At 73.8% G+C, this 54,407-nt stretch carries 58 protein-coding genes and 3 tRNA genes (1 of these 61 running past the window's edge); 26 read left to right on the forward strand and 35 right to left on the reverse strand.

Annotated features, from left to right (window positions below; genetic code table 11):
• The first annotated feature begins 592 nt into the window (after positions 1-592).
• Positions 593-1,813, forward strand: coding sequence for an HNH endonuclease signature motif containing protein (locus JT721_RS16400; RefSeq protein ID WP_205474340.1), 1,221 nt, complete (start codon positions 593-595; stop codon positions 1,811-1,813).
• A gap of 276 nt (positions 1,814-2,089) precedes the next feature.
• Here the strand turns inward: JT721_RS16400 and JT721_RS16405 are convergent, their stop codons facing one another.
• The gene (locus JT721_RS16405) at positions 2,090-2,671 is read right to left on the reverse strand and encodes a dienelactone hydrolase family protein (RefSeq protein ID WP_205474341.1); all 582 of its coding nucleotides are present in this window, start codon (positions 2,669-2,671) and stop codon (positions 2,090-2,092) included.
• Between the two features lie 74 nt (positions 2,672-2,745).
• Here JT721_RS16405 and JT721_RS16410 point away from each other — a divergent pair, with 74 nt between their 5' ends.
• Positions 2,746-3,081 (forward strand): YnfA family protein, encoded by a 336-nt coding sequence (locus JT721_RS16410; protein WP_205474342.1) that lies wholly within the window; start codon positions 2,746-2,748, stop codon positions 3,079-3,081.
• 4 nt (positions 3,082-3,085) lie between these two features.
• On the opposite strand, the gene JT721_RS16415 is transcribed toward JT721_RS16410, so the two are convergent.
• The 5 genes from JT721_RS16415 to JT721_RS16435 form a co-directional block, all read right to left on the reverse strand.
• Complete coding sequence (locus JT721_RS16415; protein ID WP_205474343.1) at positions 3,086-4,264, reverse strand: Ig-like domain-containing protein; 1,179 nt, start codon at positions 4,262-4,264, stop codon at positions 3,086-3,088.
• 99 nt (positions 4,265-4,363) lie between these two features.
• Positions 4,364-5,014 carry a response regulator transcription factor gene (locus tag JT721_RS16420; RefSeq protein WP_205474344.1) on the reverse strand — a complete coding sequence of 217 codons (651 nt, stop codon included), beginning with the start codon at positions 5,012-5,014 and terminating at the stop codon, positions 4,364-4,366.
• Between the two features lie 118 nt (positions 5,015-5,132).
• Complete coding sequence (locus JT721_RS16425; RefSeq protein ID WP_307828101.1) at positions 5,133-6,161, reverse strand: adenosine deaminase; 1,029 nt, start codon at positions 6,159-6,161, stop codon at positions 5,133-5,135.
• A 111-nt stretch (positions 6,162-6,272) separates the two neighbouring features.
• Positions 6,273-7,001, reverse strand: coding sequence for a thioredoxin domain-containing protein (locus tag JT721_RS16430; RefSeq protein ID WP_205474345.1), 729 nt, complete (start codon positions 6,999-7,001; stop codon positions 6,273-6,275).
• A 1-nt stretch (position 7,002) separates the two neighbouring features.
• On the reverse strand, positions 7,003-7,548 hold the full coding sequence (locus tag JT721_RS16435) for a MauE/DoxX family redox-associated membrane protein (protein ID WP_205474346.1): 546 nt from the start codon (positions 7,546-7,548) through the stop codon (positions 7,003-7,005).
• 75 nt (positions 7,549-7,623) lie between these two features.
• Here JT721_RS16435 and orn point away from each other — a divergent pair, with 75 nt between their 5' ends.
• Together orn and JT721_RS16445 are read left to right on the forward strand one after the other, a co-directional pair.
• The gene (gene orn / locus JT721_RS16440) at positions 7,624-8,271 is read left to right on the forward strand and encodes an oligoribonuclease (protein WP_205474347.1); all 648 of its coding nucleotides are present in this window, start codon (positions 7,624-7,626) and stop codon (positions 8,269-8,271) included.
• Between the two features lie 42 nt (positions 8,272-8,313).
• Positions 8,314-8,389 (forward strand) — tRNA-His (locus JT721_RS16445).
• A gap of 72 nt (positions 8,390-8,461) precedes the next feature.
• Here the strand turns inward: JT721_RS16445 and JT721_RS16450 are convergent.
• Entirely contained in the window at positions 8,462-9,658 is a 1,197-nt protein-coding gene (locus JT721_RS16450) for an ABC transporter permease (RefSeq protein WP_205474348.1), read from the reverse strand.
• On the reverse strand, positions 9,655-10,554 hold the full coding sequence (locus JT721_RS16455) for an ABC transporter ATP-binding protein (RefSeq protein ID WP_205474349.1): 900 nt from the start codon (positions 10,552-10,554) through the stop codon (positions 9,655-9,657). The genes JT721_RS16450 and JT721_RS16455 overlap by 4 nt, the downstream gene beginning before the upstream one ends.
• 70 nt (positions 10,555-10,624) lie before the next feature.
• Between JT721_RS16455 and JT721_RS16460 the strand changes: the two genes are divergently transcribed.
• Genes JT721_RS16460 through JT721_RS16470 form a run of 3 tightly spaced genes read left to right on the forward strand, consistent with a single transcriptional unit; the run spans position 10,625 to position 14,944 of the window.
• Complete coding sequence (locus JT721_RS16460; RefSeq protein ID WP_205474350.1) at positions 10,625-12,325, forward strand: ABC transporter ATP-binding protein; 1,701 nt, start codon at positions 10,625-10,627, stop codon at positions 12,323-12,325.
• The gene (locus tag JT721_RS16465; protein ID WP_205474351.1) at positions 12,322-14,082 is read left to right on the forward strand and encodes an ABC transporter ATP-binding protein; all 1,761 of its coding nucleotides are present in this window, start codon (positions 12,322-12,324) and stop codon (positions 14,080-14,082) included. The genes JT721_RS16460 and JT721_RS16465 overlap by 4 nt, the downstream gene beginning before the upstream one ends.
• 10 nt (positions 14,083-14,092) lie before the next feature.
• Positions 14,093-14,944: a bifunctional helix-turn-helix transcriptional regulator/GNAT family N-acetyltransferase gene (locus JT721_RS16470; protein ID WP_205474352.1), complete on the forward strand. Its 852-nt coding sequence runs from the start codon at positions 14,093-14,095 to the stop codon at positions 14,942-14,944.
• Between the two features lie 4 nt (positions 14,945-14,948).
• Here JT721_RS16470 and JT721_RS16475 read toward each other — a convergent pair whose 3' ends face one another.
• Together JT721_RS16475 and JT721_RS16480 are read right to left on the reverse strand one after the other, a co-directional pair.
• Entirely contained in the window at positions 14,949-17,018 is a 2,070-nt protein-coding gene (locus JT721_RS16475; protein WP_205474353.1) for a penicillin acylase family protein, read from the reverse strand.
• A gap of 33 nt (positions 17,019-17,051) precedes the next feature.
• Entirely contained in the window at positions 17,052-17,597 is a 546-nt protein-coding gene (locus tag JT721_RS16480; RefSeq protein WP_205474354.1) for a hypothetical protein, read from the reverse strand.
• Between the two features lie 118 nt (positions 17,598-17,715).
• Here JT721_RS16480 and JT721_RS16485 point away from each other — a divergent pair, with 118 nt between their 5' ends.
• Both JT721_RS16485 and JT721_RS16490 read left to right on the forward strand, forming a co-directional pair.
• Positions 17,716-19,302, forward strand: coding sequence for an NAD(P)/FAD-dependent oxidoreductase (locus JT721_RS16485; RefSeq protein ID WP_205474355.1), 1,587 nt, complete (start codon positions 17,716-17,718; stop codon positions 19,300-19,302).
• Positions 19,303-19,371: 69 nt separating this feature from the next.
• Positions 19,372-19,444, forward strand: a tRNA-Lys gene (locus JT721_RS16490).
• A gap of 76 nt (positions 19,445-19,520) precedes the next feature.
• Here the strand turns inward: JT721_RS16490 and JT721_RS16495 are convergent.
• The 3 genes from JT721_RS16495 to JT721_RS16505 all read right to left on the reverse strand — a co-directional run bounded on the left by JT721_RS16495 (position 19,521) and on the right by JT721_RS16505 (position 21,297).
• A complete protein-coding gene (locus JT721_RS16495) occupies positions 19,521-19,916 on the reverse strand; it encodes a hypothetical protein (RefSeq protein ID WP_205474356.1) in 396 nt (131 codons plus the stop codon).
• 753 nt (positions 19,917-20,669) lie between these two features.
• Complete coding sequence (locus tag JT721_RS16500) at positions 20,670-21,050, reverse strand: hypothetical protein (protein WP_205474357.1); 381 nt, start codon at positions 21,048-21,050, stop codon at positions 20,670-20,672.
• Between the two features lie 85 nt (positions 21,051-21,135).
• The gene (locus JT721_RS16505; RefSeq protein ID WP_205474358.1) at positions 21,136-21,297 is read right to left on the reverse strand and encodes a hypothetical protein; all 162 of its coding nucleotides are present in this window, start codon (positions 21,295-21,297) and stop codon (positions 21,136-21,138) included.
• A gap of 299 nt (positions 21,298-21,596) precedes the next feature.
• Here JT721_RS16505 and JT721_RS16510 point away from each other — a divergent pair, with 299 nt between their 5' ends.
• The 4 genes from JT721_RS16510 to JT721_RS16525 all read left to right on the forward strand — a co-directional run bounded on the left by JT721_RS16510 (position 21,597) and on the right by JT721_RS16525 (position 24,910).
• Positions 21,597-22,457 (forward strand): class I SAM-dependent methyltransferase, encoded by an 861-nt coding sequence (locus JT721_RS16510; RefSeq protein ID WP_205474359.1) that lies wholly within the window; start codon positions 21,597-21,599, stop codon positions 22,455-22,457.
• 35 nt (positions 22,458-22,492) lie between these two features.
• Positions 22,493-23,512, forward strand: a complete 1,020-nt coding sequence (locus JT721_RS16515; RefSeq protein WP_205474360.1) for a hypothetical protein — start codon at positions 22,493-22,495, stop codon at positions 23,510-23,512.
• Between the two features lie 19 nt (positions 23,513-23,531).
• The gene (locus tag JT721_RS16520) at positions 23,532-24,545 is read left to right on the forward strand and encodes a hypothetical protein (RefSeq protein WP_205474361.1); all 1,014 of its coding nucleotides are present in this window, start codon (positions 23,532-23,534) and stop codon (positions 24,543-24,545) included.
• Between the two features lie 74 nt (positions 24,546-24,619).
• On the forward strand, positions 24,620-24,910 hold the full coding sequence (locus JT721_RS16525) for a hypothetical protein (RefSeq protein ID WP_205474362.1): 291 nt from the start codon (positions 24,620-24,622) through the stop codon (positions 24,908-24,910).
• Between the two features lie 66 nt (positions 24,911-24,976).
• Here JT721_RS16525 and JT721_RS16530 read toward each other — a convergent pair whose 3' ends face one another.
• Positions 24,977-25,630 carry a fasciclin domain-containing protein gene (locus JT721_RS16530; RefSeq protein ID WP_205474363.1) on the reverse strand — a complete coding sequence of 218 codons (654 nt, stop codon included), beginning with the start codon at positions 25,628-25,630 and terminating at the stop codon, positions 24,977-24,979.
• A gap of 141 nt (positions 25,631-25,771) precedes the next feature.
• A complete protein-coding gene (locus JT721_RS16535; RefSeq protein WP_205474364.1) occupies positions 25,772-26,647 on the reverse strand; it encodes a DICT sensory domain-containing protein in 876 nt (291 codons plus the stop codon).
• Between the two features lie 83 nt (positions 26,648-26,730).
• On the opposite strand from JT721_RS16535, the gene JT721_RS16540 reads away from it, so the two are divergent.
• Positions 26,731-26,997: a hypothetical protein gene (locus tag JT721_RS16540; RefSeq protein ID WP_205474365.1), complete on the forward strand. Its 267-nt coding sequence runs from the start codon at positions 26,731-26,733 to the stop codon at positions 26,995-26,997.
• Between the two features lie 12 nt (positions 26,998-27,009).
• On the opposite strand, the gene JT721_RS16545 is transcribed toward JT721_RS16540, so the two are convergent.
• From JT721_RS16545 to JT721_RS16555, 3 genes are read right to left on the reverse strand one after another with little or no spacing between them, the layout of a single operon-like run.
• The gene (locus JT721_RS16545) at positions 27,010-27,753 is read right to left on the reverse strand and encodes a PIG-L deacetylase family protein (RefSeq protein ID WP_205474366.1); all 744 of its coding nucleotides are present in this window, start codon (positions 27,751-27,753) and stop codon (positions 27,010-27,012) included.
• Positions 27,754-27,804: 51 nt separating this feature from the next.
• Positions 27,805-28,224, reverse strand: coding sequence for a VOC family protein (locus JT721_RS16550; protein WP_205474367.1), 420 nt, complete (start codon positions 28,222-28,224; stop codon positions 27,805-27,807).
• Positions 28,221-29,009 carry a DinB family protein gene (locus JT721_RS16555; protein ID WP_205474368.1) on the reverse strand — a complete coding sequence of 263 codons (789 nt, stop codon included), beginning with the start codon at positions 29,007-29,009 and terminating at the stop codon, positions 28,221-28,223. The genes JT721_RS16550 and JT721_RS16555 overlap by 4 nt, the downstream gene beginning before the upstream one ends.
• A 58-nt stretch (positions 29,010-29,067) precedes the next feature.
• Between JT721_RS16555 and JT721_RS16560 the strand changes: the two genes are divergently transcribed.
• The 3 genes from JT721_RS16560 to JT721_RS21840 all read left to right on the forward strand — a co-directional run bounded on the left by JT721_RS16560 (position 29,068) and on the right by JT721_RS21840 (position 32,686).
• Positions 29,068-30,585 carry an MFS transporter gene (locus tag JT721_RS16560; RefSeq protein ID WP_205474369.1) on the forward strand — a complete coding sequence of 506 codons (1,518 nt, stop codon included), beginning with the start codon at positions 29,068-29,070 and terminating at the stop codon, positions 30,583-30,585.
• Between the two features lie 113 nt (positions 30,586-30,698).
• Positions 30,699-31,958, forward strand: a complete 1,260-nt coding sequence (locus JT721_RS16565; RefSeq protein ID WP_205474370.1) for a hypothetical protein — start codon at positions 30,699-30,701, stop codon at positions 31,956-31,958.
• Positions 31,955-32,686, forward strand: a complete 732-nt coding sequence (locus JT721_RS21840) for a class F sortase (protein ID WP_205474371.1) — start codon at positions 31,955-31,957, stop codon at positions 32,684-32,686. The genes JT721_RS16565 and JT721_RS21840 overlap by 4 nt, the downstream gene beginning before the upstream one ends.
• A 1,004-nt stretch (positions 32,687-33,690) precedes the next feature.
• On the opposite strand, the gene JT721_RS16575 is transcribed toward JT721_RS21840, so the two are convergent.
• The 7 genes from JT721_RS16575 to JT721_RS16605 are packed head-to-tail and all read right to left on the reverse strand — an operon-like array spanning position 33,691 to position 39,340.
• Positions 33,691-36,138 carry a penicillin acylase family protein gene (locus tag JT721_RS16575; RefSeq protein WP_205474372.1) on the reverse strand — a complete coding sequence of 816 codons (2,448 nt, stop codon included), beginning with the start codon at positions 36,136-36,138 and terminating at the stop codon, positions 33,691-33,693.
• A gap of 47 nt (positions 36,139-36,185) precedes the next feature.
• Positions 36,186-36,509 carry a co-chaperone GroES gene (locus tag JT721_RS16580; protein WP_205474373.1) on the reverse strand — a complete coding sequence of 108 codons (324 nt, stop codon included), beginning with the start codon at positions 36,507-36,509 and terminating at the stop codon, positions 36,186-36,188.
• Between the two features lie 14 nt (positions 36,510-36,523).
• A complete protein-coding gene (locus tag JT721_RS16585; protein WP_205474374.1) occupies positions 36,524-36,778 on the reverse strand; it encodes a DUF3618 domain-containing protein in 255 nt (84 codons plus the stop codon).
• 5 nt (positions 36,779-36,783) lie between these two features.
• Positions 36,784-37,605, reverse strand: coding sequence for an energy-coupling factor ABC transporter ATP-binding protein (locus JT721_RS16590; RefSeq protein ID WP_205474375.1), 822 nt, complete (start codon positions 37,603-37,605; stop codon positions 36,784-36,786).
• A gap of 7 nt (positions 37,606-37,612) precedes the next feature.
• Complete coding sequence (gene cbiQ, locus JT721_RS16595; RefSeq protein WP_205474376.1) at positions 37,613-38,281, reverse strand: cobalt ECF transporter T component CbiQ; 669 nt, start codon at positions 38,279-38,281, stop codon at positions 37,613-37,615.
• A 4-nt stretch (positions 38,282-38,285) separates the two neighbouring features.
• Complete coding sequence (locus JT721_RS16600; RefSeq protein ID WP_205474377.1) at positions 38,286-38,645, reverse strand: PDGLE domain-containing protein; 360 nt, start codon at positions 38,643-38,645, stop codon at positions 38,286-38,288.
• The gene (locus JT721_RS16605; RefSeq protein WP_205474378.1) at positions 38,642-39,340 is read right to left on the reverse strand and encodes an energy-coupling factor ABC transporter permease; all 699 of its coding nucleotides are present in this window, start codon (positions 39,338-39,340) and stop codon (positions 38,642-38,644) included. Before JT721_RS16605 ends, JT721_RS16600 begins: the two co-directional genes overlap by 4 nt.
• A gap of 128 nt (positions 39,341-39,468) precedes the next feature.
• On the opposite strand from JT721_RS16605, the gene bcp reads away from it, so the two are divergent.
• The 3 genes from bcp to JT721_RS16620 all read left to right on the forward strand — a co-directional run bounded on the left by bcp (position 39,469) and on the right by JT721_RS16620 (position 40,652).
• Positions 39,469-39,948, forward strand: a complete 480-nt coding sequence (gene bcp / locus JT721_RS16610) for a thioredoxin-dependent thiol peroxidase (RefSeq protein ID WP_205474379.1) — start codon at positions 39,469-39,471, stop codon at positions 39,946-39,948.
• Positions 39,945-40,535 (forward strand): maleylpyruvate isomerase N-terminal domain-containing protein, encoded by a 591-nt coding sequence (locus JT721_RS16615; RefSeq protein ID WP_205474380.1) that lies wholly within the window; start codon positions 39,945-39,947, stop codon positions 40,533-40,535. Before bcp ends, JT721_RS16615 begins: the two co-directional genes overlap by 4 nt.
• Before the next feature lie 43 nt (positions 40,536-40,578).
• Positions 40,579-40,652, forward strand: a tRNA-Leu gene (locus tag JT721_RS16620).
• 10 nt (positions 40,653-40,662) lie between these two features.
• On the opposite strand, the gene JT721_RS16625 is transcribed toward JT721_RS16620, so the two are convergent.
• On the reverse strand, positions 40,663-41,256 hold the full coding sequence (locus JT721_RS16625) for a lysophospholipid acyltransferase family protein (RefSeq protein ID WP_205474381.1): 594 nt from the start codon (positions 41,254-41,256) through the stop codon (positions 40,663-40,665).
• Between the two features lie 45 nt (positions 41,257-41,301).
• Between JT721_RS16625 and JT721_RS16630 the strand changes: the two genes are divergently transcribed.
• Positions 41,302-42,189, forward strand: a complete 888-nt coding sequence (locus tag JT721_RS16630) for a bile acid:sodium symporter family protein (RefSeq protein ID WP_205474382.1) — start codon at positions 41,302-41,304, stop codon at positions 42,187-42,189.
• On the opposite strand, the gene rdgB is transcribed toward JT721_RS16630, so the two are convergent.
• The 3 genes from rdgB to JT721_RS16645 all read right to left on the reverse strand — a co-directional run bounded on the left by rdgB (position 42,134) and on the right by JT721_RS16645 (position 44,238).
• Entirely contained in the window at positions 42,134-42,751 is a 618-nt protein-coding gene (rdgB, locus tag JT721_RS16635; RefSeq protein WP_205474383.1) for an RdgB/HAM1 family non-canonical purine NTP pyrophosphatase, read from the reverse strand. The genes JT721_RS16630 and rdgB overlap by 56 nt on opposite strands.
• The gene (gene rph / locus JT721_RS16640) at positions 42,748-43,470 is read right to left on the reverse strand and encodes a ribonuclease PH (RefSeq protein WP_205474384.1); all 723 of its coding nucleotides are present in this window, start codon (positions 43,468-43,470) and stop codon (positions 42,748-42,750) included. Before rph ends, rdgB begins: the two co-directional genes overlap by 4 nt.
• Before the next feature lie 63 nt (positions 43,471-43,533).
• The gene (locus JT721_RS16645) at positions 43,534-44,238 is read right to left on the reverse strand and encodes a hypothetical protein (protein WP_205474385.1); all 705 of its coding nucleotides are present in this window, start codon (positions 44,236-44,238) and stop codon (positions 43,534-43,536) included.
• Between the two features lie 133 nt (positions 44,239-44,371).
• Here JT721_RS16645 and JT721_RS21845 point away from each other — a divergent pair, with 133 nt between their 5' ends.
• A complete protein-coding gene (locus JT721_RS21845) occupies positions 44,372-45,532 on the forward strand; it encodes a SigE family RNA polymerase sigma factor (protein ID WP_307828103.1) in 1,161 nt (386 codons plus the stop codon).
• Positions 45,533-45,671: 139 nt separating this feature from the next.
• On the opposite strand, the gene JT721_RS16660 is transcribed toward JT721_RS21845, so the two are convergent.
• Together JT721_RS16660 and JT721_RS16665 are read right to left on the reverse strand one after the other, a co-directional pair.
• A complete protein-coding gene (locus tag JT721_RS16660; RefSeq protein WP_205474387.1) occupies positions 45,672-46,469 on the reverse strand; it encodes an ABC transporter permease in 798 nt (265 codons plus the stop codon).
• Complete coding sequence (locus JT721_RS16665) at positions 46,466-47,380, reverse strand: ABC transporter ATP-binding protein (protein WP_205474388.1); 915 nt, start codon at positions 47,378-47,380, stop codon at positions 46,466-46,468. The genes JT721_RS16660 and JT721_RS16665 overlap by 4 nt, the downstream gene beginning before the upstream one ends.
• A gap of 129 nt (positions 47,381-47,509) precedes the next feature.
• Here JT721_RS16665 and JT721_RS16670 point away from each other — a divergent pair, with 129 nt between their 5' ends.
• Together JT721_RS16670 and JT721_RS16675 are read left to right on the forward strand one after the other, a co-directional pair.
• Complete coding sequence (locus tag JT721_RS16670) at positions 47,510-48,670, forward strand: sensor histidine kinase (RefSeq protein ID WP_205474389.1); 1,161 nt, start codon at positions 47,510-47,512, stop codon at positions 48,668-48,670.
• Complete coding sequence (locus tag JT721_RS16675; RefSeq protein WP_205474390.1) at positions 48,667-49,332, forward strand: response regulator transcription factor; 666 nt, start codon at positions 48,667-48,669, stop codon at positions 49,330-49,332. The genes JT721_RS16670 and JT721_RS16675 overlap by 4 nt, the downstream gene beginning before the upstream one ends.
• A gap of 126 nt (positions 49,333-49,458) precedes the next feature.
• On the opposite strand, the gene JT721_RS16680 is transcribed toward JT721_RS16675, so the two are convergent.
• From JT721_RS16680 to JT721_RS16690, 3 genes are all read right to left on the reverse strand, one after another.
• The gene (locus JT721_RS16680; protein WP_205474391.1) at positions 49,459-50,232 is read right to left on the reverse strand and encodes an MBL fold metallo-hydrolase; all 774 of its coding nucleotides are present in this window, start codon (positions 50,230-50,232) and stop codon (positions 49,459-49,461) included.
• 91 nt (positions 50,233-50,323) lie between these two features.
• The gene (gene murI, locus JT721_RS16685) at positions 50,324-51,157 is read right to left on the reverse strand and encodes a glutamate racemase (protein ID WP_205474392.1); all 834 of its coding nucleotides are present in this window, start codon (positions 51,155-51,157) and stop codon (positions 50,324-50,326) included.
• A gap of 53 nt (positions 51,158-51,210) precedes the next feature.
• Positions 51,211-51,594 carry a helix-turn-helix domain-containing protein gene (locus JT721_RS16690; protein WP_205474393.1) on the reverse strand — a complete coding sequence of 128 codons (384 nt, stop codon included), beginning with the start codon at positions 51,592-51,594 and terminating at the stop codon, positions 51,211-51,213.
• Between the two features lie 103 nt (positions 51,595-51,697).
• On the opposite strand from JT721_RS16690, the gene JT721_RS16695 reads away from it, so the two are divergent.
• Together JT721_RS16695 and JT721_RS16700 are read left to right on the forward strand one after the other, a co-directional pair.
• The gene (locus tag JT721_RS16695; protein ID WP_205474394.1) at positions 51,698-52,555 is read left to right on the forward strand and encodes an SDR family oxidoreductase; all 858 of its coding nucleotides are present in this window, start codon (positions 51,698-51,700) and stop codon (positions 52,553-52,555) included.
• 40 nt (positions 52,556-52,595) lie between these two features.
• On the forward strand, positions 52,596-53,633 hold the full coding sequence (locus JT721_RS16700; protein ID WP_205474395.1) for an alkaline phosphatase family protein: 1,038 nt from the start codon (positions 52,596-52,598) through the stop codon (positions 53,631-53,633).
• Between the two features lie 9 nt (positions 53,634-53,642).
• Here the strand turns inward: JT721_RS16700 and JT721_RS16705 are convergent, their stop codons facing one another.
• Positions 53,643-54,407 carry the 3' portion of a DUF3152 domain-containing protein gene (locus tag JT721_RS16705; RefSeq protein WP_205474396.1) on the reverse strand. 417 nt of this gene lie beyond the right edge of the window, so only the last 765 of its 1,182 coding nucleotides appear in the window; its start codon lies off the right edge, out of view; its stop codon occupies positions 53,643-53,645.

Here is a 54,407-nt window from a genome sequence, read left to right on the forward strand (position 1 = left end):
GTTAATTGACGACGGCTCGGCGATACCCGAGTCCGCATCCGTTGGGGCGGCAGGGTGTTCGGCCGGTGGGGGTTTCGAGACAGTCGCTAGCGCGACTTCCTCAACCACCGGGCGCTGGTTGAGGTGCGAGGAGCGCTAGCGACGAGCCTCGAAACCCGGCGAGATGAACGCCCTCCGATCGCTCGGGCGTCGGGCCACTCCTGTGGTGACTCGGGGCGCCCGCGCGCCTAGCAGGCCGACGCTCGCCGTCAAGGATTCCCTGCGGCGCCTTCGGCGTCCTTGACCGCGAGCCTCGGTCGGCCTGCTGTACGGCGCACTGCCGGCACTCGCAAGCTCGCGCCGCCAGCATGCGCGGGCTTCGCGTATCGCTGGTTGAGGAAGGACGAAGTCCTGTCTCGAAACCCGGTGAGACAATAACCCTTCGGTGAGGACGGCAGGGTGTTCGGCCGGCGGAGGTTTCGAGACAGTCGCTAGCGCGACTTCCTCAACCACCGGCGACCCAGGTAACGATCGGGTCACAACGTCGAATCCCGTTGTGGACAACGCGAAAACCAGGCCGGGGACTGTCGGTGGTCGGTGCTTGGGTGGAGGCATGACAGCGAAGGTCACACCCCACGGACGGCACCGCATCTCGCGTGCCGTCGCGGAGGTGCGGGCCACGCTGGGCGAGGTTGGGGAGCTGCCGCTGTGGAGCGTGCAGGCACCTGAAGCCGCCGAGACCCTCACCGAGCTCGCCAAGCTCGAGTCCCAGGTGGCGGCGCTGAAGCTGAGGGTCGCCAGGCACGCTCAGACCCAGAAGGTCGAGGCCGCCTCCGGCGCCACCAGCACCGCGGCGTGGCTGGCGGTCGCGACCCGCGCGACCCGCCGCGAGACCGCCAGGACGATGCGGCTGGCGGAGCTGCTCGACACCATGCCCGTCGTCGCACAGGCGCTTGGACGCGGTGAGCTGCTGCTGGAGCAGGCCGAGGTCATCGCCAGGGCGATCGACAAGCTCCCCGACGACGTGGACGCCGCGGTCCGCGAGCAGGCGCAGGCCAAACTGGTCGAGCTGGCCCAGCACCACGACGCCAAGGACCTGGTCGTCTTCGGCAATCGCATCCTCGACCTCGTCTGCCCTGAGGTCGGCGAAGCAGCAGAGGCAACAGCCCTCGAGCGCGAGGAGCGCGAGGCCGAGAAGGCCTGCAAACTCACCATGCTCGACGACGGCGAAGGCCGGACCCACGGCCGGTTCGTCATCCCCACCATGCACGCCGAAGCCCTCAAGAAGGCCTTGTTCGCCCACGCCGCGCTCACCCACGAGAAGGTCACCTCGCAGACACTGGGCCAGGCGTTCTGCGACTACATCCTCCGCTACCCCGCCGACCGGCTCCCCCAGCGAGGCGGCGTCAACGCCACCGTCGTCGTCACCATCCCGCTCGCCGTGCTGGAGGGCCGGCTCGCGGCGTGCGAGCTCGACACCGGCACCCGGATCAGCCCCGGCGCCGCCCGACGCCTCGCCTGCGAAGCCGGACTCATCCCCGCTGTCCTCGACGGACAGTCCCAGGTCCTCGACCTCGGCCGCACCCGACGACTGTTCACCACCCCGCAACGGATCGCCCTCGGCCTGCAGCAGAAGACCTGCCGCAGCGAAGGCTGCGACCGACCCGCCTCCACCTGCGAGTCCCACCACAGGACCCGCTGGACCGACGGCGGCAACACCGACCTCCGCGACGGCGTCCTCCTCTGCCCCTCACACCACCAACGAGCACACGACCCGGCCTACAACACGACCTACCTACCCACCGGCAAGGTCCAGTTCCACAGGCGCACGTGAGTCGCCCGTCCCTCCTGAACTGTTTCGGACCGCAACCACGACGGTCGACCCCAGCGAACCCGCCAGCCGCCGACGGCGCGCGCCCACCCACCGCGACCAGCCACGGCGAGCAACCACATTGATCGTCCTGCGACCGCAACCCACCGCGCGCCCGGCAGCCGAACGCGCTGGAGGGCCCTCGTCTCACCGGGTTTCGAGACAGGCGTTGCACGCCTTCCTCAACCAGCGGGAGCGTTGCACGCCTTCCTCAACCAGCGGGAGCGTTGCACGCCTTCCTCAACCAGCGACGCGGTCGAGGAAGGCCAGCACCCGCTCGACGACGAGGGCGGTCGCGTCGGCGTCGTACGACGGGAGCGAGCTGTCGGTGAACAGGTGCTGGTCGCCGGAGTAGGTGAAGACCTCGCCCAGACCGGGGCCGGCGGCGGCCACGACCTCGCGGGCGGCGTCGAGGTCGCCCTCGAGGGCGAAGAACGGGTCCTGGTCCATGCCGTGCACCTGCACGGGGAGACCCGCGGGCCAGGGGCCGACGGCCCACTCCCCCGAGATCGGCAGGCAGGCCTCGAGCAGCACGGCGCCGCGGGAGCCCGGTCGGGTCTGGGCGTGGCGCTGCGCCGTGGCGACCCCCCACGAGATGCCGGCGTGGACGACGTCGGTGGGCAGGTCGGCCAGCCGGGCGTCGACCTCGTCGTCGCTCAGCGTCCGTGCCAGTGACATCCCGTCCTCGAGCGTGTCCGCCACGACGCCCTCGAACAGGTCGGGCGTGTGCACGGTGTGCCCGCCGGCGCGCAGCCGGTCGGCGAGCTCCCGCACCCCGTCGGTGAGTCCCTGCACGTGGTGGAGGAGCAGTACGTCGGCCATGGGGTCCCCTCGTCGTCAACAGCGGTCGACCACGAACGCTACGACGCCGACGGCCCCCTTGCGACAATGCCTGCGTGACCCTCGCCCGCTCGCTCGTCCTGTTCGCCGCGGCCGCGCTCGCCGAGATCGGCGGCGCCTGGCTGGTCTGGCAGGGCGTCCGCGAGCACCGCGGCTGGCTCTGGGTCGGCGCCGGGCTGGTCGCGCTCGGCCTCTACGGCTTCGTGGCGACGCTCCAGCCCGACGCCCACTTCGGCCGCATCCTGGCGGCGTACGGCGGCGTCTTCGTGGCGGGCTCCCTGGCCTGGGGGATGGTCTTCGACGGGTTCCGGCCCGACCGGTGGGACCTCGCTGGCGCGGCGATCTGCCTGGCCGGCGTCGCGGTGATCATGTACGCCCCGCGCGACGCCTGAGGTCTCAGAGCCGGACCTGGCGCACCGGCGAGGCCGACGGCAGGGTGGTGGCCGAGCCGGCGTAGCGCACGGTCAGCCGGTGGGGCCCCGCCGCCAGCCTCGTCGAGCGCACGAGGACGGTGCCGTCACGTCCGAGCCGCGCCGACCCGACCAGCCGCCTGCCGTCGTAGACCCGCACCCGACCGCTGGGCCGGGCGTCCGGTCCGGTCACCTTCACCCGGACCGTCCCCCGCGTGCCCCGGCGCAGCCGGTAGGTCGCGGTGGTCGTGGTCGGCGACTTCACCGTGACCGCCGCGACCCCCGAGCGTGACTCGAGGTGCTCCGGGCTCCGGTGCACGACGACGAGGCGGTGCGCGCCCACCGGCAGCGACACCCACAGCCGCCGGGCCGCGGGCCAGGTGCCGACCGCGCGGCCGCCGTCGAGCACCGTCAACGTGCCGGACGTGACCGGCACGCCGGCGGAGGCGACCGCCACGTCGAGCGGCACCGGGACGCGGCTGGAGGCGACGGCTGGGGCGCCCAGCCGGGTGGTGGCCGGCCGGGCGGGCGGCGCCTCGACGACGTAGTCGAGCTCGGTCATCCGCACGTGCCCGGCCCGGTCGGAGGCGAAGACCAGCACCCGGTGCACGCCCGGGCGGGACGTGTCGAAGGTGCCGTCGGGGCGGAGCCCGTCGGTCCAGCAGTCGGCGAGGCCCGACAGGGCGTCGGCGCAGGAGTACGACGGCGCGGCGACCGCGCCGAGCGCGAGCGGCGGCTGCGGGGCGACGTCGATCGTCGGGCCGCGCAGGTCGACCCGCACGGTGAGGGCCGCCTCGGGGCCGGCGGCGCCCGAGGCGTCCCGGGCCCGCACCCGCAGCGTGCTCTCACCCTCCTGGTCGAGCACGAACGACGCCAGGCGACCCTCGCGCACGCCGCTGTCCTGCGGGTTGCTCAGCTGCCAGTGCAGGCGCTCCACCAGGGCGCCTGCCGCACCCGGGAACGCTGCGACGTCGACCGTGACCGGCACCGGCCACCAGCCGTGCTCCGACGGCTCGCCGCGAGGCACGAGCGACACCGTCGGCAGCGCCGGGTCGTCGGCAGCCCGCGCCGGGGCGGTCGAGCCGGCGCCGACGAGGGCGCCGGCGAGCAGGACGCCGGCCAGGGGTGCGCCGGCGAGGCGGACGAGGCGGGTGGGGCGGGGCATGCGGCGTTCCTTCCGGTCACGGGTGACCGAACGGTGCCGGGCGGCTTGTCCCGGCCGCGAGGGCGCGCCGTCCCGCGTGGCCGCCCCTGTGTCCCGCCGTCAGCGCCGGTTGTCGACGACGCGCAGCCGGTCGGGCTCGAACCCGTGGGCGATGCCCCAGAGCACCGCCTGTGCGCGGCGCTCGACGCCCATCTTGCGGTAGGCGGTGCGGATGTAGGTCTTGACCGAGTTGATACTGAGGTAGGTGCGCTCGGCGATCTCCCGGTTGGAGAGGCCCTGGGTGATCAGCGCCACCACCTCGGCCTCGCGGGCGCTCAGCCCCACGTCGCGGCCGGGCCACTCGCCGCGCTCGGTGCCGAGAGAGGAGTCGCCGACCGGCGCCACGGTGCCGCCGCGGTGCACCTCCTCGATGCCGACCACGATCTCCTCCGCCGACATCGCCTTGGACAGGTAGCCGCGGGCTCCCCGCGCCAGGGTGTTCTCCACCAGCTCGGGGTGGAGGTTCCAGCTGAACACGATCACCTTCGCGTGCCCGTCGCGCACCAGGCCGTCGAGGTCGACGCCGTCGCCCTGCACCTGGCCGAAGGTGTCGTAGAGGATCACGTCGACGTCGCTCACGACCGGCAGCCCGGAGTCGAGCTCGACGACCGCGACCCGGTCGGAGAACGGCTCGAGCAGGGAGGCGACACCGGCGACCACGAGCTCGTAGTCGTTGACGATGGCGACGGTGATGGGCGGGGTGCTGGGCATGAGGAGGCCAGCGTAGGCCCCCGACACGCCCCGCGCCTCCCTCAGGTCGACGTCCGGGCCCGGTAGACAGGGATCGGCCCCGCGGAGTATGAGTCCGCGGGGCCCCGCACGTGGCAGGTCAGCCGGCGGCGTAGGCGTCGATCTCGCCGAGCACCCGGGCCCGCACGTCGTCCGGGGCGAACGACGCCCGCACCGCCGTCCTCGCCAGTTCAGCGGCGCCGGCGGCGTCGAGGCCGAGCAGGTCGGCCGCGATCTCGTACTCCCGGTTGAGGGTCGTCCCGAACATCGGCGGGTCGTCGGAGTTGACGGTCACGACCACCCCGGCATCGCGGAACGCCCGGATCGGGTGGTCCTCCAGGCTGGCGACCGCCCGGGTGGCGAGGTTGGACGACGGGCAGACCTCCAGCGGGATGCCGGTGGCGGCTAGGTGGGCGAGCAGCTCGGGGTCCTGGGCCGCCGAGGTGCCGTGGCCGATCCGCTCGGCGCGCAGCACCCGCAGCGCGTCCCAGACCGTCTCGGGCCCGGTGGTCTCGCCCGCGTGGGGCACGCAGCGCAGGCCGGCCTCGCGCGCGGCGTCGAAGTGGCGCTGGAACTGCGGCCGCGGGACGCCGATCTCCGGCCCGCCCAGGCCGAACCCCACCAGTCCCTCGGGTCGGTGGTTCAGCGCGATGTCGAGGGTGCCGTCGGCGCCGGGGATGCCGAACTCCCCGGGGATGTCGTAGATCCAGCGCAGCACCAGCCCGAAGTCGCGCTCGGCCTCCAGCCGCGCCGCCTCGATCGCCTCGGTGTAGCCCTCCACGGGCATGCCCAGGTCGTCGTCGTGCGGCCGCACCGAGGTGTACGGCGTGCACGTCAGCTCGGCGTAGCGCAGCTGCTGCCCGGTCGCCATCTCCCGGGCGATCTCGTAGGTGAGGTAGTGGATGTCCTCTGGGGTGCGGATCAGCGCCACCACCGCGAGGTAGACCTCGATGAAGTGGGCGAAGTCGCGGAAGGCGAAGAACTCCCGAAGCCGGTCGGGGTCGCTGGGGACGGTGCCGGGGTGACGGCTCGCGAGCTCGCTGACGATCCGCTCGGAGGCGGAACCGACGTGGTGCACGTGCAGCTCGGCCTTGGGCAGGCCGGCGATGAAGGCGGAGAGGTCGGTCACGCTCGCGATGATCTCAGCGACCCGCGGCGCCGGGGCAAATCGCAGCGGCGGTCCGAGGCCCTCCCGCGACCACGGACAGGGTGGTCGCGAGAGGGCGGTCCGGGAGCCGGCTCAGCCGACCAGCTCGACGATCCGGTCGGCGAGGTCCTCCATCGAGCCCTCCTGCACGACCTCGCCGTCCACCAGCACCGTCGGCGTGCCCTGCACGCCGGCCTCGGAGGCCGCGCGCGTCGCCTCGTCGACCCAGTCCTTGCCGGCGAGGTCCTCGATGCCGGCGGCGACGGCGTCGCGGTCGGCCCCGGCCTCGACCGCGAGGTCGACCAGCTCGCCGTCCTCCGGGAACGGGCCCTCCTCCGACGGCTGGTTCTCGAAGAGCAGGTCGTGGAACTCCTTGGCGACCTCCGGACCCGACTCCTCGAGCACGACGGCGAACGCCGCGGTGGCACGGATGGGGTAGTCGCTGATCCGGCTGAGCAGGTCGAACGGCCGGTACTCGACGTAGACCTTGCCCGCCTCGGCCAGCTCGGCGAGGTCGTCGCGCGACGCCGCCTCGAGGTCACCGCAGAACGGGCAGAGGAAGTCCTCGTAGATGACCACCTGGTGCGGCGCGTCGGGGTCGCCGATCGCCACGCCGTGGTCGCCCTCGCCCGCCGGGGCGGCGCTGACGTCCTTGCTGTCGTCCATCGACCGCACCACCAGGAACCCGAGCAGCACGATCAGCGCCAGCACGCCGGCGACGCCGGCCATCATCGTTCGGGCGCGGCGGCGCTGGGCCGCCTCGGCCTCGCGCTTCGCCTCCTCCAGCCGCGCGGCGCGCTTGGCCTGGGCCTGCTTGGACATCTCAGGATCCTTCGTTCAGGGGGACGGTCGAGCGGTCGTCGTGGTCGGGCTCGTGGTCGGGCTCGTGGTCGGGCTCGGGGTCGAGCGCCGGGGCGGGACGGCGGAGGAGCAGCGAGTCGAGCGCGAGCCGGGTGCGCGGCAGCCAGGCGACGTAGACGGAGAGTGCCAGCAGCCCGACGTCGCGCGCGATCTCCCAGGGGTACGACGACGCGGCGCCCGGCTCGTGCCCGCCGCCGCCGAAGCAGCCGCAGTCGATCTCCATGCCGCGCGCCCACACCGAGGCGATGCCGATGATGAAGGCGAGGAACAGCACCGCCGAGAGCACGCCGGAGCCGCGGGTCAGCAGCCCGAGCACCAGCGTGACGCCCACGACGAGCTCGACCACCGGCAGCAGCTGCCCGACCGTCGGCACCACCGCCTCGGGGAGCAGGTCGTAGGCGCGGACGGCCTGGACGCTGGTGGCGGGGTCGGGCAGCTTCACGACCGCGGCCCAGATCCACACGCCGCCGGTCACCAGACGTGCCAGCAGGCCCAGCCACTCCTTCACGTGCCCGGACGGTACCGGCCGATGCTGAACCGGCGCTGAGAGCAGCCACCGGGCGGCACCGTAGGCTGGCCGACTGTGAACGAACGACTGGTCTGGATCGACTGCGAGATGACCGGCCTCGAGCTGGGTGCCGACGCGCTGATCGAGGTGGCTGCCCTGGTCACCGACTTCGACCTCAACGTGCTCGGCGAGGGGATCGACCTGGTCGTGAAGCCGCCCGCCGCCGCACTGGAGCAGATGACCGACTACGTGCGGACCATGCACGAGAAGTCCGGGCTGCTCGCCGAGCTCGACTCCGGCCTCACCCTCGCCGACGCCGAGGCGCAGGTGCTCGCCTACGTGCAGGAGCACTGCCCGCCCAACAGCCGGCCCCCGCTCGCCGGCAACACGGTCGCCACCGACCGCTCGTTCCTCGCCCGCGACATGCCAACGCTCGAGTCGTTCCTGCACTACCGGATCGTCGACGTCTCCTCGATCAAGGAGCTGTCGCGCCGCTGGTTCCCCCGCGCCTACTTCCAGGCCCCCTCCAAGCGCGGCAACCACCGGGCGCTGGCCGACATCCAGGAGAGCATCGAGGAGCTGCGCTACTACCGCGAGGCGGTCTTCGTGGCCCCTCCCGGCCCCGACAGCGACACCGCCCGCGCGCTCGCCGAGAAGCACGGCGGAGCCCTCACCGGGCTGGGTGCGCCGCCCGCGGACACCGATTCCACGTCCGGGGCCTGACTCCCCTAGACTTTTCCCCGGCCCGGACGATCCGGGGCCGTGGTGGGTATAGCTCAGCTGGTAGAGCGCCGCGTTGTGGTCGCGGATGTCGCGGGTTCAAGTCCCGTTACTCACCCCACGGGCTCGAGCCCCCGCCCTGCACCAGGGTCGGGGGCTCGAGTCGTTCGCGGGCGTCGTTCGGGCGGTCGGCTCAGTCGGCCGCGGTCCAGGCCTGCTTGAGCGTGACCCGTCCCTGGGTCTGCAGCAGGGCCCGGCGGTAGAGCCGCTCGGCGAGCACGACCGTGGCCGCCATCGCCGCGCCCAGGAGCAGCAGGGCGACCACCGGCTCCCACGCGGCGGCGTCGCCGTTGAGCACCCGGATCGGCATCAGCACGATCGAGAACGGCGGCACGTACGACGCGATCGTCTGCACGACGCCCTCGAACAGGAATGCCCCGAAGAACACCGCCATGATCAGGAAGCTCAGCGGCGTGGCCGTCGTCTGGAGGTCCTCGGCGCGGCTGGCGAGCGCCCCCGCCACCGCCCACCAGCAGGCGATGAACGTGAACCCGACGAGGAAGAACGCGGCGAACCAGCCGACCCCCGCGGAGACGTCGCCGAGGAACGAGGAGTAGTCGGTGAAGGTGATGCCGACCAGACCCACCCCCACGATCAGCGCCGTCTGCCCCAGCGCGAGCAGGGTGTTGCCCGCGATCTTGCCGATGAGCAGCTGGCGCACCGGGATCTTGGTGGTGATGATCTCCACGATCCGGTTGGCCTTCTCCTCCACGATGCTGCCGGAGAGCGTGTAGCCGAAGCCGAGCGCCGCGAAGTAGAACAGGAACGCGAGCAGCACCCCCATCGCCTCCGCGAAGTCCTGCCGCTCGGCGTCGCCCTCGAGCAGCTCGGTGTCGACCGTGCTGCCCCGCTGGAGCTCCTCCAACGACGTGCCGGCCGCCTCGGCGTTGGCCGTGAGGGCGGTGGTGCGCACGACGGTCTCGACGGCGAGCGCCAGGTCGTCGTCGACCTCCTCGTCCCCCACCAGCGTCCACCCGTCGTCGGCGGGACGCAGCAGCACGTCGGCGTCCTCGTCCTCCAGCGCGGCCACGCCGGCGTCGTCGGAGTCGACCTCGAGGACCTCGACCTCGATGCCGTCGTCGACCCCCGGCACCGCCTCCTCCAGCAGCTCGGCGGTGGCGAGCCCGTCGGCCGTGGCCGCCACGGTGTAGGTGTCGGAGCGCCCCTCCGACCAGGCGGTCCAGCCAAGGAAGCCGACGAGCAGCACCAGGGTGATCGCGGTGCCGATCAGGAACGACTTGTCGGTGAGCCGGGTGACGACCTCGCGGCGGGCCACCAGCCGCCACGGACGTCGGGCAGGGGGCGTGGTGGGCGTCGTGGGCGAACTCATGCGGTGACCTCCCGGTAGATCTCCGACAGCGGGGCGCGGACGACGGCGAGCTCGCGGACCTCGCCGCGGGCCAGCCCCTCGGTGAGCAGCACCCGGCGTACGGCGTCCGCCCCGCCCTCGTCGGGGGCGGTGACCTGCACCAGGGCCTCGGGCCCGTCGACGGCGACGACGTCGAGACCGGCGACGTCGCGCACCCAGCCGGCGTCGCCGTCGGTGACCAGGCGCAGGCGCTCGGGGCCGCGGGCCCGCAGCTCCTCGACCGTGCCCTCGACGACGACCCGGCCGGCTCGCAGCACCACGATCCGGTCGCAGAGACGCTCGACCAGGTCGAGCTGGTGGCTGGAGAACAGCACGGGGACGCCGCGCGCGGTCTCCTCGCGCAGCAGGTCGACCATCGAGTCGACGGCGGCGGGATCGAGGCCCGAGAACGGCTCGTCGAGGATCAGCGCCTGCGGCTGGTTGAGCAGCGCGGCAATGATCTGCACGCGTTGCTGGTTGCCGAGGCTGAGCTTCTCCACCCGGTCGCCTGCGCGGTCGGTGAGCCCGAAGCGCTCCAGGCTCGCCGCGGCGGAGTCGCGAGCCGCGCTCGCCGTGAGCCCGGAGAGCTCGCCGAGGTAGACGAGCTGGTCGAGGATCTTCTGCTTGGGGTAGAGGCCGCGCTCCTCGGGCATGTAGCCGAAGCGCCTCCGGTCGGCAGCGGTGATCGGCCGTCCCTGCCAGCGGACCTCCCCCGCCGAGAGGGCCAGCAGTCCCATGATCATCCGCATCGTGGTGGTCTTGCCGGCGCCGTTGCCGCCGACGAAGCCGGTCAGCAGCCCGCCCGGAACGTCGAAGGACACGTCGTCGACCGCGACGTGCTCGCCGAAGCGTCGGACCAGACCCCGAGTCTCGATCATGGCCGCCACCGTAGCGACCCGGTGGTCCGGCGCCGGGGCGCGGGCGGCACGCACTAGGCTCCCCCGTGCCGTGAACGACGTCCTCCCGCCCCGCACCGCCGGCGGCCTGGTTCGTCGCACGCTCCGCCGCCAGCGTCGCCGCCTGCTCGCCAGCATCGGCCTGATCACGCTCTGGCAGGTCTGCGAGGCCGCGGTGCCGGTGCTGATCGGCGTGGTCATCGACCGGGCGGTCGCCACCGGCGACGTCGGCGCTCTGGTGCTGTGGGCCGGCGTGCTGTGCGCGCACTTCACCGTCCTCAGCCTCGCCTACCGGTTCGGCGCCCGCGTCGAGGTCCGCGCCGAGATGGTCGAGGGTCACCGGCTGCGCACCGAGGTCTCCGCCCACGTGCTGTCGCCCCGCGGCGCCCGCACCGAGCGGCTGCCGGGCGAGGTGCTCTCGATCGCGACCTCCGACGCCGAGCAGGTCGCCAAGGTGGTGCCGCAGGTCGCGACCACCGCTGCGGCGGTCGTGGGCCTGTGCGTCAGCGCGGCGGCGCTCGCCACGATCGACGTGCAGGTGGCGCTGGTGATCCTGCTCGGCGTGCCGACCGTGCTGGTCGTGACCCAGGTCCTCGCGCCCCGGCTGGCCCGCCGCAGCGGGGAGAGGCAGGAGGCGCTGGGCCGGGCCACCGGCACCGCGACCGACCTGGTGCGCGGCCTGCGTCCGCTCAAGGGCATCGGCGCCGAGGACGAGGCGGTCCGCCGCTACCGCGCGACCAGCCGCGACGCCGTCCGCGCGAGCGTCGCCGCCGCCGGCTGGCAGGGTGCGCTCTACGGCGTGACGCTGGCCATCTCCGGGGCGTTCCTCGCGCTGGTGGCGCTGCTCGCCGGGAGCCGCGCCCTCGACGGCACGCTGTCGGTGGGCGAGCTGGTCGCGATCGTGGGGCTGGCCCAGTTCGTGGCCGAGCCGATGGGGATGCTGGCCTACCTCGTCGCGGCGCTGGCCGGTTCGCGGGCCAGCGCGAAGCGACTGGTCGAGCTGCTCTCGGCTCCCCCGCTGCTGCTCGTGGGCGAGCGCGCCGGCGACGGCCGGCCCACCCTCTCGCTCGACGACGTCGCCCACGGTCCGCTGACCGGCTTCACCCTCGACGTCGAGCCCGGCTCGCTGGTCGCGGTCGTCACCGACGAGCCGGCCGACGCCGCCGCGCTGCTCGCGCTGCTGCGCGGCGAGGCCGCCCCCGAGCAGGGCCGGGTCCTGCTCGGCGGCGTGGAGCTCACCGAGCAGCCGCCCGGCAGCGACCGGCGCGGTCTCCTCGTGGCCGACCACCACGTCGACCTGTTCGAGGGCACGCTGCGCAGCAACGTCGACCCGGCCGGCCGCCTCGACGACGCCGGCCTGACCCGGGTGCTGGAGGACTCCGCGGTCGCCGACCTGGTCTCGGCCTCCGAGCACGGCCTCGACGAGCCGGTGACCGTGCAGGGCACCACGCTGTCGGGGGGCCAGCGCCAGCGGCTGGGCCTGGCCCGGGCGCTCGCCGCCGACCCGCCGCTGCTGGTGCTGCACGACCCCACGAGCGCGGTCGACGGCGTGACCGAGCAGCGGATCGCCGACGCGCTGCGCACCGGCCGGCACGCCGTGCCCGGCCGCACCACCGTCGTGCTCACCTCCAGCCCGGCGCTGCTGGCCCGCGCCGACCTCGTCGTCCACGTCAGCGGCGGCAGGGTGGTGCGCAGCGGCACCCACCGGGCGCTCTGCGACCACGCCGACTACCGGCGCACGGTGCTGCGATGAGCGCGGCCACCCGGCTCCCGGTCTCGACCGCTCGCGAGGCCGCGAGGCTCACCGGCGCGCTGGTGCTGCGGCGCCGAGGCGTCCTGACCGCCTGCGTCACGGCGTTCGTGGTGCAGGGGCTCGCCGGGCTGGTCGCGCCCTGGATGCTCGGGCGGATCGTCGACGTGGTGCGCGACGGCGGCCCGCGCGACGACCTGGTCGCCGCCGTCGCCTGGATCCTCGGCGCCGCGGTCGTGGGTGGGCTCTCCACGGTGCTCGCCACCGTGCTGCTGGCCAGGGTGGCCGAGCCCGCGCTCGCCGACCTGCGCGAGCAGGTGGTCGACCGGGCGCTCCACCTCGACTCCGCCGAGCTCGAGGCGGCCGGGTCGGGGGACCTGCTGTCGCGGGTCGGCGACGACGTGCGGCTGGTCGCGTCGTCGTTCTCCGACGTGGTGCCGTTCCTCGTCAACGCCGTGCTCGCCGTCGTGCTGACCGCGGGCGGGCTGTTCGCACTCGACTGGCGGCTCGGGCTGGCCGGCCTGGTCGCCGGGCCCTTCTACGTCGCCAGCCTGCGCTGGTACCTGCCGCGCTCCGGCCCCTACTACCGGCGCGAGCGCGAGGCCAACGGCGACCGGGCCGAGGCGTTGCTCACCGGGGTCCACGGCAGCCGCACGCTGCGCGCGTTCGGCCTGGCCGCGGGCCACCAGGAGCAGGTGGCCGCCGCGTCGTGGCGCTCCGCGTCGCTGACCATCGACGTCTTCCACCTGCTCACCCGGTTCTTCGGGCGCAACAACCGCGCCGAGCTGGTGGGGCTGCTCGCGATCCTGCTGGTCGGCTTCGCGCTGGTGCGCGCCGACGCCGCCTCGGTCGGGGCGGCGACCGCCGCGGCGCTGTTCTTCCACCGCCTCTTCAACCCCATCGGCGGCCTGGTGACGCTCTTCGACGAGGCGCAGTCGGCCGGCGCCTCGCTCACCCGCCTGGCCGGCCTCGCGCTGCTGCCGCCGCCGGTGCGACCGGCGCCCACCGGCGTCCCCGCCGGCGCCGGCCTCGCCGTCCGGGGGCTGCACCACGAGTACGTCCCCGGACGGCCGGCCATCGACGAGGTCGACATCGAGGTCCCGCGCGGTCACCGGGTCGCGGTGGTCGGCGCCTCGGGGGCGGGCAAGTCCACCCTGGGGCTGGCCGTGGCCGGCCGGCTGGTGCCGACCCGGGGGGACGTCCGGCTCGGTGGGGTGCCACTCGCGACCGCCGACACCGGCGACCGCCCGGCCGTCGCGCTGGTCACCCAGGAGGTGCACGTCTTCTCCGGCACCCTGCGCGACAACCTCACGCTCGCCGCCCCCGGGGCCGACGACGCGCGGCTCGAGGCCGCGCTGCGCACCGTCGGCGCCTGGCCCGCCGTCGCGGCCCTCCCCGAGCGCCTCGGCACCCGGGTCGGCGACGGCGCTACCCCGCTCGCCCCGGCCCTGGCCCAGCAGCTGGCCCTGGCCCGGGTGGTGCTGGCCGACCCGTGGGTGGTGGTGCTCGACGAGGCCACGGCCGAGGCGGGCTCGACCGGCGCCCGCGACCTCGAGCAGGCCGCCACCGCCGCCACCCAGGGCCGCACCACGCTCACCATCGCCCACCGGCTCACCCAGGCCCAGCACGCTGACGCCGTGGTGGTGATGGAGGCGGGCCGGGTGGTCGAGGCGGGCCCGCACCACGAGCTGGTCGCCGCCCGTGGCCGCTACGCGCGGTTGTGGGCGGCCTGGGCTGACGCCCCGGAAATACCTGACTAGAGTCAGAGATGTGACCGAGACCGCCGTGCTGCGCCACTTCAACCGGACCTGGAGCCAGCGGGTGGGGGCGCTCGACGACTCCTTCCTCGGCCTCGGCCTACCGTTGGGAGCGGCCCGGCTGGTCTTCGAGGTGGGCACCGCGGGCGCGTCGGTGCGCGACCTGCGCGAGCGGCTCGACCTCGACTCCGGCTACCTCAGCCGGTTGCTGCGCACGCTCACCGACAGCGGCCTGGTCTCCGTCGCACCCGACCCCGCCGACGGCCGGCGCCGGCTCGTCACGCTGACCGCCCGCGGGCGGCGTACGCACGCCACGCTGGAGGAGCGCTCGGAGCGGCTGGCCGCCGACCTGGTGGCGCCGTTGACCGAGCGGCAGCGCGGGCGGCTGGTCGAGGCGCTGGCCGGCGCCGACCTGCTGATCCGGGCGGCGACCGTGCGGCTGCGCGAGGTCGACCCGCGCTCCCCCGAGGCGCTCGACGCCGTGGGGCGCTACGTCGCCGAGCTCGACCGCCGCTTCCCCGACGGGTTCGACCCCGGGGAGCCCGACCACGAGGGCACCTTCGTGCTGGCCACCAGCGACGGTGCCCCGGTGGCCTACGGCGGCGTCCGGCCGCTCGACGACGGCTCCGGCGAGATCAAGCGGATGTGGGTCGACGACGCCTGGCGCGGTGCCGGGCTCGGCTCGCGGATGCTGCGCCACCTCGAGGCGCTCGCGGCCCGGCTGGGGCACCGCCGCGTGGTGCTCGACACCAACCCGACGCTGGTCGAGGCGATCGCGATGTACGAGCGGGCCGGCTACAGCCCGATCCCCCGCTACAACGACAACCCCTACGCCGGGGCGTGGTTCGAGAAGGTGCTGGCGTAGGCGGTCAGGTCTCCTCGGCCAGCAGGTCCCAGGCGGTGACGATCGGCGCGAGCCGGGCCTCGGCCCAGAGTCCGAGCTGGTCGTGGTGGTGGGGGCTGCGGGGGTCGCCCGAGGCGCCGAGCGGCACGACCCAGCCGCCGGCGGTGCGGTCGGCGAGGTCCCAGACGTAGCGGGCGACCGAGCCGCGCACGCACGCGTCGGTCACCCCGGGGACCGAGCCGGCGCAGCGCACGCAGTCGTGATCGCCCGAGACGCCGACGTCCGGCAGCTCCAGCGCCGGGTGCGGCGACAGCGTGGTCTCGAAGGCGTGCACCACCCTCAGGACGTGCACCTCGCCCCAGGTGCTGGTCTGCTCCAGCCGCTCGGACGCCTCCGCCAGCGCCTCGGCCGCGAGGGCCGCCAGGTCGAGTCCGAACGGCGCACCGTGGGCGAGCAGGGTGTCCAGTGCCTGGGCGACCCGGGTGGTCAGGTCGTGCCACGGCTCGAGCAGCGCGGGGTGGCCCGACGGCTCGGTCAGCGGCGCCAGCCGGGGTGCGGCGGCGATCCTCCGCACCAGCGCGCCGCGCCAGGCGGCGAAGGCCGCGGCGCCGCGGGAGCCGGCGTCCATCCGGCCGTCCCAGTCGAGGATCGCGGTCAGGGCCGGCAGCCCGCGCGGCTCGGCTGGCGTCGCGAGCAGCAGCGCCCGCACGGCGTCGTAGGTCGGAAGCAGGGTGTCGGCGTGCACCTCGGCGAAGTCCGCCGCGTCGAGCTCGGAGCGGCCGCTCAGCAGCGCGGCGATCCGCCGGGCCCGGTGGGGCGGGGCGAACGCCGCGCCGATCGCGTCGCTCTCGGGCCCGCGGCGCTCGTTGGCGGTGACCACCTGCCCGTCGGCCGGCACGTCGTGGGCGGGCAGCGGGTCCACCCAGCCCCGCCAAGCGGCTGCGGGGTCGTCGGCGGCCACCACGCCGCGCCGGTTGGCGTCGTCGCGCAGCGGCACCCGCCCGGCCACGCGGTAGCGCACCGCACCGGTCGAGTCGGCGACGACCACGTTGTTGACCGGCTCGACCCAGCGGTCCAGGGCCCGGTCGACGTCGTCGACGGTGCGGGCGCGCAGCAGCGGCAGCAGGGCGTCAAATCCGAGGTCGCCGAGCTCGTCGGAGGCGGTGCGCAGGCTCAGCCCGACTCCGTCGGCCACCGAGCCGTCGAAGACGCAGCCGCGCGGGGTGCGCACCACCTCGACGTCGACTGGCTCCCCGTCGCGGACGGCGACGGTCTCGCGGTGCGAGGCGGCCCGCTCCCAACCGTCGGGACCGAGCGCCTCCACGCGGCCGTCGCGGCGGCGCAAGGTCTCGCGGAAGACGTCCTGGTAGTCGCCCATCGCGTTGGTGATCGCCCAGGCGACGCCGCCGGCGTGGGCGAAGTGGGCCACCCCGGGCACGCCCGGGAAGGCCAACCCCACCACGTCGAACGCGTCGTCGGGGTCCTCGCACGCCAGCCGCACCTGCGCGTAGACGTTCGGGTGCTCCAGCGTGCGGTGCGGGTCGCCGCCGATGAGCGGCCGGCCGCTCGCGGTGCGGGCCGGGCCCACGGCCCAGGCGTTGCTGCCGCTGGGGTGGGGGCCCTCGGCCGAGAGCAGCTCGGCCTCGTCGCCGAGCACCTCGCGGGCCCGGTGGAGCCAGAGCTTCGAGGGCATCGCCGCGAACAGCACGTGCTGGGCGAGGAAGACCGCCAGCGGCGTCCACGGCTCCCACGGGGTGGGGGCCAGGTCGAGCCGTCGCAACTCGGGACAGTCGGGGTCGAGGCCGGCGTTGACCCCCTCGACGTACGCCGCCACGAACGCCGCGGTCTCGGGCTCGAGCGCCGCGGCGGCCCGGCGGGCGGTGCCGGCCAGGCAGGCGCGGCGAGCGAACACGTCCCAGCCGGTCGCCCCCGCACCGAGCGCCTCGGCCACGGTGCCGGTGGCTCGGCGCCGCAGCCACTCCAGCTGCCAGGTGCGGTCGCGGGCGGTGACCCGGCCCTGGCCACGCGCCAGGTCGGACACCGACGCGGCCCGGACGTGCGGGACCCCCAGGGGGTCGCGGTAGGTCCGAGCCACGTCGGGTGACGCTAGCCGAGATCCGAGGCCGGATCAGCCGACGGCGACCCAGCGCTTGCCGAAGGCGTGGTGGGCGGGCACCACGTCGACCGGCTTCCGGTCGGGGTAGTCGTTGCGCGCCTCGACGTTGATCCGCACGTGCTTGGGCCCCTGGTCGCCGGCCGGTCGCAGGCAGCGGCGCGGCACGCTGAAGCGGGCGACGCCGGTGTCGGTGTAGCGGAACGACCTCAGCGAGCAGGTGCGGGTCGCGTCCGGGTCGTGCCAGGTGTCGACCTTCGAGACCGTCAGCCTGGGCTCGACCTCGACCGAGGCGCCGAGGACGTACTCGGGGCCGGGGTTGCGGGCGTCGGTGTCGACGTGCACGACCCAGTAGTCGGCGGCGTCGTCCTTCTCGGGGACGACCGACACGACGACGCGGGTCTTGAGGTGCTCGACCTCGACCCGGTCGACGTCGCCGCCGAACCCGGTCCTCACCTGGTCGCCCTTCGGGTCGTCCATGGTGATCGTCTGGGCGCTCGCTGCGGCGGGCAGGGCCAGCAGGGCGGTCGTGGCCAGGGCCGCGATCGTGGTGGTGCGCATGGTGGTTGGTTCCTCTCGGTTCTTCGTCTGGTGCCCGTGTGACGACCCCTGCTCGGGAAAAGTTGCGGAGTGACGACGTGGTCGCTGGCGGATGTCCTGCGGGGCTAGGTTGGGAGCCATGAGCGACGCCCCCGCCCGACCCCGCCAGGCCCGCTACGACGTGGTCGTCGTGGGTGGCGGCCACAACGGCCTGGTGGCCGCGGCCTACCTGGCCCGGGCCGGGCTGGAGGTGCTGGTGCTCGAGCAGCTCGACCACGTGGGCGGCGCCGCGGTCTCGGCCGCGGCGTTCCCGGGTCGGCCGACCCGGCTCTCGCGCTACAGCTACCTCGTCTCGCTGATGCCCGACCGGCTGATGGCCGAGCTCGACCTCGACGTGCGGCTCGCGTCGCGCACGACGGCGTCCTACACGCCGGTCGTGCGCGGTGGGCGCCACCTCGGCCTGCTCGCCGAGCGGCCCGAGGGCCCGGCGACCCGGGCGTCGTTCGAGGAGGTCACCGGAGGCCCGGCCGACTTCGAGGCGTGGGAGCGGTTCTACGCCGACGTCGCCGGCCTGGCCGCGGCGGTCGCCCCGACGCTGATGGAGCCGCTGCCCACCGAGCAGGCCGTGCAGGAGCAGGTCTCGGCCGAGGTGTGGCGCGAGCTGGTGCTCGAGCCGCTGGGACTCGCGATCGAGCGCCGGTTCGCCGACGACGTGGTGCGCGGCGTGGTCGCCACCGACGCGCTGATCGGCACCTTCGCCTCGCTCACCAGCGAGTCACTGGTGCAGAACCGCTGCTTCCTCTACCACCTGATCGGCAACGGCACCGGCGAGTGGCGGGTGCCGATCGGCGGCATGGGCGCGGTCACGGACGCACTGGCCCGCGTGGCAGCCGGCGCGGGTGCGGAGCTCCTGACCTCGGCCCGGGTCGCGCGCATCCACCCCGGCGACGACGTCTCGGTCGTCGAGCTCGATGCGGCTTCCGGGGGCGCGTCCGTCGAGGCCCGCCACGTGTTGAGCAACGTCGCGCCCTGGGTGCTGCGCGGATTGCTCGGCGAGGAGGCCGACCCGGCCACCAAGCCCGAGGGCTCGCAGCTGAAGATCAACTTCCTCCTCGACCGGCTGCCCCGGCTGCGCTCGGGGGTCGACCCGGAGGTCGCCTTCGCCGGCACCCTCCACCTCAACGAGGGCTACCAGCAGCTCGAGACGGCGTACGCCGAGGCCGCGGCCGGCCGGGTGCCGACCGAGCTCCCCGGCGAGGTCTACTGCCACTCGCTCACCGACCCCTCGATCCTCGGCGACGTTCCGCCCGGCACCCACACGCTCACGTACTTCGGGCTGCACACGCCGGCCAGCCTGTTCGAGGCCGACCCCGCCGGCGCGCGCTCCGCCGCGATCGGTCGGGCCATCGCCGCGCTCGACGAGCACCTGCTCGACCCGATCGGGTCGGTGGTCGCGCGCGACGAGCGGGGCGATCCGTGCATCGAGGCCAAGATCCCCCAGGACGTCGAGGCCGACCTCGGCATGCCGGGCGGCCACATCTTCCACGGCGACCTCGACTGGCCCTGGGCGCCGCCCCGGTCGCGCCTCGACACCCCCGCCCAGGCCTGGGGCGTGCAGACCGACCACCCCGGCGTGCTGCTGTGCGGCTCGGGGTCGCGCCGCGGCGGCGCGGTCTCGGGCCTCGGCGGCCACTCGGCGGCGATGGCGGTGCTCGCCTCGCGGTGAGCAGCACCACGCCCTTACGATTTCGCCGGCCGCTCGCCCGCTGGTAGTGTTCACGTCGCTTGACGGCACGCGCCATTAGCTCAATTGGCAGAGCAGCTGACTCTTAATCAGCGGGTTCGGGGTTCGAGTCCCTGATGGCGTACTGATGGCCCCTGACCGGCGTTGCTGGTCGGGGGCCGCTGTCGTTCTCGAGGGCGCCTCGGCCGCGCCATCACCGGCTACGGGTTGAGGTCGGGAAGGCCCGTGGGGTAGCCCCAGGCCAGACCGCCGAAGAACCACATGCTGAAGCTCGCGACGATCATCGGCAGGCCGGCTATCGGGGAGATGGCGAGGATGGCCGGCCCCGAGATGGCCCCCAACGCCACCGTGAGGCGCTGCGCGCCGGTGAGCGGCTCACGACCTCGTCCCTTGCGGGCCATCCGAGCGCCCACCACGGTCCCCACGAACCAGAGTCCTGTTGCCGAGACCAGCGCCACGAACGGATAGGCGATGCGGGCCGCGCTTGACACCAAGACCCAAGAAGTCAAGATGCCGATTACTCCCAGGCCAGCGCAGATGTACGGCACCGGCCGAAGCTGTTGTCGGATGTACTCGGGGGTGTGCTCCTCGCGCATGCGATCTCCTCGTCCACCGTCAGGGCGTCCTGTCAGCCAGCGTCGCGAATCGGGTGGGCCCACGTCCAGCACGCGGCTGTCGGTTCGTCGCGGTCGTCCTAGTCCCCGATCACGAAGCGGTAAGTGTGAGCGGGCGACTTGCTGTCACTCACCATCCCCGTCCCGAGGGCCGAACTAGTGGGAACCGTGACGCTGGCAACGAACCCGACGTCGAGACCGTCTCTCACCACCCGGGGAGTGAACTCGCCGAGCTACATCCGCGTGCCGTCCGGGAGGGTCACCGTCAGCTCGACGGGTCTCAGGGGTTCCAGTTCGCTGCACTCCCCGGTGTCGTTGCAGGTCGAGCTGTAGCCGTGACCGTAGACCTTGAAGGTGTCCCCTGGACTGACGGTCAGGTCGGGGGCCGGGGACCGGCTGTCGGGCGCTTCGGAGAGCGAGTCGTCGTCGAGCCAGGGTCCGTAGCAGCCACCCGTCGAGTCGGAGCTGCAGTCCGTCGGGGGTGCCCCGCACCCGCCAGGAGCAGCAACGCTGTCAGAGTGCCGGCGGCCAGTTGCGGGCCATGGGTCATGTGTCTCGGACGCTGTTCCGGCAGGCCGGGTTCCGGCAGCCTCGACACCCGCCCCGCGACAGCGGCGCGGAGCCCCCAACGAGGGCACGTCGCGGATGGCGTAACAGAAGGCCCCCTGACCATCGGTCAGGGGGCCCGCTCTGCTGTCCGGGAGATGTGCGCCCGGGCAGTGGATCCGGGACCGGTCAGGCGGCGGGCGCCTGGCCCGCCTCGCAGGCGGCGAGCCGCTCGATCGCCTTGGCCAGCCGCACCTGCTGGGCGGTCTTGGACTTCTTGGCCTCGTCCTTGCGGTCCTTGGCGCGCTCGAGCGCGGCCCGGGCCCGGGCCCTCTCGACGCGGGTGTCCGCCTGGCGCAGGCCCTTGCGAGCCGTGGCGACCTTGTCCTTCTGCCGCCCGAAGACCGCGGTCACGCGGGCCAGAGCCTGCTCGGCCTTGGCGACCTGCGCCTCCTGCCGTGCGCACGACTCCGGGGCCGGGGTCGGAGCCGCGGACGCGACGGTGGCGCCGCCGAGTCCCAGGGCCAGGGTGGAGAGCAGGGCAGCGACGGACGTGCGGGTGCGAGTCATGGGGGTGCTCCTTCGTGGGGTTCGCATCACTCGCCCATGTCGGGAACGAACGGCTGCGTTACACCCGCCGGCCCGTCGAAGGGCCTCAGCCACCCGTGGCGCGACGCCGCCGACGGCGGTGGCCGGCCACGTCGGCCGCCACCCCGGCCGCGACGAGCGCCCCGAGCGCGATCCACACGAGCGGCGAGAAGTCGCATCCCGCGAGGGCGCCGACCAGGGCCGCCACGAGCACGAGCAACGCGAGCATCGACCCCGGAAACAGCAACTCGCGGCCCTCCGCCTGTGGTCGGTCCCGTCGAGGAAATGAGTAGACCCGCTGGCGTCTCGGGTCACCAGCGGGTCTGCACCCAACCCTAGGGCGGCGCCGCGGGCCGGACCATGGCCGAAGCGGGTCATCCTCGCCTAGCCCGACCGGACTACGACGTCCGGTCGGGCGCCGACCTCGACGGGACTCAACAGAACGTGCACACCACTTGCACGCCCTCGGCGCAGGCTCCTCCTGCAACCGGCCGCCACCCGCGGCCCGACTTCCGAGAGGCAACCGAGATGACCAGCACCACCACCGGCACCACCGGCACCACCGGCACCACCAACAGCACCACCCCCTCCATGGACGACCTGCGCACCAAGCAGCAGGCCGTCTGGAGCAGCGGCGACTACAACCGGATCGCCGCGCTGACCGTCCCCGTCAACGAGATGGTCGTGGCGGCCGCGGCCGTCCGCCCCGGCGAGCGCGTCCTCGACATCGCCACCGGCACCGGGCACGCCGCCCTCGCCGCGGCCCGCCAGGGTGGCGACGTCACCGGCATCGACTACGTCCCGGCGCTGCTCGAGATCGCGCGCGACCGTGCGGCGGCCGAGCACGTCGAGGTCGAGTTCACCGAGAGCGCCGCCGAGCACCTGCCGTTCGACGACGCGTCGTTCGACGTCGTGGTCTCGGCCATCGGCGTGATGTTCGCGGCCGACCACCAGGCCGCCGCCGACGAGATCGCCCGGGTCAGCCGCCCCGGCGGCCGGGTCGCGCTGGCGAGCTGGACCGCCGAGGGCTTCGTCGGCGGCATCCTCGGCACCGTCGGCCGCCACGTCTCCCCGCCGCCCGGCGCCCAGCCGGCCGTGCGCTGGGGCGACGAGGCGATCGTCGCCGGACTGCTCGGCGACCGGGTCACCGACCTCGCCTCCACGACCCACGTGGTGCCGGTGCGGTTCGCCGACGCCGCGGCGTTCGCCGACCTGTTCCTCACCTACTACGGCCCGACCTACAGCGCGGCCGCGAAGCTCGACGACGCCGGCCGGAGCGCGCTGCGTGCCGACCTGGTCGAGCTCGCGAGCTCGTCCGCCGTGTCGACCGACGGCGACGCGATCCACCTCGAGTGGCAGTACCGCGTCGTCACCGCCACCCGGGCCTGACGCGCCGGACCAGTCCCCCGATCCAGGAGTACCTCGTGAACCGCTCCCGCACCCTGTCCCGCACGGTCGGCACCGCCCTCGTGGTGCTGGCCGGGGGGCTGGTCCTGCCTCCCGCCCCCGCCACCGGCGCACCGGTGACCTCGTCGGCCCTCGCGACGATGGCCGGCGTCATGTACCGGCCGAGCGTCTGCACCGGCCCCCAGAACGAGCTGGCCCCCGAGGTCGCCGCGCCCGTGGACGGCAGCACCACGACGAGCCGCGCCAGCGCGGCGTCCACCATCACCCACGTCGCCTCGGGCGGCTCCATCCGCACCGACCAGCAGGTCAGCGCCACGACCCGGGGACGGCTGCGAGGCGGTCAGCTCTCGGAGGTACGCCTCACCGCCACCGGTCGCGTCGCTACCGACCGACGCGCCTCCGACCCGTGCACCACGATGTCCGTGGCGTACGCCGTCCGCACCCTCGACTTCACGTTGGAGCGCCCCCAGTGGGTGTCGGTGTCGCTGGGCCGGACCGGCGAGGGACAGGGGCACGTGCGCATCAGCACCGACGACGGCGCCACGGTCCTCGAGACGGGCACGCCACCGTTGCGCGGGACACCGGGTCCGGCGTACCTGCCGGCCGGCAGCTACAACCTCGCCGCCACCGTCACCTGGGGGGTCCTGGCAGACGCCTCGGACACCACGGGGTCCGGCACGAATGCCGGCACCGTGACGGTCGACGTCGGCCTGCACGACCCCGGCTCCGCGGTCACCGGCCCCACGGGCCGCGGTAGCCGTTACGCCGTCCCGGGCTCTGCGGCGTGTGCGAGCGGCACCGTGCCCGTCACCCTGCGCGGAGCGGCGCGCCGCGCCCGTTCCGTCGTCGTCAGCGTCGACGGGCGGCGGGTGCGCACCCTGCGTCGTCCCACGCCCGGCCGCACGGTGCGGGTGCGGCTCGGCTCCACCCGCCCCACCACGACGGTGCGCGCGCGCCTCGTCGTCGACCCGCCCGGTGCGCGTCGACGGGCCACCGTCACCGTCACCCGCACCTACCGGTCCTGCGCCCCGCGCTGACCACCGACAGGAGAAGAACATGGACCACCACCCCCACCGACGCCCGACGGCGGTCGCGACCTTCGCCCTGGTCGCATCACTGGTGCTGGCCCCGGCACCGGCCGAGGCCGCGGCGATCGACGAGGCGTCGATCGACGGCTTCGTCGGCGCCTACCACACCAACACGACAGGTTGCCTGACCACGACCACACCCAACCAGCCGCGCACGCCGGTCCCTCCGGGCCGGACCGTGACCCGCACCGTCAGTGGCAGCAGCACCACCAACCACACCGGTGGCGCGGTCACCCGCACCACGATGCGGGCGTCCGGCACCGCGACGGTGCAGGGGCGCGGTGGCCAGCTGGGGTCGACGCAGCTCACGGCGTCCGGCCGGGTCGAGAGCACCGAGGACCCCGGGCAGGTCTGCCGGGTCGCCGCCTGGACGCAGGTGGACCACGAGGTTGCCTTCCGCCTCGACCGTCCGCAGTGGCTGGTGCTGACCTCGTCGGCGACCCGCGACACCAGCGCCTACCTCGAGCTCGAGCCGGCCGGACCGGTCGGGAAGCACGTCTCCTACGAGGACCGTTCGGGCGGCGAGCACACCGCCACCTGGTTCCTGCCCGCCGGCTCCTACGAGGTCGACCTCGGCCTCTACTGGGAGGTGGTCGCCGAGGACGAGAGCTCGCTCCAGCGGGTGCGGAGCGGCTCGGGCCGGATCCGACTCGACCTGCACGACGGCGGGAGCGCGACCTCCGTGACCACCGGGCGGGGGCGTCGCCACGTCGCGCTGGCCGACGCCGCCACCTGCGCGAACCGGTCGGTCGCTGCGACCTTCCGCCGCACCGGCACCGTGCGCAAGGCGGTCCTCACCGTCGACGGCCGGCGGGCCCGCAGCGTGCGGCGCCCCGAGCCGGGCCGCACGTACGTCGTGCCCGGGCTGCCCGCGACGCGCGGCGCGACCGTGGGCGTCCGGCTGGTCGTCGACCCCCCGGGGCCGCGCCGTACCAAGGTCGTCACGGCCCGTCGGTCGTACCGCGCGTGCGCCCCCGCCTGAGGTCGGCGACCGGCGTTGCCGCGAAGTTCGCCGATCGTGACCCGGTGTTCACCGCGACGCCCTACCGTGGGCACGTGGCGAGAGACATGGGGTCGGGCTCGCAGGAGCACCGCTGGGTCGACGACGCGTGCGCGACGTGCGGCATGCGGCGGAGCGAGACCTGGCTGCTCGACGAGCACCAGCGCCCCGTGATGGCCCTGGTGTGGACCACCCGCGACGGCCTGCAGGGGATCCGCACCTCGCCCTGGATGAAGGGCGTGGCGCCGCCCGTGGGCCGGCTGCCCCACCAGACCGCCGAGCAGGCCTTCCCCGGCGTCGAGGTCGGCCGCGAGCCGGCCTGCCGTCCGCTGCTCGCCTCCAGCTGATCCGCCGCTGACGCGGCACACCCCGCCCGGGTGCCCGGGCGGGGTGTGCCTGTCTGGTGGCGTGCGTCAGAGGTCGGCCGGACGCAGCACCCGGTCGATGCCGTGGGCAACCTGGCGGTTGCCCCGGTTGAGGTCGAGCAGCGCCGGGATCGCCCGGGGGTTGCGGGCGTCGCGGTCCTTGTCGAGCAGCGTGACCGCGCCCTTGATGACGTGCAGCTTGATCGTGCCGCCCTGGGCGGTGGTGACCGTGCCGCCCTTCTTGGCGGCGGCGACCACCTTGGGCGAGGTCAGGGTCCGGGCCGGGACCACGTGGTAGAGCAGGATGGTCTCGATCGTGTCGACGTCGGCGGCCGCGAGGATCGCGGCGACCGTGCGCTTCTCGGTGCGCGGGGTGCTGCCGGTCAGGCTGCGCACCAGCCTCTGGAAGGCGCGGTCGGTCGGCAGGAACGCCGTCAGCCGGGTGCCGCCCCTGGCCAGCAGTCCGACCGGGCTGTCCGGCTTGGCGTCGAGGACCGCGAGGGCCGCGGCCTCCATGATGTCGAAGTCCTTCCAGTTCTTGTCGAACCGGACGCCGTCCGCGGCCAGCACCTTGACCAGGCTGCGCTTGCCGGCGGCGCTCGGGGCGGCCTCGGCCGAGGTGGCCGGGGCCAGCGCGCCGATCGCGGCCACTGCTCCGGCCACCGCCGTGACCAGGATTCGCTTCGTGCGCTGTGCGTGCATGTCTCCTCCTCCGTGGGGCAGGCCCGGCGGTCGCCGGGTCGCGAGGAACGGCCCCCGGGCGGGCCGGGCTCCTCCTCGTGGGTGCTTCGGAGCCACAGTTGTCGCGGATTGCACAGCCTGTTGAAATTTTCGGGTGGCGGCTCAGACGGCCGCGCCGTCGACGTACGCCAGCACCCGGGAGAGCAGCCGGGTGACCGACCCCGGGTCGACGGATCCGACCGGCGGCGGCCCGGCGAGCGCGGCCAGCACCGGCACCGCCCGGGCCACCCCGGCCGCCACCGCCACCTCGGCGCAGGTCCGCGCCGCGTCGCGGGCCGCCGCCGGGTCGATCGTCCAGACCGCCTCGAAGACCCGGTCGGCGTCGGGCACCCCGGCCTGGCCGGGCACCTCCCAGGCCACGAGCACCGCCGGCAGCCGGCGCGAGTCGCAGGCCACCACCCACTCGCGCAGCATCGGCGCATCGGTCGGCAGCGGCACCAGCGCCGGCCCATGTCCGTCGGCCACGGTCGGGAAGTCCGCGAACGCGAACGCCGACCCGGCGACCCGGTCGACCTCCTGCCACCGCTCGCGGGACCGGGCGTAGAACTCCCGACGTTGGAAGCCGCCGAAGACCGATGCCCGCTCGGCGGTCGAGCAGAGCTCGTCCTCGATCGCCCGGGACAAGGCGACCAGGGTGCGCTTGCGGAGCCGGTGCGCCGCGAGGTCGGGTCTGGTGCGGCGCAGCTGGGCCCACACCGACGGGGGCGTGGGCGCCTCGGGTTGCGGGGCCGCCACCTGGGCGATGGCGGCGTCGAGCCGGACGCCGGCATCGCGCCGGTCGACCACCGCGCGCACGGCCCTGACATGACCGTCGTCGTAGCGTCGGTGGCCGCTCGGGAGCCGGTGCGGCACCGGGAAGCCGTGCCGCTGCTCCCACATCCGCAGCGTCGCGGCCGCCACGCCGGTGCGCTCGGCCAGGTCGCCGATGCTCAGCACGGCGCCCTCGCCTGGCGGGCTCTGGGGCTGGTCCTTGGTCACGGTGGCATCCTATCCTCAACACCTTGTGTAGAAATCACCCTCTCGCCCCGGAGGCGGCCATGACGACGAGCCAGGCAGGATCCGTGACCCCGGGCCCGTGGCGCCCCGCCGCGGTGACGGGGGCCGACGTCGACGCCGTCGCCGTGGTCGACACCACGCTGGCCGCTGCCTGGCGGCTCGCCCGGTGCCTGGCCGGAACGCCGGCCGAGGCCGAGCGGCTGGTGGAGGAGGCCTACCGGCTGGCGTGGAGCCGGCACCCCGACGGGCCGCCGCCCCACACCAGCCCGCAGGCGTGGATCCTCGGGACCCTCTGGTCGACGTGCCGCAGCCGGGCGACCCGGCGGGCCTGACCCCGACCCCGGCTACTCCCCCCAGCCCATCGGGAAGACCTCGAAAGCGGCCGCGAACCGGGCCCCCAGCCGCTGACCGGTGGCCCGGGCCCCGCCCTCGAGGAACTCGCGGGGGTCGAAGTGGTCCCAGCCCAGGCCGTCGATGTAGGCGCGGTGGGCCTCCAGCGAGGCCACGCCGGCGTCGAAGGTGTCGGTGGTCTCGACCGCGTGGGTCGCGTCGGGCGAGCCGAACGCCCACACCTCCTCGACCCCGCCCCACGGTTCCAGCCCGTCGACGAGCTGGTCGGCGAAGACCCAGCGGTTGCCGGCGTCGCGAACGGCGTCCACGACCGCCCGGCCTACGGCGACGTGGTCGGCCTGGTTGAGGTTGCGCCCACCCCAGGTCTCGCGGAAGTTGCCGGTGACGACGACCTCGGGCCGGTGACGGCGGACGACGCGGGCGATCGCGGCCCGCAGCGCCAGGTCGTGCTCGAGCACGCCGTCGGGCAGCCCCAGGAACTCGACCGTGTCGACGCCGACGATCCGGGCGGAGTCGACCTGCTCGGCCTCCCGGACCCGTCGACACTCGTCGGGGTGCAGCCCGTCGATGCCGGCCTCGCCGCTGGTCACCAGGCAGTAGGCGACCTCCTTGCCCTGGCCGGTCCAGCGGGCCACGGCGGCCGCCGCGCCGAACTCGAGGTCGTCGGGGTGGGCCACCACGCACAGGGCGCGCTGCCAGTCCTCACGGAGGGGCTCGAGCGGGGCAGGTGTCGTCATGGCGACCACCCTGCCACCGCCGACGGCGTCCGCCCGGAAATCACGGACGGGTCAGCCGTCGAACTCGCCCTCGGCCAGTGAGCGGAGCACGCAGAACTCGTTGCCCTCGGGGTCGGCCAGCACCACCCAGGAGCGACCCTCCCCCTGGCCGACGTCGACGCGGACGGCGCCCAGGGCCTCGATGCGGGCGACCTCGTCGGCCAGCGAGGCGTCGGTGGGCGAGACGTCGAGGTGGACCCGGTTCTTGACCGTCTTGCGGTCGGGGTTGGCCACGAAGACGACCGAGGGTACGACCGGCCCGCTGCGGACCCGGCTCAGCAGCTCGGGGGTGGCGACCCGGGCCGGGGCGATCTCGACGACCCGGCCGGGGTCGGAGTCGATGACGACGTAGTCGAGCACCGCGCACCAGAACGCCGCCAGCGCCTCGGGGTCGCGGGCGTCGACCACCACCTCGGTGAGGCGGGCGGTCACGGGGCCACCCCCTCGCGCTGCTCCAGCACCGCGAGGTCACGCTCGGCGAACAGCCGGTGGTGCCACTCCTCGGAGATCACGGCGCCCAGGCAGCGGGTGACGGCGTAGGCCTTGCCCTCGGGGTAGCCCCGCTCGCGCACCGGCGTGGTGGTGCCGGCCAGCCGCTCGTCGGTGAGCTCGTCGAGCACCCGGGACACGGTGGCCTTGCGGTCGGCGCGCGCGGCCAGCACCTCGTCGAGCGACGGGCGGAGGTCAGGATCGAGCACGACGCCCACCGAGGCGGGGTCGACGTCGGTGTGGAAGAGCCCGAGCGGGTGGTAGGGCGACGGCTCCCCCAGCAGCGCGCGCAGCACCCAGGCGTCGGTGGCGAAGACCAGGTGGCGCAGCGTCTCGACGAACGACCACTCCTCGTCGACCCGCTCGTGCAGTCGCTCCTCCGGCAACCTCCTGGCCCGCGCGACGGTACCGGCCCACAGCCGCTCGAGGGCCGTCCACGCGGTGCGGTAGCCGTCGGCGGTGGTCGGCCGCATCAGCGGGCGTTCGGGGTGGCGCCGGTCGAGCTCGGCCTCGACGTAGGGCATCACGTCGACGTCGTTGACCACGAGCCGGTCGGCGTGGCCGTCGAGCACCAGGTCGGTCAGCAGCGCGCCGGTGACCTTGCCCCCGCTCAGGTCGACGTCGTGGAGGCGGGCGGCCCGGAGGTCGGCGCGCTCGACCCTCAGCCTCGACAGGTCGACGTCGCGGAAGGCCGAGCCGGACAGGTCCTCGTCGTGGTGCTCCACCATCCGGGCAGCATCGCACCGGCCGCCGACAGCCACCAGCCGCCCGATACGATGCCGCTTGATGGTTGTCGTCGACAACCGAGTCTCGTCGAGGAGCGCCACCCTGAGCAGCCTGCGCGGCCGCCCGCCGCTGACCTTCGCGGTGCTCGCGCTCGCGGTGAGCTCGTTCGCGCTGCTCCAGTCGCTGGTCGTCCCGGTGCTCGCCCAGATCCAGGTCGAGCTCGACACCGATCAGTCGACGGTCACCTGGGTGCTCACGGCGTACCTGCTCTCGGCCTCGATCTGCACGCCCCTGCTCGGCCGGGTGGGCGACGCCGTGGGCAAGAAGCGGATGCTGGTGATCACCCTGCTGGCGCTCGCGCTCGGCTCCCTCGTCGCCGCGCTGGCGCCGTCGATCGGCTGGCTGATCGCTGCCCGGGTGCTCCAGGGGGCGGGCGGCGGCGTGCTGCCGCTGTCGTTCGGGATCGTCCGCGACGAGTTCCACGGCGAACGGATGGGCACCGCGCTGAGCGTGCTGGCCTCGCTCACCGCGGTGGGGTTCGGCGTCGGCATCGTGATCGCGGGCCCGATCTTCGACCTGCTCGACTACCACTGGCTGTTCTGGCTGCCGATGATCGCCACCCTGGCGGCGGCGACGCTGGCGGCGTTCTGCGTGCCGGAGTCGCCCGCCCGCACCCCGGTACGGCTGCCGGTGCTCCCCGGCGTCCTGCTCGCCGTCTGGCTGGTCGCGCTCCTGCTCGCCCTCTCGGAGGGCAACACCTGGGGCTGGACCTCCGGCCGGGTGCTCGGCCTGATGGCCCTCGCGCTCGTGGTGGGCGTCCTGTGGGTGCGCACCGAGGTGCGGGCGCCGGTGCCGATGATCGACATGGGCATGATGCGGCTGCGCGGGGTGTGGACCACCAACGTCGTCGCCGGGCTGGTCGGCGTCGGCATGTACTCCTCCTTCGGCTTCCTGCCGCAGTTCCTCCAGACGCCGCGCAGCGAGGGCTACGGCTTCGGGGCCACGATCAGCGAGTCCGGCTGGCTGCTGCTGCCCTCGGCGGTCGCGAGCTTCCTCGTGGGGTTCACCACGGCCCGGCTGATGCGCCGGTTCGGTGCCCGCGCCGTGATCGCCACGGGCACCGGCACGACGGCGCTCGCCTTCCTCTCGGTCGCCCTCTTCCACGACCACACCTGGCAGCTCTACGCCGCGACCACCGTGCAGGGCGTGGGCTCGGGCCTGGTCTTCTCCAGCCTGGCCGGTGTCGTCATCGCCTCGGTGCCCGCCGAGCAGACCGGGGTCGCGAGCGGGATGAACGCCAACATCCGCACCATCGGCGGCTCGCTCGGCGCGGCGCTGATGGCCGGCATCGTCACGGCCCGGCTCGGGGAGACCGGGCTGCCGCTCGAGAGCGGCTACGTCGGCGGGTTCGTCTTCCTGACCGTGGTGATGGTGGTGGCCAGCCTGATGGCGCTGTTCATCCCCCCGCTGCGCCGGCAGCCGACCGCCGGTCCGCTGGAGGACGCCGAGGACGCCGCGCTCGGCCTGGTGCCGGCCGCACCGTCGCCGGCCCGGCGCCACGACCGGCCCGCGCCGTAACCTTTGCCACCCCCCGGCGTTGAGCCGTCGAGGGCCGCACCGCGCCCTCTCCTCGGGTTGTTCACAGTGGGGCCGTGCGGGATGCGGCCCCGGGGGTTGGGAGGCCTCACCACATGCTCGCTCGGACCGCCATCCGGATCGGAGCCGTCGCGACGGCCTGGTCGATCGTCGCCCTCTCGGGCTCGCCCGCCCTCGCCGCCGCCCCCGTGGCCCAGGCCAGCGCCACCGGCCTGACCCTCACCCTGCTCAGCAGCCCGGTCGACTCCGGCAGCTACCAGGTCAGCCACGACGGGGAGAAGCAGACCGCGAGCGGCAACAACGAGCCGGTGCTCGGCCTGCTCGGCGGCCAGTCCCTGATCTCGGCCGGGACCCTGGCCCAGGACGCCGTGACCCGGATCGACAAGGGCAACGGCATCTCCGAGGCCTGCGCGGGCCTGGCCGGCGACGGCGCCACCCTGGTCGCGGCCGGCGACGGCGCCTGCCTCTCGGGCGGCAACAACGTCTCGATCAGCGCGGCCGACCTCGACCTGAGCAAGCTGACCCTCACCAACTCCACCGTCCTCGACGGCCTCGCCCAGCCGCTGGTCGACCTGCTCCAGCCGGTCATCGGCCAGGTGCTGCCGCCGCTGCAGAACGCGCTGCAGACGGTGCTCACCTCCGTCGGCGACCCCAAGATCGTCGTCGACCTGGGCGCCGTGCAGAGCTCGTGCCGGGCCACGCCCACCTCGGCGACGGGTGACTCCGACCTGGCCGACGTCGGCGCCTACGTGCAGGTGCTCAACCAGCGGGTCGACCTGGTCAAGCTGCCGGTGCACCCCGAGCCCAACACCAAGCTCGTCACCGGCCTCGACAAGGTCGTCGACGCGGTGCTCAAGGCCGTCAAGACCCAGCTCACCACCGCCCTCGGCGGCACCCTCGCCCAGCTCGGTGTGGTCGTCGACCAGGCCGCGGTCGTCACCAACATCATCGGCCAGATCGCCAAGCAGCTCGGCCCGCTCGAGGAGAACATCCTCAACGGCACCCTGAACAAGCAGGTCCGCCCCTCCAAGAACGCCATCGAGGTGACCGCCCTCGAGCTCGAGGTGCTGCCGGTCGCGAAGCAGTTCGGCGTCGAGGTGCTCTCGCTCGCGATCGGCAAGAGCACCTGCGGACCCAACGGCCGCGTCGCCGCTCCCCCGGCCGACCCGACCCCCACGTCCACGCCCACGCAGCCGGTCCCGACCTCGGTGCCCGCCGGCGTGACGGGCGCCTCCGCCCCGACCGACACCGCGACCACGATGCCGCTGGCCGCCGTGGCGGGCCTCGGCGCGCTGCTCCTGCTGGCCTTCGGCGCCGGTGCCGTCAGCGTCCGTCGGGCCGTCGCCCGCCGGTGACCGACCCGGCCGTCGGCCCGGATGACGACCGGGTCGACGACGTACCGCCGGAGCTGACCCCAGGGTTCGACCTCCTCGACCGACTGGCCGGGAAGTTCAGCACGGTCACCACCGTGGTGACCGCGGTGGTGCTGCTGGCTGTCGTCGGCCTCCTCGGGTGGTCGGTGCTCGGTCCGGACGATGACGACGACGAGCCGGCCGCCGCCTCCGCGGGGGCTCGCTACGAGACGCTCAAGCCCGCCGAGCCGCTGCGCCTGATCGCCCGCTCGGTGAAGATCGCCGCGCCGATCGTCCCGATCCAGGTGAGCCCGGACGCGGTGCTCGACCCACCCCGCGACCCCAAGCAGGTCGGCTGGTGGGACGCCAGCGCCGAGCCCGGCGCGCTCACCGGCCAGACCGTGATCACCGGCCACACCGTGCACACCGGCGGCGGCGCCATGGACCGCGTCGACCGCCTCGAGCCCGGCCAGTTCGTCGACGTCCAGACCCAGCGCGGCACGATGCGCTACGAGGTCACCAAGGTCAGCGTCCTGTCGAAGGACGAGGTCGCCGAGAAGGCGGTCTCCCTGTTCGGCCAGGAGACCGGCGACGGCCGCCTGGTCCTGGTCTCGTGCGACGACTGGAACGGCAGGTTCTACGAGTCCAACGTGATCGTCTTCGGCAAGCCCCTCGGCAAGCCGGTGAAGACCCCGAAGCCCCAGGACACCACCCGCGCCTCCGCTGGTTGAGGCCGCCTCGAAACCCCGCCGGCCGACCGCCCTCCGGTGGGGACGGGAGGGCTCTCGGCTCACCGGGTTTCGAGACGGGACTTCGTCCCTCCTCAACCAGCGGTAGCCCACCGGTGGTTGAGGAAGTTGCGCTAGCAACTGTCTCGAAACCCCCGCCGGCCGAACGCCCTCCGGGGGGGACGGAGGGCTTTCGTCTCACCGGGTTTCGAGACGGGACTTCGTCCCTCCTCAACCAGCGGTAGCCCACCGGTGGTTGAGGAAGTTGCGCTAGCAACTGTCTCGAAACCCCCGCCGGCCGAACGCCCTCCGGTGGGGACGGGAGGGCTCTCGGCTCACTGGGTTTCGTGACGGGACTTCGTCCCTCCTCAACCAGCGGTAGCCCACCGGTGGTTGAGGAAGTTGCGCTAGCAACTGTCTCGAAACCCCCGCTGGCCGAACGCCCTCCGGTGGGGACGGGACGGCGCTCGGCTCACCGGGTCTCGAGGCTCAGGCCTAGCGGCCTTCGCACCTCGACCAGCGCAGGTGCCGGTGGTCGAGCAGCGAGGAGCCCCAGCGACGAGCGTCCGTCGAGACCCCTGCACCCGACCGCCCTCCGGTGGGGACGGAGGGCTTTCGTCTCACCGGGTTTCGAGACAGGACTTCGTCCCTCCTCAACCAGCGAGCTGCCGCGCCGCACGGCACGGAGGCGGCGGAGCGACGGGCGTCGTTCGGCACGTAGACGGCGGCGTGGCGCCGACACGAACGCCGGGGAACCGCAGGGCAGAGTCCGGCGACACGGCAACGAGTGCCGAACGACGTCCGGCGCGCAGCAGCCGCAGTGCCCACCAACGCGCGGCACCCCGCACCCCCGCCCACCAACAGTCACCACCCGCCCGGATCACACCAGCCCGCAGTCACCACCCGCCCGAGCACCGTCCCCGGAGTCACCCGCTCCAGGGAGGCGTTCGGCGCACCCGGGTCTCGACGACGCTCGCTGGCGCTCGCTGCTCGACCAGCCATGGCGGCTACCGCGGGGCGGAGAGCACCAGCCGCCGGACGAGCTGCTTGCGGATCTGCTTGTCGGTGAAGGCGAACCGCACCCAGCGCTTGGCGGCGAAGAGGCGGGTCTGGTCGGAGGACCAGCGGGAGGTGGGGTCCTCGTACTGGCCGTAGGTGAGGATCGTGTCGGCGCGGACCCGGCCGCGGTCGAGGAAGGCGATGGACTGGATGTGGGAGGAGCCGTAGGTGACGGCCTTGTAGCGGTCGCGGTTCTGCACCGGCTTGCGCGACGACAGGGTGTTGGCGTTGCCGACGGCGTCGCCCTCGCCGCCGCCCAGGCCGATCGCGGGCGCGCCCCGGTCGCCGGCGACCTGGAGGCTGCCCCACGTCGCGTTCAGCGGGATCCGGCGGGCCCGCAGCGAGGCGATCGCGTCGGACATCGCCTTCACCACGCCCTGGTTGGTCGTCAGCAGGCCGCGCGGGGTGTTGAGCGGGTCGGCGACGTCGAACGGCACCTTCCAGATCCCCTTCTCGGGGAGCCGCTCGACGAACTCCTCGAAGATGTGGGTGCCGCGCGAGCCGGGGTTGGAGCGGCCGTCCCAACGGCGCAGCACGGCGCACGCGTCGGTCTGGCCGGTCTTGGCGCACACCGCGTCGAGGGCACCGTCGGCGCGCATCACCTCGGCGGCGCGCAGCCGGTTCTCGTGCTGGTGGCCGCGGAAGCTGGCCGGGGTCTCCTTGCCGCGGGCCAGCCGGTCCTGCACGTAGCGGGCGACCATCCTGGTGCGCATCGTCCGCGCGCAGCGCTCGCAGCCGATGATGTGGGCGTAGCCCTCGAGCCGCTGGGCCGGGTTGGGCAGCCAGTAGGAGTCGTTCGCGTTCATCACCCAGTCGCGGCGGAACGTCGCCGGGAGGTTCCTGGGGCCGAAGACGCCCGGCCGCTGGGCGTCGGGGTCGGTGCCCCAGGCACAAGCGCTACCGGCCCGGGTGCCGTCGAGGCCGGGGAGGCCGGCGACCGAGTCGATGATCCGCCCGATGACGGTCATGCACCTGTTCGCCATCGCGTCGGTCACGTGGGGCACGACCGAGTGGTCGGCGTAGAGCACGTCGCCGGCGCGGTCGGCCGCGGTCGTGTTGACCCACGGCATCCCGCCCTCGCGGTCCTGGCGGCGCAGCAGGTCGCGCACCGAGGTGGCCTTGCCCATCTCGAGGAAGGTGTCGATGGTGCGCAGGTGCTCTGCGTTGGCGTCGCGGATCGCCCAGAAGCTCAGCGGACCCCACGGCATGAACTGAGCGGGGTCGTCGATCACGTAGCCCTGGGCGGTGCGGTAGAGGTCCTCGGTGACGGTGCCGAGCGAGCCGTCGGCCTTGCGCACGGTCACCTTCACCACGCGCCGCTCGAGCTGCTTGACGCCCTTCTCGGTGCGGTAGCCCAGGCGGCCCGCGCGGCGGTACTCGTACGGCGTGAAGCGGTACGCCGTCGACACCGTGTGGCTCCAGGCGACGGACCTGTTCCAGCCGATGTTGATGGCCGGCGAGCCGATGAGCGAGGCACCCGCGACGTCGTACTTCCCCGGGATCGTGAGGTGCTGCTGGGTGAAGTGGTAGCGACCGCGCCACGGGAAGTGGGGGTTGCCCAGCAGCATCCCGCGGCGGGTGCTGGTGGCGGCGCCGCCGACCGCGGTGGCGTTGGAGCCGAACTGGGCGGTGGGCTTGAGCGAGGCACGCAGCGCCTCGCGCTCGGCCTCGCTGAGGTCGGCGGCCTTGAGCGGCAGCTCCGGCAACCCGGGGTCGCTGAGCGTGGGCGGGGCGGCGTCGACCATCTGGCCGACGAAGACGCCGCTGGAGGCGAGCAGGTTGGCCAGGTAGACGCCGTACCAGAGGTCGAGGGTGGTGGCCCGGGTGCGGAGGTAGCCGGCGTTCTTGCAGGCGGGGTCGGTCACGCCGGCGGGGCCGCCGACCTTGCGCAGGTACTTGTTGATGCCCGCGACGTAGCCGCCGACCATGGCCCGGGCCTGGCGCCCCGGCCCGCGCACGGGGTCGGCGAGCAGCCGCTCCACGACCCGGCGGTTGCGCAGGTCGGTGACGAACGCGTCCACCTGGAGGTTGGTGACGTCCATCGACACCTGGTCGTCGTAGCGGGCCGCCGGGCCGAACCAGCGGGAGCGCTGGCCGCGCGCGGTGACCAGCGTGTCGGCGAGCGTGCACAGCGACGCGGCCGCCGCGGCGTAGCCGCTGCCGAACCCGAGCGAGCCGAAGTCCTTGGCCTTCACGTGCGGGATGCCGTGGCGGGTCACCCGGACCACGGCGCGGTACTTCTTCCCACGGCCGGGCTTCGCGGGCGACGTCACCGCGGGCCCGGCCTCGCCCACCGCGCCCGGCTCCCCCGACGCGGACGGCCCGGCGACCACCGCGAGCGGCACCAGCGGGACCAGGCAGAGAGCAGCGATCAGTACGGTGACGCGTCGGGTCATGCCCGGCTCAACGGGTGGCGCCCGTCACGGTTACGCCGGACGGACGCTCAGAGGTAGAGGCCGGTGGCCTGGTCGCCCAGTCGGTCGGCGGCGACGGCGTGGACGTCGCGCTCGCGCATGACGACGTAGGTCTCGCCGTGCACCTCGACCTCGGCCTTGTCGTCGGGGTCGAACAGCACCCGGTCGCCGTTCTCGACCGCCCGGGCGTGCGGCCCGACGGCGACGACCCTGGCCCAGGCGAGCCGGCGCGCCCCCATCGCCGCGGTCGCGGGGATCACGATGCCGCCGGACGAACGACGCTCGCCGGCGTCGACGTCGAGCTCGACCAGCACGCGGTCGTGCAGCATCTTGATCGGGGTCTTGTCGGACATGCGGGGCTCGGCGATCAGCTGACGACCTTGCGGACGACGACGAAGAACGCCACCGTCCCGAGCACGCCCGCGGCCAGCTTGACGATGTGGTCGGCGCGCGGCTGGCCGGTCTCGGGGTCGACGAACCAGGCCTTCACCTGACTGACCTCGCGGTTGACGATGGTCTTGGGGTTGGACCGGTGGAGCAGCTGGTCGATGGTGGTGGCGAGGCGCTCGCGGGTCTCCTCGATCTCGCGTTCGATGGCCGAGGTGTCGTTCGCCTTGCTCACGTGTGTCAGTCTCCCTGGCTCGGTCGGGTCGCGGTCGAATCTACCAACCCGTCGGGACCGCGCCGGGGCGGGGCGGGCTCCGGCCGGCCGGTCGTGCGAGGGTCGAAGCCCCACGGCAGCTCGAGCCGGTGGGCGCGCATCAGCTCCGTGTCGGTGAGCAGGTCGTACGTCGCCCCGTCGGCGACGACCGAGCCGTCGGAGAGCACCACCGAGCGCGGGCACAGCTCGAGGGCGTAGGGCAGGTCGTGGGTGACCATCAGCACGGTGACGTCGAGCGAGCGCAGGATGTCGGCGAGCTCGCGCCGCGAGGCGGGGTCGAGGTTGGCCGTAGGCTCGTCGAGCACCAGGATGTCGGGCTCCATCGCCAGCACGGTCGCCACCGCCACCCGGCGCCGCTGGCCAAAGGAGAGGTGGTGGGGCGGGCGGTCGGCGTACTCCGCCATGCCGACCTGCTCCAGCGCGGCCGTGACCCGGGCGTCGAGCGCGGCGCCGCGCAGGCCGAGGTTGCTGGGCCCGAAGGCGACGTCGGCCCCCACCGTGCCCATGAACAGCTGGTCGTCGGGGTCCTGGAAGACGATGCCGACCCGGCGCCGGATGTCGGCGAGGTTGCGCTTGGTCATCTCCAGCCCGCTCACCCGCACCGAGCCGGCGCCGGCCTCGAGGATGCCGTTGAGGTGGAGCACCAGCGTGGTCTTGCCCGCGCCGTTGGGCCCGAGCAGCGCTACCCGCTCGCCGGGGTGGACGTGGAGGTCGACGCCGTAGAGGGCCTGGTGCCCGTCGGGGTAGGCGTACGCCAGCCCCCGGACGTCGAGGACGGGGGTGCTCACGGCACCATCATCGCGGCATCCGGCCGGTGTAGCCGCGCGAGAGCATCGCCAGGTGGACGCGCTCGCCCCGCTCGTAGGAGCGGATGAACAGCGCTCCGGCGGCCCGGGCCAGCACCGGCCAGTGCGTGGGGTTGCGCGCCGAGAAGCCGCGCGACTCGCGGGCCACCCGCATCCGCTGCAGCTCGGTGGTGACGACGTCGAGGTAGCGGACCATGAACCCCATGATCTGCACCAGCAAGTCGGGCAGCCGCAGCCGCTCGAGCCCGGCGAGCAGGTCGTGCGGCTCGGTGGTCGCGGCCAGGGTCAGGCTGGCGAGCACGCCGAGCGTGCCCTTGGCGAGCAGGCCCCAGGCGCCCAGCAGCCCGGGCTCGCTGACGGTGACGCCCAGCACCTCGGTGTGCGGCCCGTGAGCCACGAACGGCAGCAGGAGCGCGAAGACCACGAACGGCACCTCGACGACCATCCGCTTGAGCAGGTACGACGGCGGCACCCGAGAGACGCCGATGACCGCCAGCACCACGGCGAGGTGGACCCCGAAGGCCCAGAACCACTCCCGCGGGGTGGCCACGACCAGGACGACGAACGCCAGCAGCGCGACCACCTTGAGGTGGGCCGGCGCGCGGTGGACGGGCGAGTGCCCGTGGAAGTGCAGCTTGTGCCCGTGCCCCGCACCCACCGGGTCAGCCCCGGTCTGGGCTGTCGCGACCGGGGCGGCGCCGGACGGCGTAGGCCACCCCGGCGCCGAGCACCAGCACCACCACGACGCCGACCACGCCGGCCAGCCCGCCGCTGAGCCGCTCGTCGTCGACACCCTCGGTGCCGTAGCCGGCGAACGGCCCGTCCCCGGTGCGATGCTCCTTCTCGGTGTCGGCGAACCCCTCGTCCTGGGAGACCTTGGTCAGCCCGTCGGGGCTGCTGGCGGCGTAGAAGCTCACGATGCCGGCGAGCACGACGGAGACCAGCAGGATGCCGACCGCCACCGCGCGCGTGGAGGGCCGGCGGCCGGTGCGCCGGTCGGACGACGACTGCGTGGTGCTCATGCGGAGGCTCCCGTCGCGGCGGGGCGGATCTCGAGCTCGCGCGCGGCGAGCACCCGCCGGGCGCCGTAGCAGAGGTCGGGCCGCACGGCGACGATGCTGCCCACGGCGAGGAAGGTGATCACGCCCTCGCCGATGCCGATGAGCAGGTGCACGCCGACCATCGCGGTCGTGAGGTTGTCGAGCGGCACCGGGGCGGCTCCGCCGACGGCGTAGAGCACGACGAAGAGGAGCGCGGCGGCCGGCACCGAGACGAACGCGCCGATGCCGGCCGCCACCGGCACCAGCGACGGTCGCCTGGGCAGCACCGCCTGCAGCCCGCGGAAGACCAGCCAGCCGACGAGCACCGTGGTCAGCCCCATCAGCACGATGTTGGTGCCGAGCGCGGTGACGCCGCCGTCGGCGAAGAGCAGGCACTGCACGAGGAAGACCACGCTGGTGCAGAGCACGCCGGTCCACGGCCCCACCAGCACGGCGGCGATCGCGCCACCCATCAGGTGGCCGCTGGTGCCGGAGGCCACCGGGAAGTTGAGCATCTGGGTCGCGAAGACGAACGCCGCCACCAGCCCGGCCAGCGGGGCGGTGCGGTCGTCGAGCTCGCGCCGGGCGCCGCGCAGGGCCAGGCCGACCCCCGCGGCCGCGACCGCGCCGGTGACGACCGAGGTCGGGGCGTCGAGGAATCCGTCGGGGACGTGCATGTCGCTCCTGTCGCCGGGCCGGGCCCGGGCACTGGTGGAACAGGGGTCGAGGAGTGGTTGAGTAGGGCCGCAGCCCACCGTCACCTTATTGCACGTCGTTTGCGACAAGAACAGGAGCCGTGCGTCCCATGGCCGAGACCCCGCGCCTCTCCCCCGGCGACACCGCCCCCGACTTCACCCTCACCGACGATACGGGGAGCAGCGTGACGCTCTCGTCGTTGCGCGGACGCAAGGTGATCGTCTACTTCTACCCCGCTGCCATGACCCCGGGCTGCACCAAGCAGGCGTGCGACTTCACCGACTCCCTCGACTCGCTCCGGGCCGCGGGCTACGAGGTGCTCGGCATCTCACCCGACCGCCCCGAGAAGCTGGCGAAGTTCCGCGAGCGCGACGGCCTCACCATCCGCCTGCTCTCCGACCCCGACAAGGAGGTGCTCACCGCGTGGGGCGCCTTCGGGGAGAAGAAGCTCTACGGCAAGGTCGTGCAGGGCGTGATCCGGTCGACCGTCGTCGTCGACGAGGACGGCACCGTCGAGGTCGCGCAGTACAACGTCAAGGCGACGGGCCACGTCGCCAAGCTGCGGCGCGACCTCGGTCTGGCCGCGTGAGCGCCGAGACCTACCTCGGGGCGGCCGAGGCGTTCGCCGACCTCGTCGACCGGCTCCCGGTCGACCTGTCCGGTCCCGGGCTCGGCGAGTGGGACCTGCGCGCCCTGGTCGGCCACACCAGCCGGTCGCTGGTCACGGTGATCGACTACCTCCAGCAACCGGCCGACTCGGTGGTCGCCGCCACCGCAGCCGACTACTACGTCGAGGTGGGCCGGGTCTCGCTCGAGCCGGCGGCCATCGTCGAGCGCGGCGTGCAGGCCGGTGCCGCGCTGGGCGACGACCCGGCCGCCGCCGTCCGCCGGCTGGTCGAGACGGTCGCCGACGCGCTGGTCGGCGCGGACGCCGACGCGGTCATCACGACGATCGTGGGCGGGATGAGGCTGCGCGACTACCTGCCGACCCGCGTCTTCGAGCTCGCCGTCCACGGCCTCGACATCGCCAACGCGACCGGACTGGACTGGCAGCCGCCACGGGCTGCGCTGGCCGAGGCGCTGGCGCTGGCCGGCGAGGTCGCGGTCGCGGCGGGCACCGGCCCCGCCGCCCTGCTGGCGCTCACCGGGCGCGGCGAGGCGATCAGCGTCGTCTGAGGCCCCACCCTGGCCCCCGCCTAGACTTCGCCGCGCACCACCAGCGCCCGTAGCCCAATCGGTAGAGGCACCAGGTTTAGGTCCTGGCCAGTGAGAGTTCGAGTCTCTCCGGGCGCACCGATCCGGCTCACTCCGAGGTCGCCCGGTCCTCCTCGCGCAGCCGCGGCACCGTGGTCAACTCCGGACGGATCGCGACCTTGTCGGCGTAGAACGCGCGCACCCGGTCCATGTCGGCGCGCACGTCGCCGGTGACCGCGAACGTCGGACCCCAGCCCACCGTGCGCGTGCGGGCGTCGAGGTAGGCCAGCGTGATCGGGATGCCGGTCTGCTGGGAGATCCGGTAGAAGCCCGACTTCCAGTGCTCGACCTTGCCCCGGGTGCCCTCGGCGGCGATGCCGAGCAGGAACGTCTCGTCGCTCTCGGCGTCCTCGAGCAGCTCGCGGATCGTGGCACCGGGGTTGGCGCGGTCGAGCTCGACGGCGCCGGTGCGCCGCATGAACCAGCCGAGCGGACCCTTGAAGAACGAGTCCTTCACCAGCAGCCGGATCTGCACGCTGCTGTCCCAGGCCAGCAGCATGGTCAGCACCCAGTCCCAGTTGGAGGTGTGGGGGGCGCCGACCAGGATGCCCCGTCGCGGCACCTGCCCCGCCGTCCGCCAGCGGGCCAGGCGCAGCAGCACCCGCGCGATCGTGCGGCGGACCAGGAACGGGTGGCGGGACACGCTCGGAACCTACCCGACCCCTTGTCGGCCCCCTACAGTCCCGGCATGGACTCCGCCCTCACGACCGTCGGGCTGCCGCTGGCGCTCGCGATCATCATGTTCGGCCTGGGGCTCTCGCTGGTGCCCGACGACTTCCGACGGGTCGCCCGCCACCCGCGCGCGGTCGTGGTGGCGCTGACCTGCCAGCTGGTGCTGCTGCCGCTCGTCTGCTTCGGCCTGGTCAAGGGACTCGACCTGCCACCGCTGCTCGCGATCGGCATGATGCTGCTCGCGGCCTCGCCGGGCGGCACCAGCGCCAACCTGTTCAGCCACCTCTTCCACGGCGACGTCGCCCTCAACGTCACACTCACCGCGATCAACTCGATCGTCGCCATCGTCTCGCTGCCGATCATCACCAACCTCGCCATCGCCCACTACGACCAGGGAGACGAGGTCTCCCTCCAGTTCGGCAAGGTGGTCGAGGTCTTCGCCGTGGTGCTGGTGCCGGTCGCGATCGGCATGCTGGTGCGGGTCCGGGCCAGCGGGTGGGCGCTGCGGATGGACAGGCCGGTGCGCACCGGCTCCGCGGTGGTCCTCGCCGTGCTGGTGCTCGGCATCCTGGTCGACCAGCGAGAGAACGTCGGCGACTACCTCGCCGACATCGGCGTCGCCGCCGGGCTGTTCTGCGCGATCAGCCTGGTCGTCGGCTACGTCGTGCCGCGGGCGCTCGGCGTGCGCGAGGCGCAGGCGATCGCCTCGTCGATGGAGATCGGGGTGCACAACGCGACGCTCGCGATCTTCGTGGCGGTGGAGGTGCTCGACAACACCGAGATCTCGATCCCGGCGGCCGTCTACTCCCTGTTCATGTTCGTCTACGCCAGCCTGTGGGGCATGGTGATCACCCGCTGGATCGCCCGCCGAGGAGCGACGCCGCCTGCGGCGCCAGCTCCCTGAGCGCCCGCCCCCGGTGGGAGATCGCGTCCTTGTCCTCGCGCGAGAGCTCGGCGGTCGTGAGCCCGGGGTGGTCGTCGGCGACGAACAGCACGTCGTAGCCGAACCCGCCGCTGCCGCGCACCTCGCGGATCACCCGGCCGTCCATCCGGCCCTCGACGACGAGCTCGCCGCTGTCGTGCACGAGGGCGACCGCGCAGCGGAAGTGGGCGGTACGGCGCTCGTCGGGCACGTCGGCGAGCTGGGCGAGCAGGAGCTCGTTGTTGCGCGCGTCGTCCTTGGGCGGACCGGACCAGCGGGCCGAGAGCACGCCGGGCATGCCGTTGAGGGCGTCGACGCACAGCCCGGAGTCGTCGGCGACCGTGGGCAGCCCGGTGGCGGTGTGGCCGGCGCGGGCCTTGAGCAGGGCGTTGCCCTCGAACGTCGGCTCGTCCTCGACCGGCTCGTCGTAGGCCGGCACGTCGTCGAGACCCACGACCTCGATCCCGGGCAGGTGCTCGGCGAGGATCCGCTGCATCTCCTCGAGCTTCTTGGCGTTGCGCGAGGCGAGGTGGAGCCGGGTCACGACTGCGCGAGCGCTTCGTGCTGGAGGCGGGTCAGGTCGGCGCAGCCCTTCTCGCCGAGCGCCAGCAGCGCGTCGAGCTCGGCGCGCGTAAACGCCGCGCCCTCGGCGGTGCCCTGCACCTCGACGAAGGTGCCCTCGCCGGTCATCACGATGTTCATGTCGGTCTCGGCGCGCACGTCCTCCTCGTAGGGCAGGTCGAGGCGGGGCGAGCCGTCGATGATGCCCACCGAGACGGCCGCCACCGAGCCGGTGAGCGGCTCGCCGGTGAGCGCGCCCGTCGTGCGCAGGTGGGCGACGGCGTCGGCGAGCGCGACGTACGCACCGGTGATCGCGGCGGTGCGGGTGCCGCCGTCGGCCTGGAGCACGTCGCAGTCGAGCTGGATGGTGTTCTCGCCGAGCGCGGAGTAGTCGATGACCGCCCGCAGCGAGCGGCCGATCAGCCGGCTGATCTCGTGGGTGCGACCGCCGATCCGGCCCTTCACCGACTCGCGGTCGGAGCGGGTGTTGGTGGCCGCCGGGAGCATGGCGTACTCCGCGGTGACCCAGCCGAGCCCCGAGCCCTTGCGCCAGCGCGGCACGCCCTCCGACGCCGACGCCGCGCAGAGCACCCGGGTGCGGCCGAATCCCACCAGCACCGAGCCGGCGGCGTGGTCGAGCCAGTTGCGGGTGATGGTGATCGGGCGGAGCTCGTCGTCGGCGCGACCGTCGGCACGTGTCATGGCGACGAGGCTATCGAGCGGCCGGCGGTCGGAGGTCGGCGGTCAACGGTCAGCGAGTGCTCGCTACCAGCTCAGCGTCGCACCCATCACCAGCAGCGTCCCCGTGCAGGCGTCCAGGTTCGCGGCGGCGTTGCGCAGCAGCCGCACCACCACCACGTCGCCCGGCACCGCGGCGGCCGGCAGGGCGGCGCGCACGGTCACCCGGCCCAGTCCCGGCGACCGGGGCAGCGCGGCCAGGTTGCCGCCACCGACGAGCGAGGTGGGGACCGGCTCGGCGCTGGTCCCGGTCCGCAGGTGGTCGGTCGTGGCGATCAGGGACACCACGCACGGCACGTTGGGCGTGAAGATGTCGAGGGCCACGGTGAGGGGCCGCCCGCGCACGTAGGTCGGCGGCAGCGGCACGACGGCACTCACCGACGGCACGCCGGCGTCGGCCAGCGGGTGCCCCGTGAAGTCCTCGTTGGCGCTGTGCAGGGCCGAGGCCGGAAGCACCAGCGACCGGAACGCCGTGGCCGGGACGCCGCCCAGCCGCGCGGAGTCGGGCGCCTGCGCGATGATGTTGTTGGGCAGCCGGCCGGTCTTCCGCGACGTGGCGACCAGCTTGCCGCGTCGCTTCTTCACCGACGCCGAGGACTTCACGGCGTGCAGCCCGTCGACCTTGTCGGAGTTGACGGCCTTCTTCACCGCCGCGGCGGTGGCGGGAGCGACCAGGCCGATGACCAGGCAGGTCGCCGCGAGCAGGACGAGCTTCGCGTTGTCACGGATCATGGCCGAACGCTAGACCTGTCCGGGGGTCGCCGTCGCCCCTCGCCGACCATTCCCGGCCCGGTCACGGGTCTGGTCGTGGCCCGGGGCAACCGACGACCGGCCCGCTCCGGTCAGGAGGGTGGAAGGAGGCCACATGGACACGTCCCGACGGGACACCGAGTTCACCGCGTTCGTGGTCGCCCACCGCACCGACCTGGTCCGGATGGCGACCCTGCTCACCACCGGGGACCCGGCGTGGGCCGAGGACCTCGTGCAGGGCACGCTGACCCGGCTCTACCTCGCCTGGCCGAAGGTGCGGCGAGCAGACAACCCGGTCGGTTACGCGCGGCGCAGCCTGACGAACCTCTTCGTCGACGAGAGCCGACGGGCCCACCGGAGGCGGGAGGCCACCACGGCCGACCCGGCGCTGGCCGGGCCCGAGCCCCGCTCGTCCGCACCCGACCCCGACCTGCGGGCGGCGGTGCTGGCCGCGCTGCGCGACCTCGCACCCCGGCAGCGGGCGGTGGTCGTCCTGCGGCACTGGGTCGACCTCGACGTCGCCGAGACCGCGCGGGTGCTCGACCGGCACCGTGAAGTCCCAGAACGCCAAGGCCCTCGACCACCTGCGGCGCACCCTCGCGCCTCAGCTGCGACCCCTCACCCTGGAGATGCCATGACCGACCTGCACCGCACCCTCGACCTCGCCGCCGGCACCGGCGGCGACGCCCCCGCCGCCGACGCCGACCTGGCCCGCGCCCGGCAGGCGCTCGTGCACCGCCGTCGCCGGCGCTACACCGGCGGCCTCGCCGCGCTCGCGCTCGTGGCCGTGGGCTCGGTGGGCGTCACGGTCGCCGTGAGCAACGACGACCCGGCCGGACCGGCCGCCACTCCCCCCACGACCCCGCCCGCCGCCGACCCCGGGGTGCGCCTGGTCGCGGAGTCCTTCGACGCGGCGCCGTACACCTTCGGCCTCACGCCCGAGGGGTGGTCGGTGCAGGCGAGCAACGACTTCGGCGTCGTCATCGCGCCCGACGACGGGTCGGTCGACGACAACCCCGACAGCTTCCTCGGCAAGCTGGTGGTCATGTTCGACGCCAACCCGCTCGGCGACGGCCGGGTGGAGCACGACGGCCGCACGTTCAGCATCCGCGGCGACAGCGACCACACGACGATCTCGACCCGCACGCTGCCCGGCGAGCCGGAGGGCGTGGTGCGGATCCAGTACCCCGACTCCGCCGGCTGGTCGGAGGAGTCGATGCTCGACTTCCTCGGCAGCGTGCACGTCGGTGAGGGCGCACGGCAGAGCGTCGGCTGACCCTGCTCCCGCGGACCGGCCGCCGTCGGACCCATCCGGTCCGGGGGCGGCTCCGAACACCACACGAGCGCCGGACGCGACCCACCACGGAGAGGTCGCGCCCGGCGTTCGGTGCTCGGTGCTTGGTGCTCCGCGCTCGCTACTTGAACTCGGTGCGCAGCAGGCGCATCACGCCCAGCACCAGTGGGATCACCAACCAGATGAAGCCCGAGGTGGCGATCTGCGCCCACTCCTCGCCCGAGGGCACGTAGTCGCCCTCGAACAACGGCACCTGGGCGGTGTTGAACTCGATCCACGGCGCGATCCGGTCGAAGCCGTCACTGAGCGCGGACAGGAACCCCACCGCGACGGGCAGGATGATCGTGTAGGCGAAGTAGGCCACGATCGCGCCCGGGGTGCTCATCAGCAACGTCGCGATGGCGAAGCCCACGAGGACGCCGATGGCGTTGGCGAGCACGAAGCCGTTGAAGACCAGGTTGCCGTCGACCGACCAGTCGGCGTCGGCACCGGTGGCGATGGCGATCGCGTTGGCGACGACCGCCATCACCGCGGCCAGCACCATGACGGTGGCGGCGAGCGTCGCGCCGGCGAGGAACTTGGCCACCACCACCCGCGAGCGGCGGGGCTCGAGGGTGAAGGTCACCAGGCCGTTGCGCTGGCTGGCCTCGCTGGTCACCAGCATGATGATGATGATCGGCATGAAGTAGCCGAGCACGCCGCCGGCGATCGACAGGAAGTTGTCGAACTGCTTGAAGCTGTCGGTCGCGACCAGGGCCACGATCACGAGGACGACCAGGACCAGGCCGACGATCGAGGTCGTGAACCAGAAGCCGGCACGGGTGTCGAGGGCCTTGCGGACCTCCACCTTCGCCAGCCGCAGCATCGAGACCTGGGGCGTCGACGCGAGGTCGAGGATCTGGGGGGCGGTGGCACTCATGCCTGGACTCCTTCGGGGATGTCGTCGCGCTGGGTGGCCGAGGTGAGCTCGAGGAACAGGTCCTCGAGGCCGCCGTCACCCGCGCGAAGGTCGGTGAGGACGATCGTGTTGTCGGCGGCGACCCGGCCCACCTCGACCGCGGGGGCCTCGACGCGCAGGCCGGAGCCGGCCGTCGTGACCGCGAAGCCCTTGCGCTGCAGCGCCTCGGCGAGCAGCGTGTTGTCGAGCGAGGTCACCAGCGTGGCCTGCTGCTTGGCGCCGCTCAGCAGCTGCTCCTTGTTGCCCTGGGCCACGATCCGGCCCCCGCCGATGAGGATCATCTCGTCGGCGATCAGCTCGACCTCGTTGAGGAGGTGGCTCGAGAGCAGCACGGTGCCGCCGCGGTCGGCGTAGGACTTCAGCAGCTGGCGCATCCACCGGATGCCGGCGGGGTCGAGCCCGTTGGCCGGCTCGTCGAGGATCAGCACCGAGGGGTCACCCAGCAGCGCGTGCGCGATGCCCAGGCGCTGCTTCATGCCGAGCGAGTAGTTGCGCAGCCGGCGCTTGGACTCGGCGTCGCTGAGCGAGACCAGCGCGAGCATCTCGTCGACCCGGCTGGCCGGCAGGCCCATGGTCTCGGCGCCGATGGTCAGGATCTCGCGGCCGGTGCGGCCGGCGTGCTGGGCCGAGGCGTCGAGCAGGACGCCGACGTGACGGCCCGGGTTGGGGATGTCGTGGTAGTCGTGGCCGCCGATCGTGACCGACCCGCTCGTCGCCACGGTCAGCCCGACCATCACCCGCATCGTCGTGGTCTTGCCCGCACCGTTGGGCCCGAGGAACCCGGTGACGCGCCCGGGCTGGCAGCTGAAGCTGACGTCGTCGACGGCGGTGAAGCCGCCGTACTTCTTCGTGAGTCGTTCGACCTTGATCATGGGCCCAGCCTGCCCGGTCACGGGCGCCGGCACATCGGTCAGCGGTACGGGACGGCACCGACCAAAGTAGGTGTGTCGCGAGACCCGGGGCTCCTGCGCGGGCGCTACGGCGCCGCCTAGCCTGCAGGGGTGCAGCGACCCACGCCCGAGGAGTACCAGCCGCGCCTGTCGGCGTGGGGGCACGGGTGGCGCACCGCGCTGGTGCTGTCGATCAGCCTCGTCGTGTGGTTCACCATCGCCGAGCGGCAGAGCGAGGAGATGTTCGTCCTCGACGTCGCGCTGGGTCTGCCGTGCGTGGCGCTGGTCTACTTCCGGCGTCGGTGGCCGATGCGGGTCGCCCTGGTGACCGCCGTGCTCAGCGCCGTCTCGTCGCTGGCCGCGGGACCGGCGACGCTGGCGGCGGTCTCGCTCGCCACCCGGCGTCGCTGGCCGCAGGTGCTGGTCATCTCGGCGGTCAGCCTCGTGGCGGCCTGGGGGTTCACCGAGGTGCAGCCCGCGACCGACGAGGAGCCGTTCTGGCTGATCACCTCCACCAACGTCATCTTCGTCGCCGCGGTGATGGCCTGGGGCATGTACGTCGGGTCGCGGCGCGAGCTGATCTGGACGCTGCGCAACCGCGCCGAGCGGGCCGAGGCCGAGCAGGAGCTGCGCGTCGAGCAGAGCCGCGGCAACGAGCGCGCCCGGATCGCCCGCGAGATGCACGACGTGCTGGCCCACCGGATCTCGCAGATCGCCATGCACGCAGGCGCCCTGAGCTACCGCGAGGACCTCACCCCCGAGCAGGTGCGCGACTCCGCGGGGGTGATCCAGGAGAAGGCCCACGAGGCGCTGACCGACCTGCGCGGCGTCCTCGGCGTGCTGCGCGACCGGCAGGGCGACCCGGCCGCCGCCCCGCAGCCCACCTGGTGCGACCTGCCCACCCTGGCCGAGGACGCGCGCCGCTCCGGCCTCAACGTCGAGCTGCACGACCGGGTCGAGGGCGGGCCGGTGCCCGACGTGCTCGGTCGCACCGTCTACCGGATCGTCCAGGAGGGCATGACCAACGCCCAGAAGCACGCCCCGGGCGCGGCGCTGACGATCCTGCTCACGGGCTCGCCCGACGAGGGCATCCACGTCGAGCTGCGCAACCCGCTCGGCTTCGGGCGCAGCACCACCCCGGGCGCCGGGCTCGGGCTGATCGGGCTCAGCGAGCGCGCCGAGCTGCGCGGCGGCCGGCTCGAGCACCGCATCGAGCGGCGCCCCGACGGGCCGCTGTTCGTCCTCAGCGGCTGGATACCGTGGGCCGCATGACCGAGCCGCCCGTCCGGGTCCTCCTCGTCGACGACGACCCGTTGGTCCGCTCGGCCCTCGCGCTGATGCTCGGCGGCCAGTCCGACCTCCAGGTGGTCGGCGAGGCCGCGACCGGGCGCGAGGGTGTCGACCGGGTGGCGGAGCTGGGCCCCACCGTGGTGCTGATGGACATCCGGATGCCCGTGCTCAACGGCCTCGAGGCGACCCGGCTCCTGCACAGCCGCCCCGACCCGCCCCACGTGATCGTGCTGACGACGTTCGACGCCGACGACCTGGTGGTCGAGGCGTTGGGCGCTGGTGCCGACGGGTTCCTGCTCAAGGACACCCCTCCCGCGCAGATCGTCGAGGCCATCCGCACCGTGGCCAACGGCGACCCGATGCTCTCCCCCTCGGTCACCCGCACGCTGATCGACCGGCTCCGCACCACCGGCCCCGTCGACGACCGCGCCGCCGTCGCCGAGCGCCGGCTCGCGCTGCTCACCGAGCGCGAGCGCGAGGTCGCCCTCGCCGTGGGCCGCGGACTCAGCAACGCCGAGATCGCCGCCGAGCTGCACCTCTCGGTGCCGACGGTGAAGGCCCACGTCTCGAAGCTGTTCGAGAAGATCCAGGTCACCAACCGGGTCCAGATCGCGATCTGCGTGCACGACGCCGGGCTGGTCTGAGGCGCGTCCGGAATCCCCGGTCGACCGGGGGTGCTGGGAGCTGTCGGGCATGGCCATGCCCGACAACACAGGGAACCGCCGGTCAACCGGGGATTCGAGCGCCCCGGCGGGCTGCCCCCAGGCGCCTCAGCCGTGGAGCTCGTAGACCGCCCCGGGCCGCGCGAGCTCGATGGGCCCGGAGTAGACGGCGGTGGCCTCGGCGAGCATCCCCTGCGGGTCGAACCAGGGCGGGATGTGGGTGAGCACCAGTCGGCGGGCACCGGAGCGGACGGCGACGCCGCCGCAGTCGGTGCCGGTGAGGTGGAGGTTCGCGGGGTTGTCGTCGCCGTCGCGGAACGACGCCTCGGCCAGCAGCAGGTCGGCGTCGGCGGCGAGCCGGTCGAGCGCCTCGCAGGGGCCGGTGTCGCCGCTGTAGGCCAGCGCGGCACCGTCGCACTCCACGCGCAGCCCGTAGGCCTCGACGGGGTGGTCGACCGGAACCGCCTCGACCCGGAACGGGCCGACCTGCACCGGCTCGCCCCAGACCCGGAAGTCGAACTCCTCGCGCATGCCCGGCTCCTCGGGCAGGTCGTAGGCGCGGGCCATCCGGCCGGCGGTGTCGCTGGGCCCCCAGACCGGGATCACCGGCGCGTGGCCGTCGGGGTGGTAGCGGCGCAGGACGTGGTAGCCGCAGAGGTCGAGGCAGTGGTCGGCGTGCAGGTGGCTGAGCAGCACGGCATCGATGGCGAGCGGGTCGGCGTAGCGCTGGAGCTGGCCGAGCGCGCCGTTGCCGAGGTCCATCAGCACCCGCCAGGTGCGCGGCCCGGTGCCGTCGTCGTGCTCGGCCTCGAGCAGGTAGCAGCTGGCTGACGACTCCGGCCCGGGGTAGGACCCCGAGCAGCCCACGACGGTGAGCCTCATGCCCGGCCCCTGTCGGACCTCGTGCCGGACCTCGTGCCCGTGCCAGCCCTCATGCCTGCCCCCTCGTCGGCTGCCCCGCCGTCCCCGACCCTCACACCGGTCCCCGAAGTCCGCCGGCGTACTGCCGGGCCTCGACCATCTCCGCCCCCAGGAACCGGCGGCCGATCGTCTCGAACTCCGCCGGGGAGCCCGTGGTCGAGAACGAGTACGACGGCTCGCCGGACTCGCGCATCAGGCCGGTCGTGGCCAGCATCCGGTAGACGTCCTTGGCGCACTCCTCGGCGCTGCTCACCAGGGTGACGCCGTCGCCCATCACGTAGGAGATGACGCCGGTGAGCAGGGGGTAGTGGGTGCAGCCCAGCACCAGGGTGTCGACACCGGCCTCGGTGAGCGGGTCGAGGTAGTCGTGGGCCGCCGCGAGCAGCTCGTCGCCGGCGGTGACGCCGGCCTCGACGAAGTCGACGAACGACGGGCAGGCGCGGGTGAGGAGCTCGACGTGCGGCGCGGCGGCGAAGGCGTCGTCGTAGGCCAGCGACTCCGCGGTGGCGCGGGTGCAGATCACGCCGATCCGACCGTTGCGGGTCGCGGCGACCGCGCGGCGGGCCGCGGGGAGGATCACCTCCACCACCGGCACGTCGTAGCGCTCCCGGGCGTCGCGCAGCATCGCGGCGCTGGCGGAGTTGCAGGCGATGACGAGCGCCTTCACGCCCTCCTCGACCAGGTGGTCGAGGCACTCCAGGGCGTACTCGCGGACCTCGCCGATCGGCTTGGGGCCGTAGGGCTGCCGGGCGGTGTCGCCGACGTAGCGGATCGACTCGTGGGGCAGCTGGTCGATCACCGACCTGGCCACGGTGAGCCCCCCGAACCCGGAGTCGAAGATGCCGATCGGCGCGTCGGTCGACGCGGTGGGGGTCACGGGCGGCACAAGAGCCAAGGCTAGGCCATCGCCCCCGGCGCATCGAGGCGTCGAGAGGTGGGTCACGCCCCGCGCGCCGGGCCGCGGGCGAGCATCTCGCCGGCGTGGTCGGCGACCCAGCCCAGCAGTGGCACCAGGTGGTCGGCGAGCTCGCGCCCGAGCGGGGTGAGCGAGTACTCCACGTGCGGGGGTACGACGGGTCGCGCCTCGCGCAGCACCAGCCCGTCGTCCTCGAGCTGGCGCAGGGTCTGGGCGAGCATCTTCTCGCTGACGCCCTCGGCCCGACGGCGCAGCTCGCTCCAGCGCAGGGCGTCGCCGTCGGACAGCGCGGCCAGCAGCAGCGGCGCCCACCGGCTCATGACGTGGTCGAGCACGGTGCGGGTCGGGCAGCCGGCAGTGAAGTCGCCGTCTCGGAACGCCGACGCGAGGGGGGTGCTTACCTGCATGCCAGTACCTTACTTCAAAGTTGGTACTAACTCACGGGAAGTATCGCGGCCGGGTCCCGGTTGGGGCGGGTGACACCCACCTACGACCGATCGGAACCAGCTCATGACCTACCTCGTCACCGGCGCCAGCGGCCACCTCGGACGCCTCACCGTCCGCGCCCTCCTCGACCGGGGCACCCCCGCGGAGCGCGTCGTCGCCACCGCCCGCGACACCACCGCGATCGCCGACCTCGCCGACCTCGGCGTCACCACCCGGCGGGCCGACTACGACGACCCCGCGTCGCTGGCCGCGGCTGTCGACGGGGTCGACCGCCTGCTCCTGGTCTCGGGCAACGCCTTCGGCGAGCGGGTCCGCCAGCACCGCGCCGTGATCGACGCCGCCGTCGCCGGCGGCGTGGGCCACCTCGTCTACACCAGCGCGCCGCACGCCGACACCGCGTCGTACCTCATCGCGGTCGAGCACCGCGGCACCGAGGAGGCCCTGGCCGCCAGCGGCCTCTCCCACACGGTGCTGCGCAACAACTGGTACCTCGAGAACTACACCGACAACGCCGCGACCGCCCTCCAGGTCGGCGCGGTGCACGGAGCGGCCGGCACCGGCCTGGTCAACGGCGCCACCCGCGCCGAGCTCGCCGAGGGCGCCGCCGCCGCGCTGCTCGACGACGCCCACGACGGCCAGGTGCTCGAGCTCGGCGGCGACGAGGCGTTCTCGATGGGCGACTTCGCCGCCGTGCTCAGCGAGGTCTCCGGTCGCGAGATCCCCTACGTCGACCTGCCGGCCGACGACTACGCCGAGGTGCTCGTCGGGGCCGGCGTGCCCGGGGACATGGCCCGGGCGCTCGCCGACTCCGACGCCGCGATCGCCCGCGGCGAGCTGCACGACGACTCCCGGGCGCTGAGCCGGCTGCTGGGCCGCCCGACCACCTCGCTGGCCGAGGCCGTGCGCGCCGCGCTCGCCTGAGCCACGCCCGCCGGCGGCGGGAGGGGTCTACGGTGACGTCGTGCGCCGACTCGCGACCTCCCTCCCCCTGGGCCTCCTCGGGGTCCTGGCCCCCCTCGCCGCCGTCCTCACGCCCGTGCCCGCCGCGGCCGCGCCGGCCGCGCCGGCCGAGCCGTCCGCGACCGCGGCGCGGCTGAGCGGCAAGGTCGTCGTCGCCATCTCCGTCGACGGCCTCAACCCGCGCGCGATCACCCGCCTCGGCCCCTCGGGCGCCCCCCACTTCCACCGGCTGCTGGGCGAGGGCATCGGCACCCTCAACGCCCGCACCGCCTACGAGCAGACCGTCACCCTGCCCAACCACGCCAGCATGATGACCGGCCGCCGGATCAACCCCCGCAAGGGCGGTCACGGCGTCACCTGGGACGACGAGCGCCCGGGCATGACGGTCCGCAAGGCGGCCGGCCACTACGTCGCCTCGGTGTTCAGCAAGGTGACCGGCTCCGGCGGGCGCACCGCGCTGTTCTCCACGAAGCCCCGCTTCGGCCTCTACCAGCGCTCCTGGCCCAAGGGGATCGGCCGGTTCGTGGTGCAGGAGAACCAGTCCAAGCTGGTCTCGGTGGCCCGCAACGACCTGGTCTCGCACAAGCGCGAGCTGACGTTCCTGCACTTCTCGCTGCCCGACAAGGCCGGTCACGACCACGGCTTCATGTCGCCGGCCTACGTCGCCGCGGTGGCGCGCACCGACCAGCTGCTCGGCGTCGTCCTCGACGCGATCACGGCCCGGCCCCGACTGCGGTCGCGCGCCGTCGTCGTGCTCACCTCCGACCACGGCGGCCAGGGGCGGCGCCACCGGGACATGACCCGGTTGGCCAACTACCGGGTGCCGTTCGTGGTCTGGGGCGCCGGCGTCGGGTCCGGCGACCTCTACGCCGCGAACCCCCAGCTGCGCGACCCGGGCACCCGGCGTCCGTCGTACGCCGGGCGGCAGCCGGTGCGCAACGGCCTGGTCGCCAACCTCGTCACCCAGCTGCTCGGCATCGGCCGGGTGCCGGGCAGCGAGGTGGGAGCCGACGCCCCGCTCGTGCTCACGGCCCCCTGACCGCCGGGGTCACTCCAGGTCGACCGGCGCCGGCACCGCGACCCGGCCGGACCGGGTGCGGCTCAGCACCTCGCGCCGGGTGGGGAACGCGTTGAACCGGCAGCCGTGCAGGCCCTTGCTCTGCTGCATCATCACCGGCGCCGGCCGGCCCCGGCCGGGGCAGGTGGCGTGCCCGAGACCGAGCCAGTGGCCGGTCTCGTGGTTGACGACCATGTGGCGGTAGCCGCGCAGCGGCCCGCCCGCGGCGTTCCAGGCGCGCGAGGCGTGCTTCCAGCGCTCCTGGTTGATCACGACGAACCGTCCCACCCGACAGCTCCACTCCCGGCTGCAGCCGCTGCTGAACCGCGGCAGCCACGACGCCTCGGCCAGCACCAGCGTGAACGCGGCGCCGCGCCGCACCCGGCGGAAGTCGATGCCGGCCGAGCGCCAGCCGCGCGCGTCGTCGTAGGTCTCCTGGGCCAGGCGGGCGAAGTCGCGCACGCTCGTGGTGATCCGGCCGCGGGTCTCGACGCGGTAGCGCACCACCCTCCGTACGCCGACCCGGTGGCGCACCAGCCGCGCGGGCGACTCGACCGCGACGGTGCGGTGGCCGGCCCGGGCCAGGGTGGCACGCACCCGCAGCCGGTGCCCGACGTCGGCGGGCCGCACCCGGTGCCGTCGGCCGGTGGCACCGGCGATCGGTCGGCCGTCGCGGAGCCACTGCCACGACACCCGGTCCGGCCGCGGTGACCACGAGCCCGCAGTGCGGGTGAGCGTGTGGGTCCAGCGGGCGGT

It is taken from the genome of Nocardioides sp. SYSU D00038 (genome assembly GCF_016924665.1).
In the GTDB taxonomy this organism is placed as follows: domain Bacteria; phylum Actinomycetota; class Actinomycetes; order Propionibacteriales; family Nocardioidaceae; genus Nocardioides.

Excerpts from the sequence above, each read along its gene's own strand:
- JT721_RS16400 (WP_205474340.1), top strand. The coding sequence starts at position 593 with ATGACAGCGAAGGTCACACCCCACGGACGGCACCGCATCTCGCGTGCC.
- JT721_RS16405 (WP_205474341.1), bottom strand. The coding sequence starts at position 2,671 with ATGGCCGACGTACTGCTCCTCCACCACGTGCAGGGACTCACCGACGGG.
- JT721_RS16415 (WP_205474343.1), bottom strand. The coding sequence starts at position 4,264 with ATGCCCCGCCCCACCCGCCTCGTCCGCCTCGCCGGCGCACCCCTGGCC.
- JT721_RS16420 (WP_205474344.1), bottom strand. The coding sequence starts at position 5,014 with ATGCCCAGCACCCCGCCCATCACCGTCGCCATCGTCAACGACTACGAG.
- JT721_RS16430 (WP_205474345.1), bottom strand. The coding sequence starts at position 7,001 with ATGTCCAAGCAGGCCCAGGCCAAGCGCGCCGCGCGGCTGGAGGAGGCG.
- JT721_RS16450 (WP_205474348.1), bottom strand. The coding sequence starts at position 9,658 with ATGAGTTCGCCCACGACGCCCACCACGCCCCCTGCCCGACGTCCGTGG.
- JT721_RS16455 (WP_205474349.1), bottom strand. The coding sequence starts at position 10,554 with ATGATCGAGACTCGGGGTCTGGTCCGACGCTTCGGCGAGCACGTCGCG.
- JT721_RS16465 (WP_205474351.1), top strand. The coding sequence starts at position 12,322 with ATGAGCGCGGCCACCCGGCTCCCGGTCTCGACCGCTCGCGAGGCCGCG.
- JT721_RS16480 (WP_205474354.1), bottom strand. The coding sequence starts at position 17,597 with ATGCGCACCACCACGATCGCGGCCCTGGCCACGACCGCCCTGCTGGCC.
- JT721_RS16485 (WP_205474355.1), top strand. The coding sequence starts at position 17,716 with ATGAGCGACGCCCCCGCCCGACCCCGCCAGGCCCGCTACGACGTGGTC.
- JT721_RS16495 (WP_205474356.1), bottom strand. The coding sequence starts at position 19,916 with ATGCGCGAGGAGCACACCCCCGAGTACATCCGACAACAGCTTCGGCCG.
- JT721_RS16500 (WP_205474357.1), bottom strand. The coding sequence starts at position 21,050 with ATGACTCGCACCCGCACGTCCGTCGCTGCCCTGCTCTCCACCCTGGCC.
- JT721_RS16505 (WP_205474358.1), bottom strand. The coding sequence starts at position 21,297 with ATGCTCGCGTTGCTCGTGCTCGTGGCGGCCCTGGTCGGCGCCCTCGCG.
- JT721_RS16510 (WP_205474359.1), top strand. The coding sequence starts at position 21,597 with ATGACCAGCACCACCACCGGCACCACCGGCACCACCGGCACCACCAAC.
- JT721_RS16520 (WP_205474361.1), top strand. The coding sequence starts at position 23,532 with ATGGACCACCACCCCCACCGACGCCCGACGGCGGTCGCGACCTTCGCC.
- JT721_RS16530 (WP_205474363.1), bottom strand. The coding sequence starts at position 25,630 with ATGCACGCACAGCGCACGAAGCGAATCCTGGTCACGGCGGTGGCCGGA.
- JT721_RS16545 (WP_205474366.1), bottom strand. The coding sequence starts at position 27,753 with ATGACGACACCTGCCCCGCTCGAGCCCCTCCGTGAGGACTGGCAGCGC.
- JT721_RS16555 (WP_205474368.1), bottom strand. The coding sequence starts at position 29,009 with ATGGTGGAGCACCACGACGAGGACCTGTCCGGCTCGGCCTTCCGCGAC.
- JT721_RS16560 (WP_205474369.1), top strand. The coding sequence starts at position 29,068 with ATGGTTGTCGTCGACAACCGAGTCTCGTCGAGGAGCGCCACCCTGAGC.
- JT721_RS16565 (WP_205474370.1), top strand. The coding sequence starts at position 30,699 with ATGCTCGCTCGGACCGCCATCCGGATCGGAGCCGTCGCGACGGCCTGG.
- JT721_RS16575 (WP_205474372.1), bottom strand. The coding sequence starts at position 36,138 with ATGACCCGACGCGTCACCGTACTGATCGCTGCTCTCTGCCTGGTCCCG.
- JT721_RS16580 (WP_205474373.1), bottom strand. The coding sequence starts at position 36,509 with ATGTCCGACAAGACCCCGATCAAGATGCTGCACGACCGCGTGCTGGTC.
- JT721_RS16600 (WP_205474377.1), bottom strand. The coding sequence starts at position 38,645 with ATGAGCACCACGCAGTCGTCGTCCGACCGGCGCACCGGCCGCCGGCCC.
- JT721_RS16605 (WP_205474378.1), bottom strand. The coding sequence starts at position 39,340 with ATGCACGTCCCCGACGGATTCCTCGACGCCCCGACCTCGGTCGTCACC.
- bcp (WP_205474379.1), top strand. The coding sequence starts at position 39,469 with ATGGCCGAGACCCCGCGCCTCTCCCCCGGCGACACCGCCCCCGACTTC.
- JT721_RS16630 (WP_205474382.1), top strand. The coding sequence starts at position 41,302 with ATGGACTCCGCCCTCACGACCGTCGGGCTGCCGCTGGCGCTCGCGATC.
- rph (WP_205474384.1), bottom strand. The coding sequence starts at position 43,470 with ATGACACGTGCCGACGGTCGCGCCGACGACGAGCTCCGCCCGATCACC.
- JT721_RS16645 (WP_205474385.1), bottom strand. The coding sequence starts at position 44,238 with ATGATCCGTGACAACGCGAAGCTCGTCCTGCTCGCGGCGACCTGCCTG.
- JT721_RS21845 (WP_307828103.1), top strand. The coding sequence starts at position 44,372 with ATGGACACGTCCCGACGGGACACCGAGTTCACCGCGTTCGTGGTCGCC.
- JT721_RS16660 (WP_205474387.1), bottom strand. The coding sequence starts at position 46,469 with ATGAGTGCCACCGCCCCCCAGATCCTCGACCTCGCGTCGACGCCCCAG.
- JT721_RS16665 (WP_205474388.1), bottom strand. The coding sequence starts at position 47,380 with ATGATCAAGGTCGAACGACTCACGAAGAAGTACGGCGGCTTCACCGCC.
- JT721_RS16675 (WP_205474390.1), top strand. The coding sequence starts at position 48,667 with ATGACCGAGCCGCCCGTCCGGGTCCTCCTCGTCGACGACGACCCGTTG.
- JT721_RS16680 (WP_205474391.1), bottom strand. The coding sequence starts at position 50,232 with ATGAGGCTCACCGTCGTGGGCTGCTCGGGGTCCTACCCCGGGCCGGAG.
- JT721_RS16690 (WP_205474393.1), bottom strand. The coding sequence starts at position 51,594 with ATGCAGGTAAGCACCCCCCTCGCGTCGGCGTTCCGAGACGGCGACTTC.
- JT721_RS16695 (WP_205474394.1), top strand. The coding sequence starts at position 51,698 with ATGACCTACCTCGTCACCGGCGCCAGCGGCCACCTCGGACGCCTCACC.